This window comes from Mesobacillus selenatarsenatis SF-1, from assembly GCF_000813125.1.
Taxonomy (GTDB): domain Bacteria; phylum Bacillota; class Bacilli; order Bacillales; family Cytobacillaceae; genus Mesobacillus; species Mesobacillus selenatarsenatis.
This window is the reverse complement of sequence record NZ_BASE01000131.1, coordinates 1-57,177: the sequence shown is the minus strand read 5'-3', so window position 1 is coordinate 57,177 and position 57,177 is coordinate 1. Positions and strand designations below refer to the sequence as shown.

Below are 57,177 nucleotides of genomic sequence, written 5' to 3'. Positions count from 1 at the left end.
GAAAAAATGTTATAGTGGAGGGGTAGCGAAGTGGCTAAACGCGGCGGACTGTAAATCCGCTCCCTCAGGGTTCGGCGGTTCGAATCCGTCCCCCTCCACCACTTGATATAGGGGTATAGTTTAAAGGTAGAACGAAGGTCTCCAAAACCTTTGGTGTGGGTTCGATTCCTACTACCCCTGCCAATTTTATAATGGCGATTGTGGCGAAGTGGTTAACGCACCTGATTGTGGTTCAGGCATTCGTGGGTTCGATTCCCATCAGTCGCCCCATTATAATCACATTTTCAGTAATAATTGAATACTATATATTGGGCTATAGCCAAGCGGTAAGGCATCGCACTTTGACTGCGACATGCGTTGGTTCGAATCCAGCTAGCCCAGCCATTTTTTGCGGAAGTAGTTCAGTGGTAGAATACAACCTTGCCAAGGTTGGGGTCGCGGGTTCGAATCCCGTCTTCCGCTCCAAAAATATATGGCGGCATAGCCAAGTGGTAAGGCAAAGGTCTGCAAAACCTTTATTCACCGGTTCAAATCCGGTTGCCGCCTCCACTAACTCATTAGTGGCAGCAAGAAAGCAAGACATTTTAATATGCCGGTGTGGCGGAATTGGCAGACGCGCACGACTCAAAATCGTGTTCCTTCTGGAGTGTCGGTTCGACCCCGACCACCGGTACCACTTTTATTATAAACAGGATTTCCTGTTTTCTTTATTTCATAGAGATATGTTTGCGGGTGTAGTTTAGTGGTAAAACCTCAGCCTTCCAAGCTGATGATGAGGGTTCGATTCCCTTCACCCGCTCCATACATACGTGACTAACGCAGAATGTCGTTTCGAAAAAACGATATTCTGCGTTTTTTAATTTATTTTAATTCTAGACGATATGAAGCCAGTGTTTTCGTTAAGCCAAAAGAAAAAGGATGCATCAGCATCCTATCATTCTATATGTGCCAGATCCTCCATGGATTTGGATAAACATATTCATTAGTGATTGTGTCATTTTTTGCTTGCTCTCTGGTGGAGTTGAGGGTCTTAAATATACAATCTGCAGGGCATTTGTCGTTGATGCTGTTACGGCAGATCTTTCGGAATCGACAAATGGGCTGCCGAAAGGTCCTTGTTCATCTGCAGAGGTAATCAGGTTGGCAAGGTTATTGGATCTTCCGTTTAGACCTGTGTATTCTTCGCTTTCTTCTCCGATTTTAATCGATATATTCCCTACCAGCTTGTCACTGTCATAAACTCCTATTGGGATTTGATATTCAAGGGAGAAGAAGTTATTTAAATCGATCGCACTATGTATGGATTGAAGATAATTCTGCTTTGCGATCCTGCGGTAGAGGGCTTCGGCCGAGTGTCTATATCGGTTTGGATCCTTCCCTGTTGTTTTGAATATTCCTCGCCACTCTTTGATGCCTTCAAGCTCGGTTACGTTTTTTTCCAGAAGATCGAAGTAAATTGATTCCTGGAAAAGCTGCAATCTGCCTTTTAACATTTGCGGAGACTCGCCTACCTGAATGTCTTTATATTCGATAATCCCGACTGTGAATTCGGGAATGAGATCACATATCGACCTTGAAACTTGAATTTCCATTGATTGCACCTCCAAATCTGCTTTAAAATAGTTTATCATAAAAGTAATTTGCTTTTAAATTTATGGGATTTCAATATAAATATTAAAATGGAGAGGAGGAATCCGCAAATGGATACAGCAAGTTTGAAGCAAGATATCATTGAATACAGCAAAACAATCGGGATTGATAAAATTGGTTTTGCAGCTCCTTCAACTTTTGAAGAAATGAAGGTCAGGTTATACAGGCAGCAGGAACTCCAATATCAATCCGGGTTCGAGGAAAAGGATATTGAGAAGAGAACGGAGCCTAGCCTTATTTTTGACCGTCCTAAATCGATCATTTCAATTGCACTTGCTTATCCTTCAAAGATGAAGACGAAAGTTGTCAGCAAGAAGGGAGAACGTCGGGGAATCTTCTGCCGTGCATCATGGGGGACTGATTACCACAAGGTGCTCAGGGACAGGCTGAAAAAACTGGAGGAATATATTGCTTCGAAGGTACCTGAAGCCAGGTTCAAATCGATGGTCGATACGGGCGAACTTGTTGACAGGGCTGTTGCCGAACGGGCAGGGATAGGCTGGAGTGGAAAAAACTGTTCCATCATTACACCAGAGTTTGGATCCTATGTTTATTTGGGTGAAATGATTACGAGTATTCCATTTGAACCTGATACACCCATGGAGGATCGTTGCGGCAGCTGCAATAAGTGTGTGGAAGTTTGTCCGACTGGTGCACTTGTGCAGGGCGGGCAGCTTGACGCACAAAAGTGCATTGCCTTCGTGACACAGACGAAGGGTTTTTTGGCTGATGAATTCCGCGAAAAACTGGGTAATCGCTTATATGGCTGTGATACTTGCCAGACAGTTTGTCCCGAGAACAAAGGGAAGGATTTTCATTTCCATGAAGAAATGGAGCCAGACCCTGAAATTGCGAAGCCGCTCCTAAAACCTTTACTAACCATAAGCAATCGTGATTTCAAAGAAACGTTCGGACATGTCTCCGGTTCGTGGAGAGGGAAGAAGCCTATTCAGCGCAATGCGATCATTGCCCTTGCGCATTATAAGGATGATACAGCAATACCTGAGTTGATCAAGGTAATGCAGGATGACCCAAGACCTGTACTCAGGGGAACGGCAGCATGGGCGCTTGGTAAAATTGGCAGTAGTGAAGCGCTGGACGCACTGAAACATGCCTCTGCTGTTGAGAAGGATGAGGAAGTACTAAAGGAAATCAGTAAGGGACTGGAGTTTTTCAAGGACAACTCAGAGTCGAATATAACAGTGTAAGAAGAATGGATTTAGTCAAATCCATTCTTTTTTTATGCGTGAAATCCTGGAACGCTTCATAAATATGAAAGGTGAAGGGAGAGATGAACATGCGTGAACAACTGCAGGAACTGCTGGAACAGCGTGTCCTTCAATGTGTATCAATGCCGCGAAATCAACTGCACGAGTGTCCCAGTATAGAGATGAAAAAGCAGAGTTTTGCCAATCGGTCCGCTGAAATTGTAAAAGCAAAGGCAAATGGCAGAGTAATAGAGAAGTTTGAAGAAAAGGAAAATGCCAAGGTTTTATATGAGGTTCATTTTCAGTATTTGATTAAGCAACGGGGATTATTTTACATGGAGGAGGAAGTGGAGAAGAGGCAGGCTGAATTTTACAAGGGCGTCCTGGTAAAGGATGAAAAGATGAATGAAATCAAAGGATCCCAGGGCAGCCATGAAGCGATGCCTGCTATTGCACAGGAGGAGGGAGACCAGGAGAGGAAGGGTTTCAAATATGACAGGCTGAAGGCCGTCCAGTATGCGGAAAGATGGTGGAATGACTACAATCCTGCATATAAGAAGTTCGAGGTCGACTGTACCAACTATATCTCTCAATGCCTTCATCAGGGCGGAGGGCCGATGCGTGGGTATCCAAATCGAAGCAATGGCTGGTGGATGCAGAACGATAATTGGAGTTTTAGCTGGTCGGTCGCCAATGCGATGCGCTGGCACATCCCAGGTTCTAAGCTGGGCTTGAGGGGAAGAGAAGTAAACAGTGCTGAAAAGCTTAAGCTTGGAGATGTCATCTGCTATGATTTCGAGGGGGATGGACGTTTCGACCATACCACGATTGTTACAGGACACGACGCGGATGGAATGCCGCTGGTCAATGCCCATACGTATAACAGCAGGATGAGATATTGGGCATATGAAGATTCAACCGCCTATACCCCGAATATTAAATATAAGTTCTTAACTATTACGGATGATCATGATGATATTTAACGACATACCAAAACGAATACAGCCCCATTTCTTTTGCTGAGAAGCAGTGTAGTGGTATAATGGCTTTAGTTTTTATTAGAGGTGAAAGTCATGGCATTGCATGTTGTATTATATCAGCCGCTCATTCCAGCAAATACTGGCAATATAGCGCGCACATGCGCCGGTACAGATACCGAGCTTCACTTAATCAGGCCGTTGGGTTTTTCAACGGATGACAAGATGTTGAAGAGAGCGGGTTTGGATTACTGGGAGCATGTGAAAATTCATTATTATGATTCGCTCGAGGACTTTTATCAACAGAACGAGGGCGGAGAATTCTTTTACGTGACCAAATTTGGCAAAAAGGCGCATTCCGATTTTGATTATAGTGCAACCGAGAAGGATTTCTTCTTTATTTTTGGCAGAGAGACAACAGGACTTCCTAAAGAAGTGATCGAAAACAATATCGAGACATGTCTGAGGCTGCCTATGAATGAGAATATCCGTTCATTAAACCTGTCTAACACGGCTGCTATTTTAATTTATGAAGCACTTAGACAGCAGGACTATAGGGATTTGCGTAAATACTAGGAGGCCTTTTTAGGTCTCCTTTTTGGCATGGACAGGTGCCTGGTGGTTTTAATTTTTAATGAATCGTTTCATTTCCAGGCTATACATAATCAAGAAGGAGTTGTTAATAAAATGAATCAGGTAATTGAGACTCTATTACAACATCGTTCGATCAGGCGTTTTACGGATCAGTCGCTGGATCGGGAGCAAGTTGAAACAATCGTAAAAAGTGCCCAGGCGGCTTCTACTTCTAGCTTTATCCAGGCATATTCAATAATCGGTGTTACAGATCAGGAAAAAAAGGACAAGTTGGCTGAATTGGCCGGTAACCAGGCTTATGTAGCCGCAAATGGCCACTTTTTTGTATTTTGTGCAGACCTCCATCGCCATAAGATAGTCGGTGACTTGGAAAGTGCAGACGTAGAAGATTCGATTGAAAGCACGGAAAAATTCATGGTTGCATTGATTGATGCTGCTTTAGCTGCCCAGAATTCGGCCATAGCGGCTGAATCAATGGGACTTGGGATTTGCTATATTGGCGGGATCCGCAACGACCTCGAGGCCGTGAAGGAAGTTTTGAAGACACCAGAGCATGTTATTCCTCTGTTTGGCATGGCTGTGGGATATCCTGACCAGGAAACGGATCTGAAGCCGCGTCTGCCGTTGGAGCATATCTATATGGAAAACGAGTATCAACAAGACCAGAGCTTGTTTAAAAAGCAGCTTCAAGATTACAACAAAACGACTTCTGAATATTACGAGGAGAGAACGGGCGGAAAGAGAGCCGATACCTGGACGGGCCAGATGGCAAAAATGCTTGGGCGCAAATCAAGGTTGTACATGAAGGAGTTTGTGGAAAATCAAAAATTGAATAAAAAATAATCATGGAAAAGTAAAAAAGCTGCCAATCGGCAGCTTTTTATTTTTTTGTGATCCCCGGCTTATCATCGTAACCTGAAGTGAAGATTGCAGCTAAGAATGCAACTGTGACGCCCAGAATTAGAATTAGTTTCATGTATGTAAGCCTCCCTTTAATTCGTTTTGTCCATATAAAATTTATTATATCCTATAATTTCGCAACTGTGAAGGATGGGCTTATTTTTTCCCGTTGAAAGTAAAAAAGGACAATCATCCAGACGGAACGTTTACGCATGTTCAAATTGTTTGCTGCATAGAATTTATTAATCGTCTCTTGATAACGCTAGATGGGGAGGTCCATATGGATATTTTAAAAAAGATTGAGATGTATCGCCAGGATGAAGAAAAGCTGAAGTGGGAAGGGACGTTCAGGGAGTATCTTGAAATTGTGAAGGAACAGCCATGGGTTGCTCAATCGGCACATTCTCGTGTATATAATATGATCAAAGATGCAGGGATTGAAAACGATAAAGGCAAGAAACGCTATTCCTTCTTTAATGCACAGTTGTTTGGGCTTGAGGAAGCATTGGAAAGGCTGGTCGAGGAGTATTTTCACCCAGCTGCGAAAAGGCTGGATGTCAGGAAACGGATCCTTTTGTTAATGGGACCAGTAAGCGGCGGTAAATCAACTCTCGTCACGATGCTGAAAAGAGGGCTGGAAGCGTATTCCCATACAGACAGGGGCGCAATTTATGCGATTAAGGGCTGCCCGATGCATGAAGACCCGTTGCATATGATTCCGCATCATTTGCGCAAGGATTTTTATGATGAATATGGCATTCGGATTGAGGGCAATCTGTCGCCGCTTAATATGATGAGACTCGAACAGGAATACGGCGGCAGGATTGAGGATGTCATCGTCGAGCGGATTTTCTTCTCTGAGGATAAGCGGACGGGTATCGGCACATTCAGTCCATCCGATCCAAAATCTCAGGATATTGCGGATTTGACTGGCAGCATTGACTTCTCTACCATCGCGGAATATGGATCTGAGTCCGACCCGCGGGCATACCGTTTTGATGGCGAGCTGAACAAGGCGAACCGGGGAATGATGGAGTTCCAGGAAATGCTGAAGTGTGATGAAAAATTCCTCTGGCATTTGCTCAGCCTGACGCAGGAAGGCAATTTTAAAGCGGGAAGATTCGCATTGATCAGCGCGGATGAACTGATTGTCGCGCATACGAATGAAACCGAATATCGTTCCTTTATCTCCAATAAAAAGAATGAAGCCCTGCATTCACGTATTATCGTGATGCCGATTCCATATAACTTAAAAGTGTCCGAAGAAGAGAAAATCTATGACAAGATGATCAGAGAAAGCGATGTAAACGATGTCCATATCGCGCCGCATACCCTTAGGGTGGCTGCGATGTTCACGATACTGACGCGCCTGAAGGATCCAAAAAAAGGCGATATTGACCTGATCAAGAAGATGAGGCTTTATGATGGCGAGAGTGTCGAAGGATACAATAGAGCTGACGTTGAGGAACTGAAAAAAGAGCATCAGGATGAGGGCATGAGCGGAATTGACCCTCGTTATGTCATTAACCGGATTTCTTCAACAATCATCAGAAAAGAAGTGAAAACGATTAATGCATTAGACGTCTTGAGATCACTCAAGGAAGGTCTTGACCAGCATCCATCGATTACTGCCGAGACAAGGGAGCGATATCTGAATTATATTTCTATTGCGCGCAAGGAATACGATGATATTGCGAAAAAAGAAGTGCAAAAGGCATTTGTCTACTCATACGAAGAATCAGCTAAAACTCTTATGGATAATTATCTTGATAACGTCGAAGCATACTGCAACAAGGCGAAGATGCGTGATCAGCTGACAGGTGAGGAAATCAATCCGGACGAGAAACTGATGCGCTCCATCGAGGAGCAGATTGGCATTTCCGAAAATGCCAAGAAAGCGTTCCGGGAGGAGATTTTGATCAGGATTTCTGCCTATGCCCGTAAAGGCAAGAGGTTTGATTACAATTCACATGACCGCCTGCGAGAAGCGATCCAGAAAAAGCTGTTTGCTGACCTGAAGGATGTCGTCAAGATTACGACTTCAACGAAAACTCCAGATGAGACGCAACTGAAGAAAATCAATAATGTCGTCGCAAGGCTGATCGATGAGCATGGTTACAACTCCACCTCGGCAAATGAATTGCTGCGGTATGTCGGAAGCCTGTTAAACAGATAGATTGTGAGGACCTGCAGATTGCAGGTCCTTTTAGTTTATAAAAAACTGATAGAGGGAATAGTACAGGCAAGAGGTGATTAAAATGACTAAAAAAGATTTGCCGAAAGACTATGTCCCTAAAAATAGTTCGATGGCCCGCAATGAAGAAGAAATTGAAGATCTCGGCAAGCAAATGGAGCACCGACGCACTGGTGAAGTCTTGAAAGAGGACTACGATAAAGTACCAGATCCGATTCAATTTGATAAAGCGAATGAAAAAAAGTAACCTTTGCTGATACAGCAGAGGTTATTTTTTTGAGGTTAAGGAATTTATAATATTATTGAGTTGTGGATAACTTCATGAAGTTTTCTTAATCCAGCTCCAGCGCCTAGCCCCTCGAGTCGCTTGTCTAGCTGCGGCTCCTAACTCCTCGAGACGCTTCGGTCCTGACAATGAAGTCAAAGAACGACTTCACTGTCAGGCCCTCCATCGCTTGTCGGAGTTGGGCAGTCGCCTCCGCTTTTCGAATTTGTCTAGTGTCGCCTCCTAGAAACTCCGAAACTTCAACTCCGCCGGCAGAAGCAAAAAGCGCTTCTTTGTCAGAGTCTCCAGTTTCTGCGTTTCTGGGCAGTCGGCTATACATTTCGATTTCGGTCCGCCCAATGAAGTCAAAGAACGACTTCACCGGTCGGCCCTCCGAGGCACACGATGTGCTAGACCCGCCAGCCACAGGACGTGGCGTCATAGGCGGGCAGCGCTTGTCAGGGCTGAACGAGGCGCTTGCGCTTTTTGTTCATGTCATAACAACTCTTCGTGAATTCCAGCTTCTTCACAATACATAACGCTCCAAACCCAGAGCGATTCAGGTGGCGAAAGCCTGCCCCGGAAAAGAACTTACACCTTAGCTTCTGGAACAAGGGACAATAATGCCCAAAGGGGTTTTAAGATAAAATGGGCTTGTCCATCCATAGGAGAAATTGTTAATTGTCAAAATTATTTGTAAATTATTTTGTCTTCCTGCATAAGATAGAGTAATTACAATTCCCATCAGGGTAAAGTCCATCGGGATATTGTATGAAAGTATGATGTATTATGTTACCGTCAAAATGAAAATTTCAAAGGAGGGGTTGAAAATGACCGATGAAAGCAATCACCAGTTTGTGATTTCCCAGGAAGATTGGTCCCTCCACCGCAAAGGACATGATGACCAACAGCGCCATCAGGAAAAGGTGCAGGACGCAATAAAGAGCAATCTGCCTGATTTGATTACAGAAGAGAATATTATCATGTCCAACGGCAGGGATGTCGTCAAGATTCCGATAAGGTCACTGGATGAGTACAAAATCCGTTATAACTATGATAAGAACAAGCATGTCGGCCAGGGAGATGGAGACAGTAAAGTCGGTGATGTCGTCGCCCGCGATGGCTCTGGACAGCAACAGGGTCCAGGGAAAGGGCAAGGCGCAGGAGACCAGGCCGGTGAAGACTATTACGAAGCGGAAGTATCTATGATGGAAATTGAGGAAGCGCTATTTAAAGAGTTGGAGCTTCCGAATCTCAAGAAAAAGGAAGATCAGGAGCATCTCGTTGAGAACATTGAATTCAACGATATCAGGAAAACTGGATTGATGGGGAATATTGATAAAAAGCGGACAATGATGTCAGCATATAAACGGAATGCAATGACCGGGAAACCATCTTTTCACCCAATTTACAAGGAAGATCTTAAATTCAAGACATGGAATGAAGTCGTAAAGCCGGATTCAAAAGCTGTTGTGCTAGCTATGATGGATACGAGTGGAAGTATGGGACTGTGGGAAAAATATATGGCGAGGAGCTTTTTCTTCTGGATGACGCGTTTCCTTCGTTCCAAGTATGAAACAGTTGAAATCGAATTTATCGCCCACCATACAGAGGCAAAGGTAGTTTCTGAGGAAGACTTTTTTTCAAAAGGGGAAAGCGGAGGTACCATTTGTTCATCCGCCTATCGAAAAGCATTAGAACTTATTGATGTAAAATACAATCCAAGCAAGTTTAACATCTACCCATTCCATTTTTCAGATGGTGATAATCTGACCTCCGACAATGCCCGCTGTGTAAAATTAGTAGAAGAACTGATGAAGGTCTCCAATATGTTTGGTTATGGAGAAGTCAATCAGTACAACCGCCACTCGACCCTAATGTCCGCGTATAAAAACATTAAAGATGAAAACTTCCGTTACTTTATCCTCAAGCAGAAGGCTGACGTATTCCACGCGATGAAAAGCTTTTTCAAAAATGAAGAAAACAAGATGTATGCTTAATCAAAAATCGGCAGGATAGAGCTCCTGCCGATTTTTCTATATAAAAAACTCTTATACTACCAAACTATTATTTTTCAATTCCAATTGCCTGGCTGCCCATCTGTACCCAGGCTTTTTCGAAAGGTGTACGTGGAACGGCTTTATAGCCATCGCTGGCAAGAGGGTCGTTGACGTAAATAAATTCCTCGTCATAACCGACAATCAGCACACTGTGTTCTCTATAAGTGATCTTCACGTTTCCGGTATTTGTCTTCCAAACAGTAAACTCTGATTCGGGAAGTGGCGCGAAAGTGGAGTTGGTGATGACCCAAACTGGTGAGCCGTTTTCGATCAGTTGATATACATCATGTATTGATTTTCCGGTTATGTCCTTGATTTTCCCGGGCAGATAATTCTCTGCAAGATTTGCTACAGGACCGTGGTAAACGCCATATCCTGATTTGCTGAATGTATGGATATCGCCTACAAATCCATCATATGGATTGCCGCGAACATAATTTGCGTCGCGGAAGGGGATTTTATGTATCTGCTTAGCCAAGGTCATCTTGTCGGCTTGTATTCCTTCATACTGCAGCAGCATAGTTAAGCTGGTTACTTCACACCCGCGTTGTAATTCTGGAAGCTGACTGATGTGCGGAACACCTTCAATCATTTTTTTCTCTTCAGTATTGATGAAATCCTCGAGAACTTCTTTATCAGCAATATTTTTAGTTACCGAATGAGCTTCTGTTCGGGTAATTTTGGGTGCAACCGCAGCTTGTGTTTCTGCAGTTGGATTTTCAACTGATCGGAAATTCTCCGCCCCCAGGTATGTGGCCAAGAAAATGCCTCCAATTGACAATGATCTAATTAATAACTTTTTATCCAATATATCTTCTCCTAACATTTCTCCTTCAAGTGAGCATCTCTACCAATTTTAATCAAAATTCGACAAGGGTTCAATAGACTAATAGAATGTTATTGGGAATTTGTTGGTAAAACCGTCGTTTTATCCAGGGACTTTTCGTAAACTCTGTTGCTTGCATAATCAAAAGTAAAAAGGTTGATGGTACCTACGCATATTCCACTGCAGAAGTCTCCTCGATGTGATATCTATAAGTGATGGAAGCTCATAATCGAAAGCCAACAATCAATGCCAAAAAAGTTTTATCGGAGAAAGTACATAAAAAAACATATTAGGCGTAAGGGATTATTCAACAAAGAAGTCCATAACTTTAGGTTTCTGGGTAAGAATATGGGGGAATGCAGTAGTTGAAACTGAAAGTGAAGCTTTAGAAAAATTGAATTGGACAATCATTTTTATGGCTGTAATCGGTAATACTATCTCTGTTATAAGTACAATCTTTTTAAAAAAGCTCTAATTTATGTTAGGGTATTAAGGTGCAAAAGTTGACGAAGGGAGTTTTTTGATGAAAAAGGATTCATCTGTTTTTTTCATATCGACTGGAATTTTGTTATTGATGGTTCTTTTCGGTGTGTTTGTTCCAGATAAACTTGAGTCAGTAACAGCCAGCATTCAGGCATTCATTACTGATTCTTTTGGCTGGTATTATTTAATTCTTGTTTCTGCTATTGTAATCGTTTGTCTGTATTTTCTGATCAGTCCACTTGGAAAGATTAGACTTGGCAGGCAGGATGACCGCCCTGAATTTTCTACCCTGACATGGTATGCGATGCTCTTCAGCGCAGGTATGGGAATAGGGTTGGTTTTCTGGGGCACTGCTGAACCAATCAGCCATTATATGGTCTCGACACCAACTGGAGTGGAGGCCGGGTCTGACCAGGCAATTCGTGATTCGATGAGATTCACATTTTTCCACTGGGGTATCCATGCCTGGGCCATTTATGGAATCGTTGCATTAGTTCTAGCTTATTTCAATTTCCGTCATGGGAAGCCAGGGTTGATTAGTGCTACTCTAAGCCCGATCTTAGGCGACAAGACGAATGGCACCACTGGAAAAGTGATTGATATAATTTCCGTTGTAGCGACTGTAGTCGGCGTGGCAACAACTTTAGGATTTGGAGCTGTACAAATTAACGGAGGACTTTCTTACCTATTTGGAATACCTACTGGTTTCGTTACTCAATTGTTTATTGTCCTGATCGTAACAGTATTGTTCATGATTTCTGCCTGGACAGGACTAGGAAAAGGTATCAAGATTTTAAGTAATGTAAACATGATACTTGCTGGGTTATTGCTCGTGGCCATGCTGTTTTTGGGACCTACCCAATTTATCCTGAACCTTTTTACCAACACAATTGGTACATACCTTCAAAATTTGCCTGCAATGAGTTTCCGGATTGCGCCATTAAATGAAGGAGTACGTTCATGGATCAATGGCTGGACCATTTTCTACTGGGCATGGTGGATTGCCTGGGCACCATTTGTAGGGATTTTTATAGCTCGAGTTTCTAAAGGCCGGACAATTAGAGAGTTTGTATTCGGTGTACTGCTTGTACCTTCTTTAATTGGCTTCATATGGTTTTCAGCTTTCGGGGGATCAGCGATCATGCTTGAGCATGAAGGAATTGCAAGCATTTCTGAACTGGCTACGGAAGAAGCACTGTTTGGTGTTTTCGCCAATTATCCAATGAGTTCATTATTGTCCATCCTGGCAATGATCCTTATCGGTACATTCTTCATCACTTCAGCAGACTCAGGTACATTTGTTTTAGGGATGATGACCACTAATGGATCACTGACACCAGGAAATAGAATCAAATTCACATGGGGAATCATGCTGGCTGCTATTTCTTTAGTGCTGCTGTATTCTGGCGGGCTGCAGGCTTTGCAAAATACAATGATCGTAGCCGCATTGCCGTTCTCAATCATTATGGCCTTAATGGCACTTAGTTTAATAAAAGCATTGAACCAAGAGGCGAAAGAACTGGGGATTGGAAAAATTCCTAAACGTAAGACTTAATAATGATGTAAGGAGTCATCCCAGTTTTTGGGGATGACTCCTTTTTAATTTGTTCTTTACATAGAGGGAGAGACTGAGTATACTTTATGTAAGTAATTACTTACATTCGTAAAAACAGGGGGAGAGAAAATGCTAAAAAAGATTGCTTCATTGATGTCAAAACACCCGGTGAAAATAGTTTTAGTCACTATAATGGCTGTTGTGCTTTTAGCTGCAGGAGCAAGGAACGTTCAAATGGCGACAGGGAATGAGACACTTGTGAGCACAGAATCAATGGTCTATAAAAATAACCAGCTGCTTGAAGAAGAATTCGGCGGAGAATCCATCGTCATCGTTTATGAAGCAACTGATGATAAAGACGTGCTAACAGTTGACAGGCTGGAACATATGAAGGATCTTGAAGCAATCCTTAATACACAAGAACAGGTTTATAGCGTCATGAGTCCTGTTGTTCTGGTAGAAGAAATATCGTCTAAGCAAGCTGAGAAATATAAAGAAGGAATAGGAGAAGTTTCGGATGGCCTGAAAGATATGGGAGGAAAATTAATAGAGATCGGGGAGCAGATGGAAGGCAATGTTTCGGGAGGAGGGCATCTGCCAAATATTGAAGGGCAAATGTCGGAACTTAATCAGGGAATAAATAACATGATTCAAGGCCAGGAGAAACTAAAGGCGGGGACAATGAGCCTTGTTAATGGCTATTCTCAGTTTGGAGCCCAAACAAAAGAAGCAGGCATGAAACTGGAAGCTTTGGCTTCAAAATACGATGCAAATGACCCCAAGCAGAAACAGCAATCAGAACAAATAAATGAAATGAGCATCCAGCTGATCCAGCTTTCCGAAAAAATGCTGCAGGGAGCTCAGAAATCTGCAACGCTCCCAAATGTTCCAGATCAAACGATCAAGGGTTTAAAAAAGATTGAAAGTGGATTAGCAAACCAAGAGGGACAATTAGGAAACTTGCAGACAGAAAAGGAAAAACAAGCTAAAGATTTAATGGAACTTAGCGATGGTTTAATGGAAATGGGCAAAAAACTGGTTTCAATCAGTGATAATTTAAGTACAATGAATGACTATTCTGATACATTGAAACCAGGGTTGCCAGAAAAGCAGGAAACACTGGAATACATGGTTTATGATGATAATGGCAAGAAGAGAGAGATATTTAATGAAGTCGTCATTGAGGATCAAACTATGATCATGATCGTGAAATTTGACGGAAATATTTCCGACGATGTAAAAAGTGAAGTTTCGAATATGGTTAAGTCCTATCTGAATGAAAATCAAATAGAGTCAACAGATACGATGGTTTCCGGAAAACCAGTTCTGGATGATGCCATCCGTTCATCGATGAAGGAAAGCATGCAGAAAATGATGATGTTATCTATATTATTCATGATCATCATCTTATTTTTTACCTTTAATGTAAGTTGGCGCTTACTTCCTCTGGGGATCATTTTAATAGCAGTCATTGGAACAGTGGGCTTGATGGGGTGGATACAGATTCCAATAACGATGGTATCCATGGCTGTGTTTCCAATTCTCATAGGTCTTGGCATCGATTATTCAATTCAGTTCCAAAACCGGTATTCAGAAGAAATGGCAGAAGAGGAGGATAACCATGAATAACAAACCAAAGAAGGCTCTAAATCAGACAATAACGAAAATGGTGCCGGCGGTTTTGACAGCTTTAATTTCTACCGGGTTAGGGTTTATTGCTTTATACACGTCTCCTGTACCGATGATCCAGGATTTTGGCAAGATGCTGACAGTAGGAATGATCATCAGCTTTATAGTAGGAGTATTCATATTAATTCCGGTTTTATTCACTAGAGACCATTTCTTCGGAGGAGAAAGAAATAAAAAGAAACAAATAAAATTAAAAAAGAAGAAGGAAGATAGGTTCTTTAATTGGTTTACCAGGAAAGTGATATCACTGAAGTGGTTCATCATTTTTGTTGCCTTCATATCAGCAGGTTTCGGTATGTGGGCTGATTTACAAGCGGGGGTCGAAACAGATGTTGAAAAGTTTATGCCACAGGATACACAGGAGTTAAAGGATATTCATAAGTTAAGAGAAATTCTCGGCAGTACCGATCAAATTTCGATTGTATATGAAGCTGAAGATGTGTCATCCCCCGGGGTGTTGGAGTGGGTAGATAGAATTACCGGAACAGCAGAAAGTGAGTTTCCAGAAACAGTTAAAGATTCTCGCTCAGTCACAACTGCACTTCGGCAAATGAATGATGGGAAATTACCAGAAACTCAAGAGATAGAGGAACAATTATCTGACATGCCAGGGGACCAAAAAAAGCTGTTGGTTAATGAAGAAGGGACAAAAGGTGTCATCACATTGAGCATAGAGCATCTTGAGGCAGAGGAGCTTAAGGGTTTCATTGATGACTTAAACGATTATTTAGAGGCGGAAGAATTGGATGGGGTCGATACCACGGTTACCGGAAAAGCAGTCCTGGATGTTGAAATGGTTACCGCTTTGACTACCGGCAGGTATAAAATGACTTTGCTCGGGATGGGGTTGGTATTTCTGGGCTTGCTGTTTGTATACCGCCATCCTGTAAAAGCATTTATTCCATTGCTCCCAATTGCCCTGATTGTAGGGTGGTCAGGTGGAGCCATGTTTTTACTTGATATAAAATATACCCCGTTGACTGCCACACTGGGAGCATTGATTATCGGAATAGGCACAGAGTTTACAATCCTGATCATGGAGCGTTTTTATGAAGAAAGAAAAAAAGGCAGAAACAGCAGGGAAGCCATCATGATCACGAACCGAAAAACAGGGAAGGCTATCCTCGCATCAGCATTTACAACAATCGGCGGTTTCAGTGCCCTGCTGATTTCCGATTTTGTCATCTTGAGCAACTTCGGTTTGATGACATTAATAAATATATCCCTAGCACTGTTCAGTACTATTGTAGTCATGCCTGCCATCTTGATTATTCTTGACCGTTTTGTGAAAATAAGACATGTAGGGGAGAATGAATTACCAGTAAATTAGGGGTGGCACTATGAGGGACAAAACGGAACAAATCTTGAATGCAGCAATGAAGGTTTTCGTAAAAAAAGGACTGCAGGCTACAACACAAGAGATTGCAAAGGAAGCAGAAGTGGCTGAGGTAACATTGTTCCGGAAATTCACCAATAAACAGAACCTGTTTGTTACAGTCATCAAGAATGTTTTGGAAAAACAATTTGATTCGCAAATTGCCAGGATGGCAAAAACAGAGGATACAGAAGCTTTTTTGATAAAGATTATTGAAAATAGATTAGGTACTTTGTCCAGAAATGCACCTATGGTTAAAATGCTCATATCCGAAAGCTTGATGGGGAATTTGAATGAGGAAGTTGATTTGCCTAATATGATTTTTTCAAGTCTTGAAAAGGGTTTGGCACTGCATTTTGAGAATATGGGTCAAAAAGTTGATACAGATCTTGTTGCAAGGCACCTTGGGGGGATTTTCGTCAGCCAGGTTATCTTCAAGAATGATACCCCCTTTCATTTATTAAACGAGGGAGAAAAGATTGCCTTGGTTCGGAAGTATACTCAGTCAGTTATGGCCATTATTAAATAATCTTTTTGGAAGGGATTGGGTTAGCACCAATCCTTTTCTTTTTCTCAGTTTAAACTTAACGGTCTTCTAAGTGTTCTGACGAAAATGAACATATGTAAAACCCTGGTTAATTATGAACATTTTGTTCTTTTTAAAAATGTAAATGTTTTCATTCGGATTTTTTGCTAGAATAAAGGTATTGAATTTAAGTCATTCTCAAGGGTGATCACCTATGGAAAAAGAAAAATTATTAAAAATAATCGAGGCAGCAAAGCTTTATTATTTACTTGACTATAACCAGAACGATATAGCAAGGGAGCTGGGAGTATCAAGGCCAACAGTATCAAGGTTCCTTCAGATCGCAAAGCAGGAGGGGATTGTGGATATCAGAATCATGGATCCTACAGAGGACGTAGAGAATTTGTCAGCACAGCTTGAACAAAAGTTCGGGTTAAAAAAGGCAATTGTCACTCATATTCCACAATATGAAGAAAGTGTGATCAAAACATATCTCGGGGAGAAAGCTGCTTCTTTTTTGAATGAAGTGGTTGACCACGATGATATTATCGGTGTCACCTGGGGAACGACGCTTTATCATGTTGCCCTGGAACTGAAGCAGAAACCGTGCAAGAATGTAAAGGTCGTCCAGTTGAAGGGCGGAGTCAGCCACTCCGAAACGAATACGTATGCAAATGAAATACTGTATTTATTCGGCAAGGCCTTCAACAGCGCACCGCATCATCTGCCGCTGCCGGCCATCGTAGACCATGTCGTGGTCAAACAGGCGATGGAGGCGGACAGGCATATAAAAAAGATTCTGGAAATGGGGAAGCAATCGAACATTGCGGTCTATACAATCGGTCCGATCAAGTCTGAATCTTTATTGTTCCAGTTAGGATACTTTACAGAAGAAGATTTGCAAGTCATTTATTCAAAAGCTGTCGGGGATATTTGTTCACGGTTTTTTGATAAAGACGGAAAGGTTTGCAACGAAAACCTTGATGCAAGAACTTTGGGCATAGAACTTGAAGAGTTAAAGAAGAAGAAGTATTCAATATTAGTTGCAGGCGGAGCTCACAAAATAGATGGTATTTATGGGGCTTTAAAGGGGAAGTATACAAATGTACTTGTAACGGACCAATTTACTGCAAAATTCTTGTTAGATAAGTAAGGATTCAGTGACTAGAATAAAAGCCATAAGATACAAACAAATACCCGATAGGTTTGAGGCCTTTGCGGGTATTTTTGTCGAAATGATGAAAAGGTATAAATTTCATTTTACATTTGTTCAAAAACTTATTTACAAAAGTTCTTTAGTTCTGATATATTTGCTATAGAAAGTTTGAGATAAACAAATGTAAACGTTTTACTGAAATTTTTTTCATAGCATTTGTAAACGTTAACAACAGTTCAGCAAATATCACAACAAGAGGTGGGGTCAACAATGAATATCTTATGGGGTTTGATTGGGATTGCAGTCGTTTTGGGAATTGCATTTATTTTCTCAAATAACAAAAAATCCATCAATTTTAGGACAATCCTTGGCGGGTTGGCAATCCAATTCATTTTCGCGTTCTTAGTATTGAAATGGGAAACAGGTAAACTCTTACTGAAAAAGCTTTCACTTGGTGTCAATGAAATCGTCAACTATACAGACGCTGGTGTGCAATTCCTGTTTGGCGGATTGTTCCAGGCCGAAAATATTGGCTTTGTATTCGCTTTCCAAGTATTAACGGTTGTTATTTTCTTCTCTTCTTTAATTTCTGTGCTTTACTACCTGGGAATCATGCAAGTGGTTATCAAGATCCTGGGCGGAGCGCTTTCTAAATTGCTGGGCACGAGCAAGGCTGAATCACTATCAGCTGCTGCTAACATTTTCGTGGGCCAGACAGAAGCACCGCTTGTAGTTAAGCCTTACATCGCGAAAATGACTCAGTCAGAGCTTTTTGCTATCATGGTTGGAGGTCTGGCTTCTGTCGCAGGTTCCGTATTGATTGGTTATTCATTATTAGGTGTTCCATTGGAATACCTGCTTGCAGCAAGCTTCATGGCTGCTCCAGCAGGTTTGATCATGGCTAAAATCATGATTCCAGAAACAGAAAAATCTGAGTCATCTGATGAACTAAGAATGGAAAAAGATACAGATTCAGTTAACGTGATTGATGCTGCCGCTAAGGGAGCAAGCACGGGTCTTCAGTTAGCTTTGAATATCGGTGCAATGTTGCTTGCGTTCATCGCATTGATTGCCTTGATCAATGGAATTCTTGGGTTCTTTGGAGGATTCTTCGGAGCCGGTAACTTAACGCTTGAAACAATTCTGGGCTTTGTTTTCGCTCCACTTGCTTTTGCAATCGGCGTACCTTGGGATGAGGCTGTGAAAGCCGGCGGATTCATTGGTCAAAAATTAATCTTGAATGAATTTGTAGCTTACTCTTCATTTGCACCACAAATTGAACAATTATCTGCTAAAACAGTAGCAATCATCAGCTTTGCTCTTTGTGGATTCGCAAACGTATCTTCAATGGGAATCCTGCTTGGCGGTCTTGGAAGCCTTGCTCCAAGTCGTCGCGGAGACATCGCTCGCATGGGTGTACGAGCTGTCATCGCTGGTATGCTTGCATCATTATTGAGTGCGGCAATGGCAGGTATGCTTTTATAAAAATGAGGAAAGAGAGGGACTTGGTCCTTCTCTTTTTTTGCGTTGAGTTATAATAGTGGAAAATGAACGGAAAGCTGTGATGATTAATGTGTTTGATTTTATTTGCCTACAAAGTGCATCCGAAATATAAGCTTATTATTGCTGCTAATAGGGATGAAGCATATGCCCGGGAAACTGCGCCGGCTTTTTTTTGGGAAGATGCGCCAGAACTGCTCGCCGGCCGAGATCTTGAAAAAATGGGAACATGGATGGGGGTGACGACTTCAGGCAAGTTTGCTGCCCTGACCAATTATCGCGACCCAAGTGAAACCACGAATGGGAAAAGAACAAGAGGGGAGCTTGTTGCAGATTTTCTGAAAGGGACATATAACCCGCAGGCCTATTTAGAGGACTTGGCCAATCGCCGTCATGAATATCCGGGCTATAATCTAATAGCAGGGAATTTGGAGGAGCTTTTTTATTATTCCAACCGTGGAGGTCACCTGCAAAAAGTTGAACCTGGCGTACACGGGGTCAGCAACCACTTGCTTAATACGGACTGGCCAAAGGTATCACGTGGGAAGGCAGGACTTGCCAGTATTCTTTCGGAAGGGCACCCTGATCTGGTTAACCAACTATTTGCCCATTTGGAAAATGCCGACCCTGCACCAGACCATCTGCTGCCTTCAACAGGAGTCTCGCTGGAGTGGGAGCGTTTGCTGTCACCGATGTTTATCAAAAGCGATGGATACGGGACGAGAAGCTCTACCGTCATATTGATGAATGAAAAAGAAATCTATTTTAATGAACGGGTTCATACAAAGGATCAGCGGTCAAACCAGGAGTTTTTGATAACTTTGTGAAGCAAAACAGACAACCACGAATTAGGTTGTCTGTGTTTTATTTTGTGAATTTTTTTTGTTTGAGAGCTTGAAAAAAGCCCTAAGCCAATTCGTTGGTCTGCCCCAAATCTAATATAATCTTTATTTAGGCAAAGCTTTGAACGGCTGCTTTATATTCCGTTTTTAAATTTTCTATGATTGCCCGGACCGGCAAGATTTCTTTAATTTCACTTACCCTAGAGCCAGCGAATACGAGGCCATTCTCTACATCGCCGGCAACGGAGGTGAGCAGAGAGTCCAGTGTACAAAATTGATAGGAGCAATTTTTTAGGCAATCACGACATTTTTTGATCTTAAGTTTATCTGAGGTAGTGATTAGGTTAGTAAAATGATTGGCAATGGCCCGACCGTGCAGCCCTACTGTGGTTTTCACCAGTATTGTATCTTTTTCAGTGGCGGAAACGTATTTCTCCTTAAAGCTTTGCGGAGCGTCGCATTCATCACTGGCAACAAACCTTGTGCCCATTTGGACGCCAGAAGCTCCAAGGGACAAAGCCTTAGCGATATCAGCCCCAGTCATGATTCCTCCAGCAGCAATCACCGGGATGGACACCGACTCAACAATTTCAGAAAGTATGTCAAAAAGGGGCTTGTCAGTCCCGAGATGCCCGCCTGCTTCAAATCCTTCAACTACCACTGCAGCAGCACCCAGGCGTTCCGAGATTTTAGCTAGTTTGGCAGAGGAGACAATGGAAATGACCGGGATCCCCGCTTGCTTTCCCCATGAATACATATCTCGTGAAATTCCGGCTCCAGATATGATGAAATCAACTTTTTCATCTAGTGCAGCTTTCATTTTTTCAGCAAAATCATTCATCGCAAACAATACGTTCACCCCGATGTATCCATTACCCTGTGTTAGCTTCCTGGCTTTCCTGATATGCAGACGCATCTCTTCAACTGTGATCCCTGTTCCGGAGATGATACCAATGCCGCCTGCGTTTGCAACCGCTGATGCCAATCCGCTGAGCGAGATTCCTACCCCCATTCCGCCTTGCATTATTGGAACCCTGGGAACCATATGGGCAATTTTAAGTTTTGGCAAGTCCATGCTAAAAACCCCTCTCTAAATTTATTCCTTTGCAGTTTAACATGCAGGATTATAAAAAGATGTGATTTTTAGCACCAGATACTATATTTAGGTATAATTATTTGGTATTGATTTTTAAGAAATAAAAAGACGCAGAAACTAATCTGCGTCCAATTGCATTGATTTTAATCAAAAATCGAAATTATCCGGATCGGGACCTACACGTTCATTCTTGTTCAAGCTGTTCAGGCGGTCCATATCGTCAACAGAAAGCTCGAATTCAAAGATATCTGCATTTTCGATAATACGATGTTCCTTGATTGATTTAGGAATCGTCACAACTTCATTTTGTAAATCCCAGCGCAGGATCACTTGTGCGGGAGATTTCTTATGCTTTTCTGCGATTTCAACGATTGTTGGATCTGATAAAAGCTCGCCCTGCTTCAATGGAGACCAGGCTTCCATTTGGATGCCTTCAGCTTTGCAGAACTCAAGCAGCTCGGTCTGGGCCAGATGCGGATGGTATTCGACCTGGTTAACCATTGGTGTGATTTCAGCATCAGTTATCAAATCTTTAAGATGATGAACATGGAAGTTGCTCACACCAATTGCGCGGACTCTCCCATCTTTATAAAGTTTTTCAAGTGCCTTCCATGTTTCTTTATATTTGCCGGCTACTGGCCAGTGAATCAGGTAAAGGTCAAGGTAATCGAGGCCAAGCTTTTCCATGCTAGTTTCAAATGCCTTGAGTGTGGATTCATAACCCTGGTCAGAATTCCAGACCTTCGTCGTGATAAACAATTCTTCACGCGGAACACCAGCTTCTTTGATTCCCTGGCCCACGCCTTCCTCGTTCTTGTAAACTGCTGCAGTATCGATGCTCTTGTAGCCATTTTTAAGTGCTGCTTTAACAGATTCTACAACTTCAGATCCTTCCTGGACCTTGAACACACCAAGGCCAAACCATGGCATCTTGACACCATTATGTAAAGTCGTAGTATCCTGGAGATTTTGTGGCATATCATGCGCCTCCTTATCAATTCAATTACTATTTTATTTTCTCATATTTTTTGAATGCTAAAAAGTAATTGGACTTCCTTGGTTGAATAGCTTTTTAAAAGATAGCTCTGTTAGAATCATGTCAGCTTTGGCTCATGCTCCTGATAAGCTGTCAGGATAATGACGGATTCTTGACAGGTCTGATTCATTTTGCAGAAAAGCTGTCAGAATAACAGAGGAATCATGACAGCTTTAGCCCATGCACCAGAAAAGCTGTCAAAAAAACGGAGGAATCATGACAGCTTTAGCCCATTTCCCTGAATAGCTGTCAAAATAACTGTGGAATCATGACAGCTTTCGCTCATTCTTCAGAAAAGCTGTCAGAATAACGGAGGAATCATGACAGCTTTGGCCCATTCGCCTGAAAAGCTGTCAGAATAACGAAGGAATCATGACAGCTTTGGCTCATACACCGGAAAAGCTGTCAGAAAAACGAAGGAATCGTGACAGCATTGGTTCATTCACCATAAAAGCTGTCAGGTTGAAGGCTTTTATTCTTAAGATCAGGGTACATTTAAGATATAAAGGTAATTAAACATGGTCAAATGTGAAAGGAGATAGAAATTATGATCATCAAAGTACTGGGTCCTGGTTGCGAGAAGTGCAAAAGTCTTGAAGATAGTATAAATGCAGCTGTAAAGGAAGCGGGTGTCGCAGCGGTCGTCGAAATGGTGGAAGATAATAAGGAAATCGAAAAGTATAAAGTGAAGAGTACGCCAGCTTTGGTCATTGATGAAAAGGTTGTTTCAGCGGGGAAACAGCTGTCAGCACAAGAAGTGAAGACTTTATTTTAAATTCAGATCAGGCCTCATATCGTGGCCTGATCTGAATTTTTATCAAGGAAAGATTTTGTTGCCCATAAGGAAATTAGTAAAAGCAGTTCGAAGCCGTTGGTAGCTGCATCACTCTCCAATGGAATTGGCACAGCGCTTCCTATACCCATCAAAATGACGCCGAAGGCCATCCATTTCCACTTCAGCTTTTTCCAGAGAATAATCCCTGCAAGCAGTAACGCAACAGTAACACCAATGATCAAGATAGGGGGGCCGTGTGATCCGGCTGATTCATAGCTTAGTACCCCATATTTCTGGGCGGACTCAAGCTTAAGTCCGAGGGTATTTTGTATAAGTTCAGCAATAATCATAGCCAGAGTGAAGACTCCCGCCAAGACAAATCCTGCTTGTCCTTTCAGCCAGTCGATTCCTGTCTTCCTGATAGCTGCCCAGGAAAATAAAATCAACAATGGCGTAAAGAATGCGTGGAACCAGTAACGCATCTCATTCAAGGCTTCTAAAAAGCTTCCTTTTCCAACCACGCTCCCCATGGCTAGTACAAGGTTGTCATACACTAAACCGAATGTAACGAGCAAAAGAACATTCAGCCAGGAAAAAAATCCATACTTAATGGATAATTTTAGTCCCCATAGGAATAAAAATAAGTAGATGAGGGAATATAAACCGTAGATATATGGGTCCATGAGTCACTTTCCTCCAGTCAGGTTTGTTACAATTGTTCCCTTTAACTGGAATGAGAAACATGTGTCTGTGTTATTAACTTTTTCATTGTTTTTAACAAATAAATCCTATTCTTAAAAATTACTAATAGTCTTATAAGGCTTCTTCATATATCATGGAAAATGTAAGCATATTCAACGATATTTTTGACAGAACAGGAGAAATCATGACTACATTAAATGAAATTGCATGGGTAACTGACAGTACATCTGGACTAACAGAAGAATACATAAAAAATAATCATATATATGTTGTACCTTTAAGTATTATTTTTGGTGAAGAATCATATTTGGAAGGTGTAGATATTACTGCCGAAGATTTCTATCCAAAGCTGGCAGCATCAAAGGTACTTCCGAAAACATCGCAGCCTGCTATTGGGGAGTTTGTGGAACTTTACCAAAAACTTAAGGAGCAATATAAGCATGCGATCGCGATCCACGCTTCGAGCGCTCTGACAGGAACTTACCAATCCTCCATGGCAGCTTCCAGCATGGTAGATTTCAAAGTCGATGTCATCGATTCGAAGATAGGTTCTTATCCGTTGGGGCGCATGGTTGAAAAGGGTGTTGAACTTCAAAAGCAAGGGAATTCCTATTCCGAAATTGTTTCCTATTTAAAAACACTCCCTGAAAAGGCCAATTTATATATGGCACCAGGAAGCCTTGAGCAGCTGCATAAGGGTGGACGTTTATCCACGACACAGGTGATTATCGGCAGCTTGATTAAATTAAAGCTGATTGTCAGGTTCGATGATGGCAAGGTAGTCCTTTTTGATAAAATCAGGACGGAAAAGAAGGTCAAGGAACGCCTGTTTCAAATTTTTGAAGAGGCTTCAACAAATATTATAGAAGCAAGTGTCATCCACGGGAACGTTGGCCAATTAGCTGAAGAATGGCGACAAGAGTTGCAAGAAAGATACCCTAACATCAATTTTACAACGACTATTTTCAGTCCGGTTCCTGGTACACATACAGGACAGGGAACAATTGGGCTTGCCTGGATTAATGAATAGTCCGCAATAGTAAAACAAAGTAAGAAATCAGCCTGGTAAGGGCTGATTTCTTTTTATTGTCCAGGTTCCTGTGTACACTTGAAATATCAAAAATAGTAGGGGGAAATCGGCATGTTGAAGATCGGAATCATTGGTTTAGGGGATATTGCGCAAAAAGCCTATCTGCCTGTATTCGCGGAAAAGGGAGATATTGAATTCCACCTTTACACGCGAGATATTGTAAAGCTGAAAACTCTGGCTTCCAAGTATAGGTTTGCCCATATACATCTAAGTCTGGATGAGCTAATTGAAAGTGGAGTTAAGGGTGCTTTTGTCCATAGTGCAACTGAATCACATCATGAAATTGTAAAAAAACTGCTGCTGGCTGGTATCCATGTGTATGTCGATAAGCCGATTGCCTATGAGTATGAAAAAGCAAGGGAATTGACAGAGTTGGCTGAGGATAAAAGCTTGATATTAATGACAGGTTTTAACCGCAGATATGCCCCGGCGTATAAACAGTTGGCTGAATTGAAAGAACCTAATATGGTGATCATGCAGAAAAACAGGAAGGCCCTGCCTGGGGAAATACGCCATTTTATACTCGATGATTTTATCCATGTGGTCGATACGTTAAGATTTTTGTTTCCCTACGACATAAAGCAGGTCAATGTTACCGGAAAGAAAAATGGAGCTTTTTTGCATCACGTAGTCATTCAGCTGCAGGCAGAAGAGGGGATCGCAATTGGAATTATGAACCGTGACAGCGGAGTTGTTGAGGAAAAGGTAGAAGTTTTTCAATCTGATCAAAAAAGAACGGCAGTGAATGTTTCAGACCTCCTCGTCCAGGAAAATCGGAATGAAACGAGACATGGAGGAAGTGACTGGGAGCCGACCCTCCATAAGCGTGGCTTCGAACAAATAATTTTTGATTTCATCCAGGCGGTCGGTAATAATTCATTACCTTCAATAACCGCAAAGGATTCCCTCGTAACACATGAAATCTGCGAGACAATCGTGAAAGAATTGGAAGAGCTTTAACAATCGAAACCCCGGTACATAAACTGGACCGGGGTTTTGATTATTAAAAAGATGGTTTGCCATCTGCAGATATTTGGATGGCGTTATTCAAATAGAATGTGTTTGCATAACCTAGATCAACGATTTTATTCACAACGCCAGCAGCCCTTGCGCCAGATGCGCAATGAATGACGATGACGGCATTCTTATCTTTTGGAAGCTGGCTTGCGATAGCTGCCGGGTCGGCCAGGATGACACTGTCAGGGATATTCAGTGATCCCTTGAGGACGCCGGCCTTTGTTTCATCCTTTGAACGGACGTCAAGGATAAATGCCCCCGCACTGATTTTGTTCATAAACTCTTCTGGATTGATTCCGCGGTTAACCTGGCCTTCAGCAACATTAAAGCTTCCGCCTGAATTAGCAGTGCCGAATGTTGGCAAGGATTGTGCAGTCCAGTCTGGGAGTCCTCCTGAATAGACTTTGACATTTGAGTATCCTTTTTTCAGGAGTTCCTCAGCGACAATATGGCTTTTATGGCAGCCGAAACCTCCACAATAGACGATTATTTCAGTCTTTTTATCTGCAGGTGCTATTCCTATATACTTTTGCGCAAACAGAGTATCATCTGCAAAGACTGCATTCGGGATGTGTGACTCGAAATATATCTTATACGGTCTGGCATCAAGGATGACGAAAGGTGGCTTTTCATCCCGTGACACATTTGCGTCCATGATCAGTCCCTTTACATAAGGAGCTGTCACAGCCAGGTAATTGCCTGCTTTTTTCCACTCTGGCAGTCCTTCCTGGTAAACCTTGATATTCTTGTAGCCAAGCTTGATTGCTTTTTCAGCAGAATTGCTGCTTAATTCACAGGTGACCCCGCCGCAGTAAAAAATAAGAAGCTTATTTTTATCTTCTGGAAGCAGGGAGGCAAATTGGTCGAACTGTGAATCCGGGATATTGATTGCTCCGTTGATGTGTCCTTCATGAAAAACAGTTTGAGGACGGGAATCGACGATGACAAAGTCCCATTCTGAAGGGAATTGTTCGTACGTTTTCCTTGCCGAGCTTACCTCTCCTTCGGACGCTTTTAATCTCATCATATATTCGGTGCCAACATAGTTGAGGTTATCCTTGAGTGGTACGGCTTCCTTCTCGGGTGCAACTTCCTCGCCTACCTTGTAGATTGAAAGGTCTGCTTTCTGGTTAAAATCTGCAGCCGCATTCGAGTTAGGTTTGGCCGGATCTTCGCCAGTCCCGCAGCCGGCAATTACTACTCCGACAGTGAAAATCAATCCTGCTAGCATATTTTTCTTTACCATGAGACTATTCACTCCTTTCTTCACCAAGCTGTTCACTCCTGTAGCCAAGCGAAGGGGAGTGGACAAGCTGGTTCACTATTTGTGTGATCGATACATAAAATAAACTTTTATCTGCCTTTTTCAATTCCTTAACGAAATCGTCAAGCCAATCGAAATGGTCAGAGATAAAAGAATGGATCTGATCAGTTGTACCATGCTCGAGCAAGAACGAAAGAAATTCGAGCAACAGGGTCAAGTGGTCTGGCATTGTCCGATATTCCTCGGGAAATTCAAGCTTGAACTGACGGAACAGATACTGGACATGCAGTGCAGGGTCGCCATAGAAGAATCCTGTTTGTCTTGCGAATGAAACAGCCGCGGTAGGATCATCTGTCCATTGTTTGTAGAGTGATTCAATAGGCGGTGCGAAAGGCTCGGAAGGCCCAAGAAAACAATGGATATAGGATTGTTTCATATTTTCATAAGAAGAAAAAGCGTCTTCATATGTTTCTTCCATTTTTACAAAAGGCGTCAGCTCTTCCAAGGCTGTTCCATTTCTCAAAGCTTGGTAGAGTTCATTGGTTGGCGGCTTATAAAATTCTGCCAGCAGCATTAGTGCATTGGACAGCTGCCGCTTTTCTTCTGTCATGGTGAACAAGTGATCAGCCCCTTTTTTGTGTGTCTAGCTTCAGAGCATCGAGGCTCCGGAACTTTTCTTATAGGGTTACATCCCCATGTCTTTTCAGCTCTGTTGCTGGTTTGTGTTTGATGATCCGTTCCAGAAGCTCACGCTGGAGATACAACATCGCCATGATCCCAATACCGCCCATGATCAGGGCCCATTCAGACCAGGTCACACTGAAAAGGTTGAAGACGGTTTCTTCGGCAGGATTTTTGACTACTTTCAATGGAGTTATCTGCCCGGCGATTACCATATTGAAGCGCATGAAGAAAATTCCTGTCAGGGATAGCAGACCTGCAAGCCCGAGCTTTATGGCTGAGAGCTTGTGTGCAGACACAATCAGCACAAATGGAATGACAATTGCCAGCGATATTTCCAGCACCCAATAGTTAAAACTCAAAGGTCCTGTCAGCAAAGCGAGCAGTGATTCGTATTTTCCCGGCACCTGGCCGTAGAGTCCGACAAAGGTTTTGCCGATATAGATCACTACCATAACCCCCATCATGGACAAGCTAAGTGTCCTGAGGAACTTAACGGTTTCAAGGTTCTTACGGGTTTTCTTCCTTCCATGTAGATAAGCGATAACTGAAGCCATCGCGATGCCAGAGAACACAGAAGTGAGAATGAAGTAAAGAGGTGAAATCGGTCCGTTCCAGTAAGGACGGGCAATAATGAAACCGAACAGAAATCCGATGCAAATTAGGGCGACTAAGGCAGAAATAGCTGTCATGATTGCAAGAGGCCTGATTAAGGACTCATTCTCGCGAACGACAAACACAGTCAAAGTCACCAGCAGCATCAGATAGATTCCGTATAGCGGTGCCATCCACCAGATTGGCGATGTAAAGTTAGGAGTCAGGAAATAATGGATGAAGTTAAGCGGATTGCCCAACTCCACCAAAAGAATTGCAAAACCGCTGATAAGCGAAAAAATCGCAAACATGAGCAGTGATTTGCCGATTGGGATGATCGCCTTCACATGGAATACATAGCCTAATGCTGCGACAAGCAGCAGTCCGGTGCTGATCCCAACAAAATATTCGTAGCCAGCGATCAGGATTCCCCATGGGATCTTATTTGTTGTTCCCATCGCATGTTCACCGTGGATAAAAATATTGGCTGCTCCTGCCAGGCCAAAGAGAATGAAGGCTGCTGACAGGATCGTCCATTTATTGATTTTCACGAGATTCACCTCCAGTTATTTTTTTACATAGAAGATGCTTGGCTTCGTGCCTTTAGCTTCAAGCAATTGATAGACTTCGTGCTTTGCCAGCTCTTTGTTCAGCTGGCTGTTTGGATCTTCCAGGTCTCCGAACAGACGGACCTCATTCATGCATGTCGCAGAGCAGGCAGGCTGCTCACCTTTTTCAAGCATCTCAGGGCACCATCTGCACTTTTCCGGCACGCGATTTTCATTCAGCTGTCTTGCTTCATAAGGGCAGGCAGCCATGCAATATTTGCAGCCAATACATTTATCAGCGTCAATCTCGACGATTCCATCTTCACGCTTGTAAGTTGCCTGGGTTGGGCAGACGGAAACGCACGGAGCGTTGTCACAATGCTGGCACTGTACTGGTAAAATCTCCATTTTTACATTCGGGTAAGTTCCAGTCTCCAAAATTTCAAGACGGTTGTAGGAAACGTCCGTCCCGAGCTGATTATGCGACGCACAGGCGATGTTGCAGGCGTTGCAGCCCGTACAGCGTTCCGGGAATACCAATAGGCCGTATTTTGCCATCCTAGTTGCCCTCCTTTGCCACGGTCACGACAACCTCTTGGGCCATTGTCGAGCCAGAAAGAGGGTCTACCATGATTGGGATAAAATCATTAAAGTTCACGCCAACGCCGTTTGCTATCCTGTTTTTAGGAGAGAATCCGCCATAAGTGGAAGGGAGCCAGGCTGCTTCCGGGTGCAGAAGCTCGGTTACTTTAACCTGTACCTTCTTTTTGGCGATTTTTGACTTAACCGTGACGGTGTCACCAGTTTTGATGCCAAGCTTCTTGGCTCTAGAAGCGTTAAGCCACATAAAGGTTCCCTGATACTTATCGGAAAGCTTCATCAGCTGTTCTATATTGGTTGTCATTGCATGGGAGTGCCAAGGCTGTTTTCCATGGATCAGGCGGAATTCATGGTCATTTTTAGAATCAGGTTCAACGAGTGGCGGTACCCATACAGGAATTCCAAGTTTTCCATCAATTTTGAACAGATCGGCAGAGAATTGAATCTTTCCGGTTAGCGTAGGCAGAGCCGGTTTGCCTTTTTTCATCGGGAAGCCTGGCTTAACAGTAGCCGGGAATTCCAGTGTACCTGCCTTTTTCAGCTGTTCGAAGGTGATGCCGAGGGGGGCAATCGCTGCTTCTACTTCTTGTTCGATTGTAAAAGGATACAAATCCTTATGGCCCATTGCGTCGGCGATTCCTTTCAACATATCAAGCGTGTCTTTTGTATCATACATCGGCTTGATGACTGGCTGGCGAAGGGCAAGCTGTGGGTTATCATGCGAAATATGGCCTGATACAGCTTGAGGATGCTCCAACCTTTCCAGATAATAATGCTCAGGAAGAATATAATCAGCGGCATAGTAGCTTGTTTCGTTCCAGTCGATGTTAATGGAAACGACCAGATCTGCGTCCTTGATCTTTTTTTGCTCCTCGGGATCCGGTGCGGTCCTGAGGGGGTTATAGTTACAAATGAATACAGCCTTAGCCAGGCCTTGTTGTACAAGCTGAGGCGTGATATGGGCGATTCCCCTTGATGGTTCAACAGTACGGTACTCTCCAGTCACACCTGCTCCGTCGATACGAGCACCCTTTTCAGGCATGTTCTCGATTGCAGGTAAGTCAAGATGTCCCAGCTGCAGGCTGGCAGATGGCATCAAGCCGCCTTTTTCGTAAAAGTTGCCCACTAGCGCATTGAGGATAATCCCCATCTGGGCCGTTTGAGTGCTATTCACATAATGGGAATGCAGTCCGTGCCAGCCTGGCTCGATGAAGGCCTGAGGTGCGTATTTTGCAAAGTCCCTGGCAATTTCCCGGATTTTATCAGCTTTTATTCCTGTGATTGGTTCTGCCCATTCTGGTGTGTATTCCTTGTTCATGCGTTTAAATTCACTGAAGCCATCAACGAATTGTTGGACAAAGGTCTTATTGTAGAGGTTTTCTGATATTAAAACATTTGCCATCGCCAGCCTGAAGGCAAGGTCCGTACCCGGCCTGATTGGAATCCATTCATCAGCGATTTTCGCAATCTCTGAAAAGCGCGGATCAATGACGATCAACTTTGCGCCTTTTTCCTTTGCCTTCGTGATGTGGTTCATGCCATTCGGGATGATTCCTCCGGCAAAGTTTCTTCCTTCAAATATCATGTACTTAGCATTTTTATGGTCACCGTTAAGGGAGGTACCAGTCATTTGCAGCCATGCGTTTGTTTTAGCGTTGAAGCATGTGGAATACTGTGTCGTGAAGTTTGGCGAGCCAATTGTGTCAAACAAGCGGTCCACGTATGACTTCCGGTGGGTGCCGTGCTCGAGCCACAATACAGAATTTCCGGTATACTGCTTAACGATGCTGTCAAGCTTTTCACCGATTTCCTTGAATGCCTGGTTCCAGCTGATTGGTTCGAATTTTCCTTCTCCAACCCGTTTCATTGGGCCAGTCACTCTGTCTTTTGAGTAAAGGTAAGCAGCCATTCCGTGGCCTCTTGCGCAAATTCTGCCGCTGGATTTCAGATGGATAGGATGTCCTTCGACCTTCCAGACCCGGTCGTTCTTCACATGGGCAACAATTCCGCAATAGCTTGTGCAGCCGTGGCAGAAGGTTGGTACCTTCTTCACACTTTCTTCGGTGGCAGCTTTCTTGAACTCAGAGAATCCGAAATAAGCTGGAACCGAGCCTGCTGCTACAACTGTAGCTGAAGCTTTTAAAAATGTACGGCGTGATAAGTTTGTCATCTCTTCATACTCCTTTCTCTCACAAGCTGTTAACCGCAGCTGGCGGCACCAGTTTCTGTTTCGAGTTTTGTGTTTAGCTTTTTCAAAGGATAATCCTTGACCTTCTCGTTGGTAATTGGAAGAATACCATTGATTTCTGCATTGGATGTCCATACTCTCATGCCATCTTTCATGGCATAGGCTTCATATCCGAGCATATTGAGAATCCGTGCTGCTTTACTGGACATGGTGCCGTCATGGTCAATGAGGACAATCTTTTTCTCAGGAGACAATTTCTTAAGCTGTTCTAGCTCTGCCAATGAGTTATATGCGATATTGATTGCCCCAGGAATATGGCCTGCTGCATATTCTTTCGCAGCCCTAAGGTCAACTAATAAAAGTCCATCTTGCTTATTTTTAATGGATTCCTGGATAGCCGCGGGTTTCATGATCGGTGGAAGACCGGTTTTCAGATAGTCATCAGCACTTCCTAAAATAGCTGCGGTTTCATCGGTATATTTCTTAGTTGCAGGAGCTGGGAGATCATAGTTCCCGGCTTTTGTTTCGGTTGCTTCCACTTCATAATCGAAAGTTTTTTGTGGAAGGGGAGTTCCCAAATTCTCATCACTAGTCCAGCCGCCCATCCCGTTTACCATTGGAATCGCATCGTAACCGAGCATATTCCACAGCGCTGATGTCTGACTTGCTGTATGGCCGCTGTAACAAATGACAAGGATCTTTTTGTCCTTTGGCAGATTAGCGATTTGGTTTGGGTCAGCTGTCATACTATATGGAATATTGACAGAGCCCTCAATATGTCCGGCAGCAAATGCAGCTGTATCGCGGACATCGACAATGAAGTAAGAAGGATCGTAATTCAAAATCATCTTTTCAAAAATTTCTTCTGCAGAAATAGACTCTGCAGGTTTTTTCAGGTAAGCATCAGCAGTTTGCTGTACGACTGAAAAAACATTGAGCTGCGCACTTTGTCCATTCACTTGTGGTTGAACCTTTGTTGAACCTTGCTCGGTTCCGCAGCCTCCAGTGAAAATCAGCATTGTACCGGCCAACATGAATAATACTTTTTTTCCAAACAGCTTCAAAGCTCTCACCTCTCTGCTGGCGGATATACCGCCAAAATATTGATTTGGAATTGAACAAACGGTGGGAATGTACACCTCCATCCTTCTAAATGCCTATACTCCTATGGGTTTTAGGTGTTGCAAAAAAAATAAGCGCTTAAGTTATTTTTACCATCAGGGGTAAGTCTATTGCTGTGGAAATTCAGTTACTATTTTCGAGAATGCAGGAAGAAGTAAGGGGAATCACCTATAATTTATTTGAATTTTTTGCACATTTCACACTTAAAACACATTCGTGAAAGTTGCGTGGAGAATTTTCGGTGAACAATAAAAAAAGCCCGCAGAGGCACTGCGGGCGTGAAACTTATTAAACATAGATAAAATAACCGACAAACAAGAAACCAAGAACATACATAATTGGATGGACTTCTCTAAGCTTGCCCATGCCAAGCATCATCAATGGATAAAGAATGAAACCAAGGGCGATTCCGGTTGCGACACTGAAGGTGAGCGGCATCATGATGATCGTTACGAATGAAGGGATAATCACAGCAAGGTTGTTCCAATTGATTTTACTGATTTCGGTTGCCATCAACGCACCAACAATAATGAGTGCTGGAGCGGTAACTTCTGGCGTTATAACTGATAGGATCGGAGAAAAGAGCATCGCCACGCCAAAGCAAGCCGCAATGATTACGGAAGTGAAACCAGTACGACCGCCTACCGCGATGCCTGCTGATGATTCAACGAACGACGCTGTTGTGGATGTGCCAAGTACAGCTCCAGCAACAGCCGACCCTGCGTCCGCAAGAAGGGCACGCCCGGCATTGGGAATTTTATTGTCCTTCATCAGACCAGCCTGGCTGGCAACCGCAATAAGTGCCCCTGCAGTATCAAAGAAAGCAACAAACAGGAATGTGAAAATGACGGCAAGGACATCTGGGGAGAAGATATCTCCCAGGTGGTTGAAGACGACACCAAACGTTGGTGAGATATCAGGAACCGAACCGACGATTGCTGTAGGTTTTTCAATCAAGCCAGTGAAAATACCAACGATTGTGGCAATCACCATTCCATAAAAGATGCCGCCGCTGATTCCGCGGACCATCATGATGACACTGACGATGAAGCCAAAGAGAGCAAGGAGGACAGGGCCTGATGTCAAGTTGCCGATAGAGACAAAAGTCGCTTCGCTGCCAACGATGATTCCCGCATTTTTCAAGCCGATGAAGGCGACGAAGAAACCGATTCCCGCAGCGATTGCATGCTTAAGATCCTGAGGGATGACATTGATGATTTTTTCGCGGATCTTTAAAAGACTGAGGATGACGAACAGAACACCCGCGATGAACACACCAGTAAGGGCGACTTCCCATTTGACTCCCATCCCGATGCTGACGGTAAAAGTAAAAAATGAATTCAAGCCCATGCTTGGAGCGATCCCAATCGGGAAGTTAGCAAGCAGACCGATCAGAAGGGAGCCGATGATGGCTGATAGAGCAGTAGCTGTAAAAACAGCTCCTTTATCCATGCCTGCCTGGCCGAGGATTAATGGATTGACGACAAGAATGTACGCCATCGATAAGAACGTCGTGATTCCGGCAAGTGTTTCTTGTTTATAATTTGTATTTCGTTCTGCGAACTGGAAAAAGTTTTTCATGTGTGCTGTCCTCCTGGTAGTTTATTTAAGAGAATGGCTCTGTTAAAACCCAAAATTGTTTTTTACTCCTGTTGATTGTAGTGAATCGCCTGAAACGAAAATCAACAGCCTTGTTTAACAGAGCATAGAAAATAAAAAAACTCCGGCAGTTTTATGCTGCCGGAGTACCACAAAGGACAAATAGATGCCAAAAAGAATAGCAAATATCAAAGTCCCTTGTAGTCACGCCTTTTACGGTAGCATGGTAGAAACGTCCGAGCCATATTCTCGAACATATACAAGGAAAAGATAATAGATTTAAATAATACTAGTGATAGTATCAGCAATTTACATCGAGGTCAATTGCAATTCTTAAAGTTTATCTATTTGTTTTTTTCTGATTATTGAGGGAGCTGGAAGCTAGTTGGTATATCTGTTTGCTAATTTCCAAGTCGCGGAATTATGGTGGAAAATCGCGGAATTATACTGGACTTTCGCGGAATCAAGGTGTGAAATCGCGGAATAACCATACAATTTCGCGGAAATAAGTATGTAAGATGGCCAGTTTTACAGATCAACAAGCAAAATTAGCAGTTTTTTTGATACTATTAAGAAAATACAGCACACTACTGATAAAATCTGTAATAAACACGAGCAAAAGTTCGTGGAAATCATAGTAAGTGATGAATGAATGATTAAATACATAATGATATGAAGCGAGGAGACATTAAATTGGCTGTTATTCAAAATGAAAAAAGATCCGAGAGATTTGAAGTGGCGTTCAACCAGATTCATCGGTGGATGCAGAGGAATGCTAGGAATGAGACGACTGATAAATTTTCAGAGTTGCTGCGGATTAATTATCCGAGACATTCGATTATCCGCAAATATTATCATGACTTAAAGATGTATGGGCGCCTTCGGAATTCACTTGTGCATGACAAAATTGCGCTGGATTTTTATATAGCTGAACCGCATGAAAAAGTGGTGGAGAAGATTGAAATAATCGCCAGTCAGGTGTCAGATCCGAAGAATGCACTGGAGATCGCGACAAGACCAGTGTTTTATTTTAAAGAAGATACCAGTTTAGTTGATGTCTTGAAAATTATCCGGAAAAGGGCCTATTCCCAGTTTCCTGTCTATGATGAAAATGGATTTAAGTGGTTATTGACTTCGAATTGCATTGCCCAGTGGCTTGCGAGTAATCTGCTGGAGGGCGGCAGAACGATAGAGGATGTGAAAATCAGCGACCTGGAGTATCTTCATTCAAAGAGATTTGTAGAGTTTGCAACGAAGAACTCGGATATATTCTCGGTAGAGGATATTTTTGAAAAGTATCATCTAGAAAACAGGAAGCTGGAAGCAGTATTAATCACTGAAAATGGAAAAACCTCCGATCGGCCGATCGGGATTATCACCCCCTGGGATTTAGTTGAAATCGATGCATTGGATTAAGTATGTGCTGATTTAGTTAAATCCCTATATGGGTATCGGAAATCCCTTTGTTTAGGAGTTTTTGACAACTTTTTGACCGTAATATGTGAATAATAAATGAACTAAATGACAAAACACCCCTGTTTGGATTTTTACTTACTATAATGATAGTGTAATCCAAATGGAGGTGCCAATAATGAACGTAACAACGATTATTGAATTGGAAAATCGTGAAGTTGAGAAGATGGCTGGCGCAAAATTAGTATTTATACAGGAACAGATTGATGCAAATATCGTGGAAACATGCGTTGATTGTTTTAAATATGAAGGTTCAGAAGATTGTCTGGATACAGATGACGCAATGCAAAAAGTTTTTAATGCACTGAAAGCAGATGGAATGATCCCTGAAGCAGTGGAAGATTTTTCGTATGAAATGCCTTCTTGTGAGAGATTGAGAAAAGATGTTTATGAAGAACAGGACATGCCGCAAAAAGTGATTCTGAGCTTTGCAATATAAGACTTAAACAGGAGTTCTGTCGTGGAACTCCTTTTTTAAGTTGGTTAACACTTTTTTGATCAGTTTTTCTAAAAACGTGACTTTTATCAAAGAGAAGCCTGGTAGAAATTTATATAATGAAGTTGACATAAAATGAAAACGCTTTCAATAAGGGAGGTGGGAACCGGTGAAAAAAGGTGCGGACATCACCATCATTACAGGCCATTTTGGCAGCGGAAAAACAGAGATATCAATTAATCTAGCACTCGAGGCAAGGAAAACAAATGCCAGGACCTCAGTTGCCGACCTCGACATCGTAAATCCATATTACCGTGCGAGGGATGCCAGAAATATTTTTGAACAAAATGGAATTGAACTTATTGCACCTGCTGAAAGGCTTGCAGCCGCTGATTTGCCGATTGTTCCGGGCGATATGAGCAGGGTGATCTATGACCCGGCCTATAAGCTGATCGTCGATGCTGGAGGAGATAAAGATGGAGCTACGGCACTGGGGCAATTTTATAACGATTGGAAAGAAATGAAGCCCGAGGTGCTGTTTATTTTGAATGCTAACCGTCCATATGTCAGTACTCTGGAGGGAGCGGTTGAGACATTGCAGAAAATCGAAAAAGCCTCCAGGCTGAAAATCACAGGAATTATCAATAACTCAAATGTAGGATCCGAAACGACGATTCAGGATGTCGAAAAGGGGTTTGCGTTAGGCAAGGAGCTGTCAGATAAATTGGGAATTCCTTTGTTGTACACGATGGTACCGCAGCATTTATCAGCTGAAAGTGCTGGAATTGAGTCGGAGTCCCAGGTAAAAGTGATTTCGAGGTATTTAAAATTGCCATGGGAAATGTAAAGGAGGCAAATACGGTGGAGCAGAGAGTTGTTTTTAATGAAGAGACTTGTAAATCATGCAAGCTGTGCGTAAACGCTTGTCCGACAAATGTGATTTATCTTGCTGATTACTTGAATGAAAAAGGCTACCGGCCGGCGGTTGTGACAGATCAGGGAAATTGCATCAGCTGCGGCAAGTGCGCACAGATGTGTCCGGATTCGGTCATCACTGTTTATAGGCCAGAAAAGGTAAGGAAATCTGTATAGCAAAGGAGACATGACAATGGGGAAAGTACTTATGAAGGGTAACGAGGTCATCGCGGAAGCCGCTGTCCATGCAGGCTGTAAATATTTTTTCGGCTATCCAATCACACCGCAGAGTGAGCTTGTTGCCTATATGGCCAGAAGGCTGCCAGAGGTTGGCGGATTATTTTTACAGGCGGAAAGTGAAGTAGCAGCGATTAATATGGTGTATGGCGCGGCCGGAACCGGTGTGCGTGTGATGACATCATCATCAAGTCCTGGATTCAGCTTGAAGCAGGAAGGAATCTCATATTTGGTAGGGGCCGAACTGCCGGCACTGATTGTGAATGTCGTCCGAGGAGGGCCAGGACTCGGCAATATCCAGCCGGCACAATCGGACTATTTCCAGGTGACAAAAGGTGGCGGTCATGGGGATTACCATACACCTGTCCTGGCTCCGTCCACGCTTCAGGAAATCATTGACCTGACTGAAGCTGCATTTGATATCGCCGACCGTTACCGGACGCCAGTTATCCTGCTTGGGGATGGCATGCTTGGACAGATGATGGAACCGGTTGAGTTCAAGGAATTGAGCGAGAGGAAGCCGGAACAAAAGGAATGGGCTACCACGGGAACACGCGGTGATGGGAAGCCAAGAATTATCTCTTCACTAGAATTGAATGCAGATGCACTCGAAAAGCGGAATGAACTTTTACAGAAAAAATTCACAATGATTAAGCAAAATGAAGTCAGATTCGAAACCTTTGAAACTGAAGATGCCGATTATATTGTAACTGCTTATGGAACAGCAGCAAGGATTGCCATGAATGCAATCAATAAAGCGAGGAAAGATGGACTGAAAATCGGGATGATCAGGCCTATCACACTTTGGCCATTCCCTGAGCAGCCGTTTATTGCAACACGTGACAGGGTGAAGGGCTATCTCTCAGTCGAGATGAGCGCAGGCCAAATGGTTGAGGATGTCAGACTTGCTGTCGAGGGCAAGGCCCCGGTTTCCTTCTTTGGGCGCACTGGCGGTGTCGTCCCTACGCAAGAAGAAATTTACGATCAAATCATACAGCTGGCAGGGGGTGTCGAGGTATGACAATGAAGACCGTGTTTGAGAAAACATCTGGATTAACTGATAACCAGACGCACTATTGTCCCGGCTGTACGCATGGAATTATCCACAGGATGGTTGGGGAAGTCCTTGAAGAAATGGGGATTCTTGAGGATACAGTTGGAGTCGCTTCGGTCGGATGCTCTGTACTTTCATATGAATATTTCAATTGTGATATGACCCAGGCAGCACATGGCAGGGCTCCAGCTGTCGCTACAGGCATAAAGCGCGTCCTGCCTGACCGATTTGTTTTTACCTACCAGGGAGATGGCGACCTTGCTTCGATTGGAATTGCTGAGGCTGTCCACGCCGCTGCAAGAGGAGAAAACATTACCGTTATTTTTGTGAATAATGCGATTTATGGAATGACTGGAGGACAAATGGCGCCGACAACATTGGTTGGCCAGAAAACGGCTACGACTCCATTCGGCCGGGATGCGAGCATCCAGGGACTGCCGATCCGGGTTAGTGAGATGTTGTCAACTCTGGATGGAACAGCCTATATCGAACGAGTTTCGACGCATGATGTGCCGAACATCCTTAAAGCGAAGAAAGCGATTCGCAAAGCATTTGAAACACAGAAGCAGGGATTGGGTTTCTCGATGGTCGAGATTCTGTCCAGCTGTCCGACGAACTGGGGCCTTGATCCCAATGAATCTCTCGATTGGATTAAGGACAATATGGTGCCTGCCTATCCTCTTGGCGTGTATAAGGATGTACCAAAGGGTGGTGATGAGTGGTGATGGAGGAAATCTTGATAGCGGGGTTCGGAGGCCAGGGAGTCATGTCGATGGGCCAATTGATTGCCTATGCAGGGATGACTGAAGGAAAGTTTGTATCATGGCTGCCTTCCTACGGTCCCGAGCAGCGCGGCGGAACTGCCAACTGTGCAGTCGTCGTCAGCGAGGAACAGGTAGGTTCACCACTTGTGTCGCGGCCGACGACAGCAATTGTCCTTAATAACCCGTCATATGAAAAGTTTGAACCGATGGTCAGGGCCGGCGGGTTATTAGTTGTGAACTCATCATTGATTTCAAAAGTTTCACCTAGGACTGATATAAGAGTTTTAAATATTGACGCAACCGACAAGGCGAATGAGCTCGGCAATCCAAAAGTCGCTAATATAATCCTGCTTGGGGCATTCCTGGAGGAAACGGGTATTCTGTCCGATGAATCAATTTTGGAAGCATTGAAAAAAGTGCTTTCCCCGGAAAAGCACTCTCTATTGGAAATCAATCGCCAGGCGCTTGAACTTGGGCGTTCATTAACTAAAGCACCGACGCATTAGCAGAGGTTGCGCCCGAGAAATGGAGTCCGCCACAATTACTGTTTGAATCACTTCAAAAAACGCTGCCAACTGATGGCAGCGTTTTTATTGTGTTTCAATTTGTTTGCGTCGCCTTCCTTATCCCAAAAGCTCTAAAATTAAAGGAACGGCTGCCTGTAGTGTAGGTGCCTTCTTGTCGGCACTTGTTTCATCGGTTCCGATAAAAACAGTTTTACAGCCTGCTTTTTTGCCAGCTTCGATATCGCGCTCGTGATCTCCTACCATGACACTTCCTGTCAATTCGATATCATGCCTGCTGGCAAGGTCAAGAAGCATTCCGGCATTTGGTTTGCGGCATTCACAGCCCGCCTTTGGTTTGTGTGGGCAGTAGGCAACCTCCTTGATATGGCCGCCATGTTCTTTGATCAATTCAACCATGTGATCATGGATTTCTTGCAGGCGCTTTTCCTTCAAGAATCCAAGTCCGACTCCTCCCTGATTGGTGACTACAAAAATTTCATAGCCAGCCTTGCTCAAGTCTGCGACTGCTTCTGCTGCGCCATCAAGAAGATAAAGATCTTCAGGAGAGTTAACAAATTTTACCCGGTGAGATAAAACTTCATTGAGTACTCCATCCCTATCTAAAAATACTGCTTTTTTCATTACGTTCCTCCGTTTGTACTAACATCTTTTAAAACTATTATCTTTTCGGCATTCTGATGTCGTGATACATAGCGATTACCGGTGATCCAAAAACGCCATGGATAGTCTCTTGCTTCTCCGGAATTGTCGATACCGATTCTCTTCCCTGAAGATATGCTCTCAGGTACAAACCCTTGCGAGATGAAAAGTGGCTTCTCTGTTAAGGGATGCCCGTAATCGGATGTATTTATGCCCATTGCTTTCGTTAGCTTTCCGGGTCCATTGGTGAGATTGGCTGAATCCGGCATACCTCTGCGCTTAACCATTAAGTCGATTCCCTCAACAGGTTGTATGGCTCTGATCAACACTGCCTCTGGATTGCCTTCTTCCCCACTGACAACATTGAAGAGTGTATGGGTGTGCATAACATAAGTATAGGCTAAACCAGCTTCATGGAACATGATCTCTGTCCTCTTCGTCCTGCGATTATTATAGCTGTGCGCCGCTTTGTCCATAGGGCCGACATAGGCTTCTGTCTCGACAATTATTCCCGAGGCTGTTCCTTCTTCAGTTTCTTTCACTAAAATGCATCCCAGGAGCGATACCGCCAATTCTAGGGTGGGCTGCTGATAGAACTTATTGTCAAGTGTCTGGAAAGTATCACATTGTTCTGACATAAAACCTCCTAATAACTCTTTTTAATCTTAATACCCTGCAACTGAATGAGTCATCCATTATTATTTGCCCAAAATAAAAATACCTAGTGAAAAAAATAGCGGATAGACCAAAGATGGTTTATAGTATTTTTAAAGGTCTGACAGTTTTAATTTCCATAAGGAGAGTATCTATTATATGTGGAAAAAATGGGTATGGATTGCAGTGATTGCTGCAGTCGTTTTTTTCCTTGTTCCATATAGCCTTCCGCTCATTTTTGCTGTGTTAACAGCAGTCATGCTCGAAGGAATGGTTCAATGGATTATGAAAAGATTTTCTTTCAAGCGTCTTCAGGCTGTGATCGGAGTATTTATCAGCTATGTGCTCCTGTTAGGTGTTATTGGATATAACCTTGTTTCAATTATCGCCCATCAGGCGGTATCCTTATCCGAGCGAACTCCTACATTCGTAAGGGACATTTACAGAACAGCGATTCTTCCTTTGATGGGCAAGTGGGAATTCTATTCAAAAAACTTCCCGGGAGAAGTCATTGACCAGATTGAAGCGACGATTGAAAAGAATATAAACACGCTTGATTCGTTCCTGCAACAATTCATTGCTGGCATAATCAATCTGCTCACGGCAATACCAGGGTTCATGATTGAGTTTCTTGTTTATCTTATTGCGTTATTTTTGTTCAGTCTTGAACTGCCTAATCTTAAATTGAAGCTGGAATCCCATTTGAAGGAGCAAACTCGGCAGAAGGTCTTCCTGGTTGGAAGCCAGTTGAACAAGGCAGGGATAGGTTTTTTAAAAGCGCAGGTTATCCTGAGCTTGGTCACCTTTATCATGGCGATGGCTGGCCTCAACATTCTTGGGGTTAAATACACGGGACTGCTATCATTGTTGATTGTTATTGTCGATATCCTGCCGATTCTCGGAACCGGATCAGTCCTTGTTCCCTGGGCCGTTATTGCGATTCTCCAGGATAATCATTTTCTGGGAATTGGATTAATCATTTTGTTTCTGATCATCACTGTTGTCCGCAGGGTGATCGAGCCAAAGATATATTCATCAAACCTTGGTATTTCGCCGCTTGCCTCCTTGATCAGCATGTATATTGGACTCAAACTGCTCGGGCTTTCCGGGATTTTTATTGGTCCGATTATCGTGATTATCTACGACACTTTAAGAAAAGCAAATGTAATTCGGCTGAATTTCAAGATTTGAATTTTAGCTCGTTTTTTGGATAGCAGAACATGATTAAGCATAAATTATGTTTGTTACCAAGAAGGAGGAACGCAGGAATGAATATAGGCCGCGCAAAAGAAATTGTTGAGTCAGCAGATATGATTAATGTAACTTATGATGGGGAGCCAATCATCATCCAGCATGTTGACGAAAGTACAAAAATGGCAAGGATTTATTCCAAGTCAGAACCGGATGTCGAAAGAGACGTACCAGTCTTGAATTTAATAGAGGAATAGAAAAACGGGAGAATCTATGTCTCCCGTTTTTCTACGTTATAAAGCGGTAATGTAATCTTGAATTGGGTGCCTGCGTTAAGTTTGCTTTTAACGTTTACCGTACCGCCCATTTCGTGGATAATCTTATTAACGACCATCATGCCCAGCCCGGTGCCTTTTTCTGCCTTGGTTGAAAAGTAAGGTTCCCCGATTTTTGCTAATTGCTGTGGAGACATGCCGCATCCTGTATCTTCGATTGTGATGGATACATGGTTATTGGCCATCTCGCGGCAGCTGATCACCAGGTCACCGCCGTTTGGCATAGCCTCAATGCCGTTTTTGATGATATTGAGTATACATTGATGTAATTTGGCGGCTTCACCGGCGACATTCATTCCCGCCATCAAATCCTTTTTTATATTTACCGAAAAATGATTTGCATAAGGAAGGATGAGCTCAAGTGCTTTCTCGATTTCTTCTTTTACACAGATGGATGAATCCATTTCCGATTGTGGTTTGGCGAAATTAAGGTAATCTTTAATGATTGTTTCTGCACGATCGAGTTCATCAATTGCAGTATTTAAATAATAGAGCCTCTTTTTTTCCTCAATAGTAGGATCCTTTAGCATTTGCAGGAATCCGCGTGTGACCGTAAGCGGGTTTCGCACCTCATGACTGACACTCGCCGCCAATTGTGAGACAACCTCAATCTTATCAGACTTGATCACAGCATTATGTAAAAGATAGTTCTGCCTCATGATTTCAATATAATATGTCACAATGAAAATTCCGGCAGAAAGGGCCAAACCGTATAAGAGCATGAATTGAAAGTTAGACAAGTCGTCAAACACTGCCGCCTTCATCAGGAAAATGAGGACGGTATAAGATAATGCGACCGCCACAACAGTAAATAGTTTTCTGGACAGAGGGAAAGCCCTGAACTTACTGGATAGGTAAACAGTTAATACGGTAATGGTAAGCATGTTAAAGAAGTTAATCCATATCCCATTGCCGCCAAAAGGAATCCTTGCCAGTACAACAGTGATGAAAAGCATGATGCTTACGATAGGTCCGCCATATAACCCTCCAACGACAACAGGAATCAAGCGGAGATCGAAGATGAAATCCTTATTGCCAATCACCGTAAAAGACATACAAAACAGGATTTGAATCGCGCCCAAAATTATAATGAATGTTTTGGCGTTTTTCCTATATAAACTTGTAAATTTGTTAACGATAATGTATTGGAACACAAATGTAGTAAACAGGATGAAGATCAGATTCAATACAAGAACTGTTAAAAGGTCCATAGTCTTAATCTCCAGTCGACGAGGAGCGACCGCTCCATTCAAAATATATGTTCGTTAAGAAGACAAATTATTCGGATATATTACTTTTACTTTAACACAAAATTGATTTAAGTTGCTTTTTTTATCATGACTATTTTTTCGCACTAGTTGCTTTTTGGAGATGTTCTTGAATATATAGGCCAGAGCTTTTTTTCGACGTGACTTCTCTAATGGAAAGGGATGAATATCCAAGGTTTGGATTACAGGATGTCCAAGCGGATTATTGGATGACCCTCATAACTTGGCGATATACTATTTGTACAAAAAACTGCAGAGGAGGCAATATAATGGCCAAAAACTCTTTAACACTTTTCACGCGTCCTATGTGAACAGATTGCCAGGAAGCGAAGGAGTTTCTTTCGCAAAAAAAAGTACCGTATGAAGAAATCAATGTTCAGGATGAGCCTGAAAAGGAGAAAAAGCTAAAAGAATTAACAGGTACTGTAATTGTTCCTGCATTTATTTTTACGAGCACAAAGTTCTTGTTCATGAAAGATAAAAAAGTATTGATCGGATTTGAAAATAACAGAAGTGAAATTGAAAAGCTTGCTGGAAGCTTATAATCTAAATACTAATGACAAAAAGCCATCAAATTTGGTGGCTTTTTGCCGTTTTATAAAAATTTTATGTGACATGGAACCATAATGAAGTTCATAAATTATAATATATAAATCTTTCATGGGGGAGGGTAATCACTTTAATTCCGAGTTGACTTATCAGAATACATGTATTATATTATTCGAGAATGATAAATTAGGAGGGAAAGTCAGTGACTACTGGACTTGTTATTTTAAATATTGCAGTTATGCTAGGCATCATTGCTGTTCTTTTTTACATGCAAAAGAAGCATGTTTCATTTTCTAAACGAGTATTCATTGCACTGGGAATCGGGATTATATTCGGTTTTGCATTGCAATTCATTTACGGAGCGGGATCTGAGGTCATTACTCAGAGTACTGACTGGTTCGCGATTGTGGGAAGCGGCTATGTAAAGTTCCTGCAAATGATCGTTATGCCGCTAGTATTTATATCGATTTTGGCTGCTTTCACAAAGCTTAAGCTGACGAATAACATCGGTAAAATCAGTACACTGATTCTCGGCTTGCTGGTTGGCACAACTGCTGTTGCCGCTGCGGTTGGTATCGCTACTGCGGTTGGTTTCGACCTTGAAGCTGTGCAGATCACACAAGGTGAGGCGGAGCAAGCGCGTGCTGAGAAGCTTGAGGAAACGTATGGAGGGATTGAGGGGCGCACCATGCCGCAGCAAATTCTTGATCTCTTGCCAGCCAATCCATTTCTTGACTTCACTGGGGCACGACCGACATCTACAATATCAGTTGTTATTTTCGCGGCATTCCTGGGAATCGCATACCTTGGAGTGAGAAGAAAATCTCCTGATCAGGCAGAGCTTTTTGCCAAGATTGTTGATGCTTTCTATGCGGTCATCATGAGGGTCGTCACGCTGATCCTGCGCCTGACACCATATGGAGTTCTTGCCATCATGACAAAGACCGTTGCCTTAAGCGATTTCGACGCAATCTTAAAACTAGGTAAATTCGTAGCAGCTTCATATGTTGCTCTTGCAATCATGTTCATTATCCACTTGTTATTACTGACGATTGCTGGTTTAAATCCAGTCACTTATATTAAAAAAGCATTTCCTGTTCTCGCGTTTGCTTTCACTTCAAGAACGAGTGCCGGGGCATTGCCATTAAATATCAAAACACAGCGCTCGCTTGGCGTTCCAGAAGGGATTGCAAACTTTGCCGGTTCCTTCGGGTTATCTATCGGGCAAAATGGCTGCGCCGGGATTTATCCTGCGATGCTCGCAGTCATGATTGCACCGTCAGTGGGTATTGACCCTTTGACACCATCATTCATCGCAACAGTGATCGCAATTGTAGCCATCAGTTCCTTCGGTGTTGCCGGAGTTGGAGGTGGCGCGACATTTGCTGCACTACTAGTTCTTTCAGCGTTGAACCTGCCGGTCGCTCTTGCCGGGTTGCTGATTTCCATTGAACCATTGATTGATATGGGACGCACAGCAGTAAATGTAAGCGGCTCGATGACATCAGGCATCCTGACAAGCAGAATCACAAAAGAAATCGATTCATCGGTCTATACAGATATGAATCAAAAAATCGAAGCCGAAGCTTAAGAATGCTAAGAAGCCAGCCAAGGAAAAACCTCGGCTGGCTTTCTGCATTTATTTTTTCGAAAAAGAATCAATGAACAGTCTTCCTTTTTATCACACACAACGATGTCATCAATCCCACACATGTAATCGTAAGCAGCGAATAGATGAATTTTTCCATTCCAATTACCTTCAACCCTGATAAAACTACTATTCCGTCTATTAGGAAAATCAAGATTCCGACATTAACAGGAAAAAATTTATGAACCAATTGGGCTAATAAATCCGTCCCGCCAGTGCTTGTTTCATAGCGGAGCATCAAACCAATTCCGCATCCCACCAATATCCCTCCCAGGATTGCGCTTGGGACGATTCCCAGGTGGATTCCTTTTTCAACAGGTGCGAACAGATCAATGAAAAAGCTTGATACCAATAACCCATTCAAGCTATGAAAAAAGTATTTCCGTTCCAATATCCAAGCCAATACGTATAGAGGGAGACTCAGGAGAATCATCGTAAGGCCTGTAGGAAATCCATAAAAATAATGAATGATCAAGCCAATGCCAATCATGCCGCCGTCCAGGAGATGGTGTGGGACGAGAAATCCATTCACTCCTACTCCAAGCAATATGCTTCCTACAAGTACAGCAAGAACTTTCCCTGTCATCCATTATCACCAGCCTTGTCCTTCTTCCATTATTTCTATGTAAAAAGACAAGTGTTAGAACATTACATAAAAAAAGAACCTGCCAATCGGCAGGTTCAAATGTTACATAGAATAGGTTATCTCAATTTCACGCCCGGGCATGGGCATCCCTTAGTGTGGCAGGAATGCAAGCTGGTAAAAGAACAGCACTGCAAAAACGTAAAGCAGCGGGTGAACATCACGCCATTGCCCTTTCACTACTTTCAGTAAAGGATAGGAAATGAATCCAAGCGCGATGCCGGTTGCGATGCTTGAAGTAAGCGGCATGCTCAAGATGATCAGGAAAGCAGGGAATGCTTCGTCAAGCTCGTCCCAGCTGATCTGTGAAATACTGCCCATCATCAGGCTTCCGACAATAATCAAAGCTGGAGCAGTAATAGCTGATAATCCGGAAACCGCACTCACAAGCGGTCCGAAGAAAGCAGCGGCGATAAAAAGACCGGCTACCGTCAGTGAGGTAAGACCAGTACGTCCACCTGCAGCAACACCTGATGATGATTCAATATAGGCCGTTGTCGGACTTGTTCCGAACATAGCACCTGCGGCAGTTGCGATCGAGTCAGACAGCAATGCTTCTCTTGCACGCGGCATTGAATTTCCTTTCATCAAGCCTGCCTGGTGAGCTACACCGATCATTGTTCCGGTAGTATCAAAGATAGTTACCAGGATGAAAGAAAAGACAACTGCGTATAAGCTGTTTTGTACGACATCCATCAATGCTGTCCATGGATTCAGGACAATCATGCCTTCGGGAAGTGATGGCATAGACATGAAACCTTCTTTGAAGTCCAATTGGCCTGTGAAGAAGGCGATCAATGCAGTGACGACCATTCCCAGGAACAATGCTCCATTCACCTTAAGCACCATTAAGACAAGCGTGACTGCAAGTCCAATCAATGCCAGCACTGCAGATGGGGAATGCAGATCCCCAAGACCTACCAAGTTCGATGGGTGGTCGGTGATGATTCCTGTAAGACGCAAACCGATGAAAGCAATAAAAAGTCCAATACCTGCGGTGATTCCGTGCTTTAAGTTGGCTGGAATTGCTTCAATCAACTTTTCACGGAATGGAGTCAGGGACAGGATGACAAATATTAAACCCGCGATAAAAACCGCAGCGAATGCAGTCTCATATGAAATGTTCTGGTTGTTGCCTACAACAGAGTAGGCAAAGTAAGCGTTCAGTCCCATACCAGGAGCGATCGCGATTGGATAATTAGCAAATAAGGCCATCCAAAGCGTACCGATCACAGCAGCAATGATTGTCGCTGTAAAAACTTGCTCAAAGGGAACGCCGGCATCAGCCAGGATGATAGGGTTGACGACAACGATATAAACCATTGTGAAAAAGGTCGTTATACCGGCCATCATTTCTGTTTTTACATTCGTGTTGTTCTCTTTTAATTTAAACATGAGTTCCTCCAAAAATACGAACGATTTTTAAACACAAATAATATAATATTCGTTTTTAGCTCTTTTTTCAAGTGTGGATTTTAAAAAATATTATTTTATTAATTAGTATCACACAATGAAAACATTTTCACCCAATTAAAAAAGGACTCAAATGAGTCCTAATTCAACTTTTTGGTCTGAAGTAATCTTTCGTAAGCCATAACCCGCCGATATAAAGAGCCAATGCAAAATAGGCTGGCAGCAGGTGGATAAAATCAATGTAACCAATATACAGGTGCGTGAAAATTCCAGCTGTAAAAGCGGGTATTCCTCCGATTAGGAATGTTCTCCAAACCCAGGCAGAACCTTCATGGAATCCCCACAACGACAGAGTTAGTACAAGCAGGCCAACACTGAAGAGTGCGCTGCCAAAGCCTGCGCGGTCATGAGCGATTACCGGGATCAGTTTTTCGTTCAGCGCACTCAGTTGGTCTGGTGTCATACAGATATAATTCAGGTCGGTATCAACAAACACATAAGTTGCCCCAATTGTCGATATGACAATCCCGCCGAGTACAAAGGAGAAACCGAGGATGACAAACATTAGCTGGCCATATACTGCTTTCTTCCAGGATGAATGGTTGGTGCGGTTTTTTGATAAGGGTGATTGATTTGCTGAGCGTGTTTTTATGTAGCCCATGATGTAAAAAGGAAGCAAAATGAGCCAGAATAAACCGTGCAACCAGTCGAAATAACCGAATCCAAGAAAAAGCATGATTCCCAGGAATCCAGTAATGGCCCCGATATTGAAAGCTCTTTTTGCCCAGTGGATCCCATAACGGATGCCATGACGCGCAAGCTGCATATAGATGAAGCCCCCAGATATCATCGTACCGGCAAGTGTCATCCTGTCATGTGACATGAATTTATAAAGATTGGGATTGTAGGCCATCAATTCAAGCCTGCTCATTTGCAAGAATGCTTCATCATAGAAGAGGATGACCTTCGTGAAACTGAAGAATAAGACCAAGGATCCTCCAAGCAGGATGAAAAGTCCGAACAGCCAATACCAGATCCAGCCAGGAAGCTCTTTCCTCTCGTCTCCTAGTTCGTCAAGAAGCGCTTCATTGATTCTTTTGGGCAAACCCGGACCTGATGCGACATAGCCCCCGGATAAAAAGACTTGCTCCGCACCTGCCTCAAAAAGGGCGAGCGCATCGGCGGGTTCAGCAACGCCTCCAGAGGTAACGACCGGCAAACCAATTTCATTTTTTATGATGTTAAGAGCATGTATCATTCCATCTGTTTGCTGAAGTGGCAACACCTGTTTGCCGTCTGTTAAAATACGGTCTTCTTCAATCATGATTCCATCCGCAATATGACTGGCTGATTTAAGCTTAAAAAGGTTGTCAGCAACAGTAGAATGCCTAATAGCTAAAAGGACAGGCTTGTATAGAAGAACCATTTTTATATGTATGAGATCATCGATGCTTTCAATTAAATCAATTTCAATTATGAAGACATCGCCAGCATCTTTTAAATGTTCCGCAGTGTCTATCGGTTCTTCTAGCCGAATCAGGATCGGCACTGTCCGTGATTTAGTTAGTTTGTTTTTTGTGGCGATAAGTCCAATCGTCTCAGCATATTCAGGCAGGATCCAGGCATCATTTGTTTTAGAAAGAGATGCTGCTGTTTCGGGCTCTCTCGGAAATTTGGTGATGGGACCAACTTCAATTGCACCAAAGCCAAGACTCGGGAAGGCTTCAATCCCGGATAATTGTGGGTCAATCTTCCCGCTTAACCCAACCGGACTACCGAAATGAAGACCAAATAGATTGCGGTGCAATTTTTCCGAGGGAGACATATGCCCAAGAAACTCGATGAAAGATCTGCCCCCTGGAAACTTTGCGATGGTGGACATTCCGCGGTGGATGAATTCCCGTCCGGCATTACTGGGCAAAATGGACAGCCATGGTTTAAATAATGGGTGATATGACCAATCAGGCATAACGGCCTCCTGAAATTTTATGGCTTCTTTCTTATTCTAACGTAAACTTCCGCCTTTCTGTGGCGATTAGGCATATATAATTCTCCAGAGCGAATAAAAAGAAATGCTTCTAGCTAAAATAGTGGAGAAAATTTTATTGCGGAGGTAAGAATATGGATTTGAATCGAGTTAGACAAATACTGTCATCGTCTGCAGAAATAGATGTGATTTATAACGGTGCATCCGTGTGGATTGACCATTTAAACGAAGACGGACGCACTGCCACTGTCCATCTGCGCGGGCCATTGGAAGAAAGGACAACTGTTGAGATTTCTGAGCTGCAGGAAAGATCTTAAGCAACGACTATAGATTAGGAGGAAGTACCTCCTTATATGAGCGTGCTGACCGCCGGAATGCAAAATAGTGTACGGCGGTTTTTTCCTATGGCACAATATTTACAATACCTATAGTGGTTTATCTACTATTAATATGAGGTATTTTTAAATTCGAAAGGAGAGATGAACATGTTCCATCATACGATTGAAGTGGACAAGTCAATGAATGAAGCAGTATCTGCACTCGAAGCAAGCTTGAAGGATGAGAAATTCGGTGTCCTTTGGTCTCTGAATATGAAGGAAACATTAGCTGGTAAAGGTGTGGAACTTGACGGTGACTATATTATCCTTGAAGTCTGCAATCCGCATGAAGCAAAGAGAGTACTTGAAAAGAATCCTATCGTGAGCTATTTTCTCCCTTGCAAAATTGTAGTGTATAAAGATAATGGTACAACTAAGGTGGGCCTTCCAAAGCCAACAGAACTGATTAAATTTGTGGAAAATGATGACCTGCAGGCAATCGCGGCAGACATCGAAAAAAGGCTGATCGGTGCAATTGACAATATTAAATGATTTTTTACAACATGAAGTCCGGGATTCTGCCCCGGGCTTTTTTTCATTCAAAAATAAAGATTAGCTCATTTTGAAAAAATGTATTGTCCGGCTGTTTAGGACAAATTTTTGCCGGGAACTTAAAGATTAATCAAAACGAAAAATTTCGGCCGATGAGCCGTTTATATAGATTTGGCGGCTGTCAGATTGGCAGCCGTTTTGATTTGTATTCGAGTGTATAGAGGAATAGAATGGATGAAAAAGGAGGGGAATTCACGGTGAGCATTTTTGATACGATTGAATTACATAACGGAGTGAAAATGCCAGCTTTTGGCCTTGGTGTCTATAAAGTCGAGGAAGGTGAACAACTCGAAAAAACAATTCATACTGCGCTTGACCTTGGCTACCGGCTCATAGATACAGCTTCTTTTTACCAGAATGAAGAGGGTGTTGGTCAGGCCATCCGAAACAGCGGGATCCCAAGGGAAGAGTTGTTTATAACAACGAAGGTCTGGAATTCGGAGCAGGGATATGAAAATACTTTGAAGGCCTTCGATGACAGCATGGAGAGATTAGGGCTGGATTATTTGGATCTATATCTCGTCCATTGGCCTGTAAAAGGAAAATACTTAGAAACGTGGCGCGCTCTTGAAGAATTGTATCGCGAAGGCAGGGTGAAGGCGATAGGTGTCAGCAATTTTAAAATACATCATTTGAAAGACCTTCTGAGCCATGCTGCTGAAAAACCGGTTATCAACCAGGTAGAACTTCATCCGTTGTTGTCTCAGGTTGAACTGCGGGAATTCTGTCAGCAAAATGAAATCAAAGTAGAAGCGTGGTCGCCACTATCCAGAGGGAGATTCCTTGAGGAACCTGTGCTCGGGAAGATTGCTGCACAGCACGGAAAGACCCCTGCGCAGGTCATTTTAAGATGGCATCTGGAAAATCAAATTATCCCAATTCCTAAATCAGTCACACCGGCAAGGTTAAAAGAAAACACAGAAATATTTGATTTTCAGCTGAATCAAAAAGAGCTGGAAGAGATAAATGGACTTAACAAGGACCAGCGTTTTGGGGCCGATCCTGACCATATTGATTTTTAAAGTAGTTTAAACTTCATCAGGTTATGGAAGCGTGTAAAATGAAATTTTTCATAATGACGGACTGGATTTCAATCAGTCCGTTTTTTATTTTGCAAAAATGGATACATTAAAAGAAAGAGAAAACTGCGTGCTGACAGATGTTAGGGGATTAATTAATTCTCGAGAGGTTTTAAAATAATCTGTGGGTGGTAATGTAGGTGTACAAGCAGAAAACAACAAGATTCAACATCTTAGAATTCTGCTTGTTAGACTGCAGAACCCCTTGGTTTAACACCATGGAAATTGAGGTAATATAAGGTTAGAGCAAGCTGTTTAGCTCCCGGGAAGCAATGAAAATCAGCATAGCTAATTTTACATCACTGCAGTTTGAACTCTTTAAAAGGGTGTAAAACCCCTTTGCACTATTACTACTTGTAAAATACATCTAAATTTTAAGGAGGAATAACATTATGATGAGTTTTCTTTGGGCATTAATTATTGGTGGTATTATTGGGTGGTTAGCAGGATTGATCTTGGGTAGAGATATTCCTGGCGGCGTAATCGGTAACATCATCGCTGGTTTCGTAGGTGCTTGGATTGGACAAGCAATCTTAGGAGACTGGGGACCTGTAGTTGCTGACTTTGCGATTGTCCCGGCATTGATCGGTGCGATTGCATTAGTATTCATCGTCAGCCTTGTTATGAAGAGTATGCGTAAAGCTGACTAATAGAAAAAATCCTTCCGGCTTCGGAAGGATTTTTTTTTGTGGAAATAGGCTTAACCATAAGCATAAGCTGAAAAAACTTAAATCTCATACGGATCAATATTAATAAATATCGGTGATTGGTCGATAAAAGGTGCGTGGCATATTAATTTTTCCTGTGTAAAAGGGTGGGTGAATTCCATTTTTACCGCATGCAGCGCTTGCCTGTGAAATGTATCGCTTCCTCCGTAGAGGCTGTCTCCAGCCAGTGGATGCCCAATAGCGCTGAAATGCACCCGAATTTGATGGGTTCTGCCAGTATCCAGAATACATTGGACAAGGGTCAGGTCCTTCTGTTTCATTTGATCTAATACTTTAAAGTGGGTGATGGCCTGCTGGCCTGTTTCCGAAACTCTTCTTCTTGTTGGATGATGACGGTCACGGCCGATTGGTTTATTAATGGTACCTTTTTTCTGTCTGATGATCCCGTCAGCCAACGCCAGATATGTTCTTTTAATGGTACGTTCCTCAAGCATTTTATCGAGAATAGCTGTGATAAGCGGGTGTTTGGCAAATAGCACTGCACCCGTTGTCTCCCGGTCGAGCCTGTGTATATGACGGGGCCGGGTAATCTCTCCATTTGACTGCATATGGAAAGCAGCTCCGTTCGCCAGAGTGCCTCCCTGGCCGCTCTCGTTTGGATGAGTATCCATTCCGGCAGGCTTATTGAATACAATCAGGTGGTCATCCTCATAGATGATATCAACATTCAAGTATTCTGGGATGACGGTAACCTCTTCTTCAGTAAAAAGCTTCAAGCTTATGCGATCGTTCTTTTTGAGCGGGAGTGTCCAATCAGGAACATTTCCGTTAATCAGCACGTTTTTTTCCATTCTTAAAAGATGGACCAATTTTTTTGGAGCTTTCCAAAAATCCTTGAAAAGTGTTTCAAGAGTGTGCCTTTCCCATTCAGCGGGAATGACCAGTTCAAACCATTCGCCTTTTTTGTTAGTATGTATCATATTTGTCTCCTGACTTGGTAATTTAGATTTGATTTTGCTCTATGAAAAAGTATTATATAAACTCGTTTGCATTTAATAGGAATCTGTCAACTTTTACCGCATGCATGGTCATAATTACCACCCAGAAAATTGGAATGGATATGTTATTCTAGGTATATATATTACGAATAGATTACAAAGTGTTAAAAAAGGTGGGTCGATCATTGAAAATTGTTTTTGCGTCTACTCCCGGACAAGAAGAGAAAGTAGTTGAATTGGCAAGGTATTTTTATACTGATATTTTTCCATTGTACTTTTCAGATGAAGACATTCATGAATTTGAAAGGCTTGAAGTATTACATACAAGACCCGAGCAGTTCGAAAGATTCAGTACACTTGGAGATGCTTTCCAGGTAATCACAAGCATGCAGACATTGATCTCTATTTTGGAGTCTGGCCATATTCCTGAAAAATATCAGTGGATGTTCCGTAAAAATGTCCAGACATTGACAGACTATGGAATCTGTTTCCCATTTAATTACAGTCAGTTTTCTGACTCCAAGCATGTTCATCTAGATTATATCAGTACTTATACGAAAGCCGCCAATAGCCTGTTGCTTTAAGAGCGAGAAACATTAAAAGCAAATCTAAAAGAAAACGCCTGCGAATCGCAGGCGTTTTGACGTTATTTTAAGGTATTCTCATTGAACCTAATTTTCGAAAGTCGCTTCTTCCTGGTAGCCGACGATCCTGTTGATTTCTTTTCCATCCTTGTACTGTACAATGGTTGGAGTCGATTCGATGCCATAATCATTCCAGCCTTGTTCAAACTCCAAAAGGTTATATTGGACAAGATCAACACCCATATTATCTGCTAGAGGTGCAACGACTGGAGTGGTGCGAACGCAGTGAGAGCATGTTGGACTGTGGAAATACACGGTAACATCCTCACCGTTTTCAAGCTTCTTATCCAGCTCTTCAGGCAGGATGATATTTTGATAGTTCGGATCATCCAGCTGATTGACGGTTTCTGGATGAAGTGTATCCTTCCCATAAGGATTTCCCTCAGCTTTTTCCTCATTTTGAGCTTTATTTAGAAAAAATAATGCTGCAAATAATCCAATGATAATTAATAAAAAAACAATAACCTTTTTCAAATTATGCTTCCTCCTTAGATTTCTTCCAGATCATCAGGCTTAATGAAAATATAATGATAAAAGCAGTTAAAGCCAGGAATGGGATTGAGATAAAACCAAGCCAGTTGATATATTGGCCTGTACAAGGCACTCTCCCGCAAGTATCAGCATTGTCAGCCATGAATGGCACCTTTTGCAATGAATAATGGTACAGAGATATCAAGCCGCCGACAGCTGCCATAATCATCGTATAAAAGGAAATCTTATAATCTTTTTTGACAACAGCAATCCCCAGTATCAAGGCAAAAGGATACATCAGGATTCGCTGATACCAGCACAGCAGGCATGGCTCATACTGGCGGATTTCCGAGAAATACAAACTGCCGAACATGGCGATAATCGATGTAGCCCAAGCCGCAAATAAATACGACTCCCTTGAATCTTTTTTCGTCTCTTTCAAGCTAATCTCCCCTAAGCTATGTAATCTCTATTTAAACATTCTTTATAAAAGAAACAACTATCTCTCATTACATCTTAAGGAATGTAATAAAAAAATTCAATTAACATTATGTGAAATAATTTTTCCCAATATAAAGGGAGAAGCTAAATAAAGAGTTATAACCGATGAATTTAGGGTATAGGAATATGATGATGATATTTAGGATTGTTTGTTTTTTTACATAAATAGTAAGTGAAATGTTAATAAAGCGTTTTTTTTATGACAGAAAGGATGCAGGATTATATGAGCGAATTGGATTTGTCCAAATTTGAAAAAAGAATGATCATCCGCAACACGAAGCAAGAGGATATTGATGAGATTATCAAAATGCAGAACAGCTGCTTTCCTGGGATGGAGCCATGGAAGCGAGATCAGCTTGAGAGCCATCTTGAAATCTTTCCAGAAGGCCAATTTGTCGCAGAGTATGATGGGAAAGTAGTTGGTTCCTGTTCAAGTCTAATAATAAACTTTGACGAATACGATGATCGCCATAGCTGGGATGATGTCACAGATGAAGGTTACATCTCGAACCATAATCCAGAAGGCTATAACTTATATGGAATTGAAGTCATGACTCATCCTGAATTCAGGAGGATGAAGGTTGGCTACCGTTTGTACGAAGCAAGGAAGGATCTCGCAAGGCAGATGAACTTGAAAAGTATCATCATCGGAGGCAGGATTCCAAATTACCACCTGCACGCGGAAGAAATGTCACCTCGTGAATATGTACGGCAAGTCGCATCGCATAAAATCTATGACCCGGTACTCTCGTTCCAGCTAAGGAATGACTTTACACTGATGAGGATCAACCCGAACTATCTCCCGGATGATCTCCAGTCGAATAAGTACGCGACATTGATGGAATGGAATAATGTTGACTACCAGCCAAAATCGAAGAGATTCTATAAAACCAGCAACCCAGTCCGGATTTGCGTTGTCCAGTATATGATGAGAAAAATCAAGTCATTTGAAGATCTGGCACACCAGGTTGAATACTTTACGGATGTTGCTGCGGATGCTGGCTCAGATTTTGCAGTATTCCCGGAAATTTTCACGACACAGCTTATGTCCTTCATGGATGAGAAATCACCTTCGCTCGCTGTCCGCAGGGTTACTGAATATACAGAGCAATACATCGAGCTTTTTACCGATCTGGCCGTCCGTTATAATGTCAACATCATTGGCGGTTCGCATTTGGTAAAAGAAGATGATGACGAAATATACAATATCTCTTACTTGTTCCGCCGTGATGGAACGATTGATAAGCAATATAAGCTTCATATCACGCCGAATGAGCGCAGATGGTGGGGAATCAGCCGCGGTGATGAGTTGAAGGTGTTCGATACAGACTGTGGCAAAATCGCTATTCAAATTTGTTATGACATCGAATTCCCTGAGCTTGCGAGGATTGCCACTGATATGGGAGCCAAAATCATTTTCACACCGTTTTGTACCGAGGATCGCCAGGGTTACCTGCGGGTACGTTACTGCGCTCAGGCAAGAGCGGTCGAAAACCAGGTATACACTGTCATTTCTGGTACCGTCGGCAACCTGCCGCAAACAGAAAACATGGATATCCAATATGCCCAGTCCGGAATCTTCGCACCTTCTGATTTCGAATTCGCAAGGGATGGGATTGTCGGCGAAACGAACCCGAATATCGAAATGGTCATGATCGGCGATGTTGACCTTGAAATCCTCCGCCGCCAGCGCCAGGACGGCACAGTTCGCCAGCTGAAAGACCGCAGGCATGATATTTATCGGATTCAGTATAAGAAGTAGAAGTAGGATAATTTGCAGCACCTGGGGATAAAGCGAGCTGAATTCTCCAGGTGTTTTTCAGTGGGATTGGAATTGGCCGAGGCCGAACTTGATCATCACTTTTTCGGTTTGCGATTTGTCGCTTGGAAATTCCAGAACTCTGGAAAAGGACATCGATAAAGCGTATTGGTGTCCTGAAATCTTGGAAAACGGAAAAAGAGGTCACCAATAAAGCGTATTGGTGTCCTGAAATCTTGGAAAACGGAAAAAGAGGTCACCAATAAAGCGTATTGGTGCCCTA

56 protein-coding genes, 8 tRNA genes, 1 pseudogene and 1 riboswitch are annotated in these 57,177 nt (G+C 42.8%); of the genes and pseudogenes, 42 read left to right on the top strand and 23 right to left on the bottom strand.

The features are described 5' to 3' along the window. Positions 1 to 16 precede the first annotated feature (16 nt). From TY49_RS22665 to TY49_RS22630, 8 genes are all read left to right on the top strand, one after another. Positions 17 to 101: transfer RNA gene (locus TY49_RS22665), tRNA-Tyr, on the top strand. A gap of 8 nt (positions 102 to 109) precedes the next feature. Beyond that, a tRNA-Trp gene (locus TY49_RS22660) sits at positions 110 to 183 on the top strand. 11 nt (positions 184 to 194) lie between these two features. Then, a tRNA-His gene (locus tag TY49_RS22655) sits at positions 195 to 270 on the top strand. Between the two features lie 39 nt (positions 271 to 309). Continuing rightward, positions 310 to 384 (top strand) — tRNA-Gln (locus TY49_RS22650). Positions 385 to 390: 6 nt separating this feature from the next. Continuing rightward, positions 391 to 465, top strand: a tRNA-Gly gene (locus TY49_RS22645). A 9-nt stretch (positions 466 to 474) separates the two neighbouring features. Further along, positions 475 to 549: transfer RNA gene (locus TY49_RS22640), tRNA-Cys, on the top strand. A gap of 42 nt (positions 550 to 591) precedes the next feature. Beyond that, positions 592 to 676 (top strand) — tRNA-Leu (locus tag TY49_RS22635). A 52-nt stretch (positions 677 to 728) separates the two neighbouring features. Next, positions 729 to 802, top strand: a tRNA-Gly gene (locus TY49_RS22630). Between the two features lie 121 nt (positions 803 to 923). Here the strand turns inward: TY49_RS22630 and TY49_RS22625 are convergent. Beyond that, positions 924 to 1,592 carry a B3/B4 domain-containing protein gene (locus TY49_RS22625; protein WP_041968147.1) on the bottom strand — a complete coding sequence of 223 codons (669 nt, stop codon included), beginning with the start codon at positions 1,590 to 1,592 and terminating at the stop codon, positions 924 to 926. A 108-nt stretch (positions 1,593 to 1,700) separates the two neighbouring features. Between TY49_RS22625 and queG the strand changes: the two genes are divergently transcribed. The 6 genes from queG (at position 1,701) to TY49_RS22595 (ending at position 7,770) form a co-directional block, all read left to right on the top strand. Further along, positions 1,701 to 2,858 (top strand): tRNA epoxyqueuosine(34) reductase QueG, encoded by a 1,158-nt coding sequence (gene queG / locus TY49_RS22620; protein ID WP_041968146.1) that lies wholly within the window; start codon positions 1,701 to 1,703, stop codon positions 2,856 to 2,858. Positions 2,859 to 2,947: 89 nt separating this feature from the next. Continuing rightward, positions 2,948 to 3,841 carry an amidase domain-containing protein gene (locus TY49_RS22615; protein WP_041968145.1) on the top strand — a complete coding sequence of 298 codons (894 nt, stop codon included), beginning with the start codon at positions 2,948 to 2,950 and terminating at the stop codon, positions 3,839 to 3,841. Positions 3,842 to 3,931: 90 nt separating this feature from the next. Further along, positions 3,932 to 4,411: a tRNA (uridine(34)/cytosine(34)/5-carboxymethylaminomethyluridine(34)-2'-O)-methyltransferase TrmL gene (gene trmL, locus TY49_RS22610; RefSeq protein WP_041968144.1), complete on the top strand. Its 480-nt coding sequence runs from the start codon at positions 3,932 to 3,934 to the stop codon at positions 4,409 to 4,411. Positions 4,412 to 4,522: 111 nt separating this feature from the next. Beyond that, positions 4,523 to 5,272: an oxygen-insensitive NADPH nitroreductase gene (nfsA, locus tag TY49_RS22605; protein WP_041968155.1), complete on the top strand. Its 750-nt coding sequence runs from the start codon at positions 4,523 to 4,525 to the stop codon at positions 5,270 to 5,272. A gap of 337 nt (positions 5,273 to 5,609) precedes the next feature. Further along, positions 5,610 to 7,505 carry a PrkA family serine protein kinase gene (locus tag TY49_RS22600; protein ID WP_041968143.1) on the top strand — a complete coding sequence of 632 codons (1,896 nt, stop codon included), beginning with the start codon at positions 5,610 to 5,612 and terminating at the stop codon, positions 7,503 to 7,505. An 82-nt stretch (positions 7,506 to 7,587) separates the two neighbouring features. Further along, positions 7,588 to 7,770, top strand: coding sequence for a hypothetical protein (locus tag TY49_RS22595; protein WP_041968142.1), 183 nt, complete (start codon positions 7,588 to 7,590; stop codon positions 7,768 to 7,770). 124 nt (positions 7,771 to 7,894) lie between these two features. Here TY49_RS22595 and TY49_RS22590 read toward each other — a convergent pair whose 3' ends face one another. Further along, a complete protein-coding gene (locus TY49_RS22590; RefSeq protein WP_041968141.1) occupies positions 7,895 to 8,170 on the bottom strand; it encodes a hypothetical protein in 276 nt (91 codons plus the stop codon). 448 nt (positions 8,171 to 8,618) lie between these two features. On the opposite strand from TY49_RS22590, the gene yhbH reads away from it, so the two are divergent. Beyond that, positions 8,619 to 9,788, top strand: a complete 1,170-nt coding sequence (gene yhbH, locus TY49_RS22585; protein WP_041968140.1) for a sporulation protein YhbH — start codon at positions 8,619 to 8,621, stop codon at positions 9,786 to 9,788. A gap of 67 nt (positions 9,789 to 9,855) precedes the next feature. Here yhbH and TY49_RS22580 read toward each other — a convergent pair whose 3' ends face one another. Continuing rightward, positions 9,856 to 10,608, bottom strand: a complete 753-nt coding sequence (locus tag TY49_RS22580) for a C39 family peptidase (protein WP_439646189.1) — start codon at positions 10,606 to 10,608, stop codon at positions 9,856 to 9,858. Between the two features lie 589 nt (positions 10,609 to 11,197). Between TY49_RS22580 and TY49_RS22575 the strand changes: the two genes are divergently transcribed. The 7 genes from TY49_RS22575 (at position 11,198) to TY49_RS22545 (ending at position 19,785) form a co-directional block, all read left to right on the top strand. Beyond that, on the top strand, positions 11,198 to 12,712 hold the full coding sequence (locus TY49_RS22575) for a glycine betaine uptake BCCT transporter (RefSeq protein ID WP_041968139.1): 1,515 nt from the start codon (positions 11,198 to 11,200) through the stop codon (positions 12,710 to 12,712). A gap of 129 nt (positions 12,713 to 12,841) precedes the next feature. Then, on the top strand, positions 12,842 to 14,341 hold the full coding sequence (locus tag TY49_RS22570; protein WP_041968138.1) for an MMPL family transporter: 1,500 nt from the start codon (positions 12,842 to 12,844) through the stop codon (positions 14,339 to 14,341). Further along, a complete protein-coding gene (locus TY49_RS22565; protein WP_041968137.1) occupies positions 14,334 to 15,731 on the top strand; it encodes an efflux RND transporter permease subunit in 1,398 nt (465 codons plus the stop codon). Before TY49_RS22570 ends, TY49_RS22565 begins: the two co-directional genes overlap by 8 nt. Positions 15,732 to 15,741: 10 nt before the next feature. Then, entirely contained in the window at positions 15,742 to 16,305 is a 564-nt protein-coding gene (locus TY49_RS22560; RefSeq protein ID WP_041968136.1) for a TetR/AcrR family transcriptional regulator, read from the top strand. A 211-nt stretch (positions 16,306 to 16,516) separates the two neighbouring features. Beyond that, on the top strand, positions 16,517 to 17,455 hold the full coding sequence (gene deoR / locus TY49_RS22555; RefSeq protein ID WP_041968135.1) for a DNA-binding transcriptional repressor DeoR: 939 nt from the start codon (positions 16,517 to 16,519) through the stop codon (positions 17,453 to 17,455). A 273-nt stretch (positions 17,456 to 17,728) separates the two neighbouring features. Then, positions 17,729 to 18,943 (top strand): NupC/NupG family nucleoside CNT transporter, encoded by a 1,215-nt coding sequence (locus tag TY49_RS22550; RefSeq protein ID WP_041968134.1) that lies wholly within the window; start codon positions 17,729 to 17,731, stop codon positions 18,941 to 18,943. Between the two features lie 86 nt (positions 18,944 to 19,029). Beyond that, positions 19,030 to 19,785 carry an NRDE family protein gene (locus TY49_RS22545; RefSeq protein ID WP_041968133.1) on the top strand — a complete coding sequence of 252 codons (756 nt, stop codon included), beginning with the start codon at positions 19,030 to 19,032 and terminating at the stop codon, positions 19,783 to 19,785. Between the two features lie 124 nt (positions 19,786 to 19,909). Here TY49_RS22545 and TY49_RS22540 read toward each other — a convergent pair whose 3' ends face one another. Together TY49_RS22540 and pgoN are read right to left on the bottom strand one after the other, a co-directional pair. Further along, complete coding sequence (locus tag TY49_RS22540; protein WP_041968132.1) at positions 19,910 to 20,875, bottom strand: NAD(P)H-dependent flavin oxidoreductase; 966 nt, start codon at positions 20,873 to 20,875, stop codon at positions 19,910 to 19,912. 168 nt (positions 20,876 to 21,043) lie between these two features. Further along, complete coding sequence (pgoN, locus tag TY49_RS22535; RefSeq protein ID WP_041968131.1) at positions 21,044 to 21,874, bottom strand: glyoxal/methylglyoxal reductase; 831 nt, start codon at positions 21,872 to 21,874, stop codon at positions 21,044 to 21,046. 605 nt (positions 21,875 to 22,479) lie between these two features. Between pgoN and TY49_RS22530 the strand changes: the two genes are divergently transcribed. After that, positions 22,480 to 22,707 carry a thioredoxin family protein gene (locus TY49_RS22530; RefSeq protein WP_041968130.1) on the top strand — a complete coding sequence of 76 codons (228 nt, stop codon included), beginning with the start codon at positions 22,480 to 22,482 and terminating at the stop codon, positions 22,705 to 22,707. Positions 22,708 to 22,721: 14 nt separating this feature from the next. On the opposite strand, the gene TY49_RS22525 is transcribed toward TY49_RS22530, so the two are convergent. Further along, complete coding sequence (locus TY49_RS22525; protein ID WP_041968129.1) at positions 22,722 to 23,390, bottom strand: hypothetical protein; 669 nt, start codon at positions 23,388 to 23,390, stop codon at positions 22,722 to 22,724. A 203-nt stretch (positions 23,391 to 23,593) separates the two neighbouring features. Here TY49_RS22525 and TY49_RS22520 point away from each other — a divergent pair, with 203 nt between their 5' ends. Further along, positions 23,594 to 24,439 (top strand): DegV family protein, encoded by an 846-nt coding sequence (locus TY49_RS22520; RefSeq protein WP_041968128.1) that lies wholly within the window; start codon positions 23,594 to 23,596, stop codon positions 24,437 to 24,439. Positions 24,440 to 24,550: 111 nt separating this feature from the next. Beyond that, complete coding sequence (locus TY49_RS22515) at positions 24,551 to 25,459, top strand: Gfo/Idh/MocA family protein (RefSeq protein ID WP_198135671.1); 909 nt, start codon at positions 24,551 to 24,553, stop codon at positions 25,457 to 25,459. A gap of 43 nt (positions 25,460 to 25,502) precedes the next feature. On the opposite strand, the gene TY49_RS22510 is transcribed toward TY49_RS22515, so the two are convergent. From TY49_RS22510 to TY49_RS22480, 7 genes are all read right to left on the bottom strand, one after another. Further along, on the bottom strand, positions 25,503 to 26,762 hold the full coding sequence (locus TY49_RS22510; protein WP_156972753.1) for a rhodanese-like domain-containing protein: 1,260 nt from the start codon (positions 26,760 to 26,762) through the stop codon (positions 25,503 to 25,505). Between the two features lie 4 nt (positions 26,763 to 26,766). Further along, the gene (locus TY49_RS22505; RefSeq protein WP_232310512.1) at positions 26,767 to 27,390 is read right to left on the bottom strand and encodes a TorD/DmsD family molecular chaperone; all 624 of its coding nucleotides are present in this window, start codon (positions 27,388 to 27,390) and stop codon (positions 26,767 to 26,769) included. A 67-nt stretch (positions 27,391 to 27,457) separates the two neighbouring features. Beyond that, entirely contained in the window at positions 27,458 to 28,606 is a 1,149-nt protein-coding gene (gene nrfD / locus TY49_RS22500; RefSeq protein ID WP_041968127.1) for an NrfD/PsrC family molybdoenzyme membrane anchor subunit, read from the bottom strand. 15 nt (positions 28,607 to 28,621) lie between these two features. Beyond that, positions 28,622 to 29,161 carry a 4Fe-4S dicluster domain-containing protein gene (locus TY49_RS22495; protein WP_041968126.1) on the bottom strand — a complete coding sequence of 180 codons (540 nt, stop codon included), beginning with the start codon at positions 29,159 to 29,161 and terminating at the stop codon, positions 28,622 to 28,624. A 1-nt stretch (position 29,162) separates the two neighbouring features. After that, positions 29,163 to 31,373, bottom strand: coding sequence for a respiratory selenite reductase catalytic subunit SrrA (srrA, locus tag TY49_RS22490; RefSeq protein ID WP_041968125.1), 2,211 nt, complete (start codon positions 31,371 to 31,373; stop codon positions 29,163 to 29,165). Between the two features lie 29 nt (positions 31,374 to 31,402). Continuing rightward, entirely contained in the window at positions 31,403 to 32,455 is a 1,053-nt protein-coding gene (locus tag TY49_RS24030) for a rhodanese-like domain-containing protein (RefSeq protein ID WP_052442269.1), read from the bottom strand. Positions 32,456 to 32,801: 346 nt separating this feature from the next. After that, entirely contained in the window at positions 32,802 to 34,094 is a 1,293-nt protein-coding gene (locus TY49_RS22480) for an NCS2 family permease (RefSeq protein ID WP_041968124.1), read from the bottom strand. Between the two features lie 199 nt (positions 34,095 to 34,293). Beyond that, a riboswitch (purine riboswitch) is annotated at positions 34,294 to 34,395 on the bottom strand. A 410-nt stretch (positions 34,396 to 34,805) separates the two neighbouring features. Between TY49_RS22480 and TY49_RS22475 the strand changes: the two genes are divergently transcribed. The 7 genes from TY49_RS22475 (at position 34,806) to TY49_RS22445 (ending at position 39,497) form a co-directional block, all read left to right on the top strand. Then, a complete protein-coding gene (locus TY49_RS22475; RefSeq protein ID WP_052442268.1) occupies positions 34,806 to 35,528 on the top strand; it encodes a CBS domain-containing protein in 723 nt (240 codons plus the stop codon). Between the two features lie 175 nt (positions 35,529 to 35,703). Continuing rightward, on the top strand, positions 35,704 to 36,024 hold the full coding sequence (locus tag TY49_RS22470; protein WP_041968122.1) for a hypothetical protein: 321 nt from the start codon (positions 35,704 to 35,706) through the stop codon (positions 36,022 to 36,024). A 166-nt stretch (positions 36,025 to 36,190) separates the two neighbouring features. Then, positions 36,191 to 36,868 carry a nucleotide-binding protein gene (locus TY49_RS22465; protein WP_041968121.1) on the top strand — a complete coding sequence of 226 codons (678 nt, stop codon included), beginning with the start codon at positions 36,191 to 36,193 and terminating at the stop codon, positions 36,866 to 36,868. Between the two features lie 14 nt (positions 36,869 to 36,882). Continuing rightward, entirely contained in the window at positions 36,883 to 37,113 is a 231-nt protein-coding gene (locus tag TY49_RS22460) for a 4Fe-4S binding protein (RefSeq protein WP_232310510.1), read from the top strand. A gap of 16 nt (positions 37,114 to 37,129) precedes the next feature. After that, complete coding sequence (locus tag TY49_RS22455; RefSeq protein WP_041968119.1) at positions 37,130 to 38,194, top strand: 3-methyl-2-oxobutanoate dehydrogenase subunit VorB; 1,065 nt, start codon at positions 37,130 to 37,132, stop codon at positions 38,192 to 38,194. Next, positions 38,191 to 38,952 carry a thiamine pyrophosphate-dependent enzyme gene (locus TY49_RS22450; RefSeq protein WP_232310509.1) on the top strand — a complete coding sequence of 254 codons (762 nt, stop codon included), beginning with the start codon at positions 38,191 to 38,193 and terminating at the stop codon, positions 38,950 to 38,952. Before TY49_RS22455 ends, TY49_RS22450 begins: the two co-directional genes overlap by 4 nt. Further along, positions 38,952 to 39,497, top strand: coding sequence for a 2-oxoacid:ferredoxin oxidoreductase subunit gamma family protein (locus TY49_RS22445; protein ID WP_232310511.1), 546 nt, complete (start codon positions 38,952 to 38,954; stop codon positions 39,495 to 39,497). Before TY49_RS22450 ends, TY49_RS22445 begins: the two co-directional genes overlap by 1 nt. Before the next feature lie 117 nt (positions 39,498 to 39,614). Here TY49_RS22445 and TY49_RS22440 read toward each other — a convergent pair whose 3' ends face one another. Together TY49_RS22440 and TY49_RS22435 are read right to left on the bottom strand one after the other, a co-directional pair. Continuing rightward, the gene (locus tag TY49_RS22440; RefSeq protein ID WP_041968118.1) at positions 39,615 to 40,139 is read right to left on the bottom strand and encodes a D-glycero-alpha-D-manno-heptose-1,7-bisphosphate 7-phosphatase; all 525 of its coding nucleotides are present in this window, start codon (positions 40,137 to 40,139) and stop codon (positions 39,615 to 39,617) included. After that, entirely contained in the window at positions 40,139 to 40,795 is a 657-nt protein-coding gene (locus TY49_RS22435) for a DNA-3-methyladenine glycosylase (protein WP_041968117.1), read from the bottom strand. The genes TY49_RS22440 and TY49_RS22435 overlap by 1 nt, the downstream gene beginning before the upstream one ends. 175 nt (positions 40,796 to 40,970) lie before the next feature. Here TY49_RS22435 and ytvI point away from each other — a divergent pair, with 175 nt between their 5' ends. Then, positions 40,971 to 42,002, top strand: a complete 1,032-nt coding sequence (gene ytvI, locus TY49_RS22430) for a sporulation integral membrane protein YtvI (protein WP_041968116.1) — start codon at positions 40,971 to 40,973, stop codon at positions 42,000 to 42,002. A 77-nt stretch (positions 42,003 to 42,079) separates the two neighbouring features. Further along, complete coding sequence (locus TY49_RS22425) at positions 42,080 to 42,259, top strand: H-type small acid-soluble spore protein (protein WP_041968115.1); 180 nt, start codon at positions 42,080 to 42,082, stop codon at positions 42,257 to 42,259. A gap of 14 nt (positions 42,260 to 42,273) precedes the next feature. On the opposite strand, the gene TY49_RS22420 is transcribed toward TY49_RS22425, so the two are convergent. Next, positions 42,274 to 43,548, bottom strand: a complete 1,275-nt coding sequence (locus tag TY49_RS22420; protein WP_041968114.1) for an ATP-binding protein — start codon at positions 43,546 to 43,548, stop codon at positions 42,274 to 42,276. Between the two features lie 383 nt (positions 43,549 to 43,931). Between TY49_RS22420 and TY49_RS25585 the strand changes: the two are divergent. Continuing rightward, positions 43,932 to 44,150, top strand: a pseudogene (locus TY49_RS25585) (glutaredoxin domain-containing protein); the annotation flags it as partial. A gap of 242 nt (positions 44,151 to 44,392) precedes the next feature. After that, positions 44,393 to 45,745 carry an L-cystine transporter gene (locus TY49_RS22415; RefSeq protein ID WP_198135673.1) on the top strand — a complete coding sequence of 451 codons (1,353 nt, stop codon included), beginning with the start codon at positions 44,393 to 44,395 and terminating at the stop codon, positions 45,743 to 45,745. A gap of 67 nt (positions 45,746 to 45,812) precedes the next feature. Here the strand turns inward: TY49_RS22415 and TY49_RS22410 are convergent, their stop codons facing one another. The 3 genes from TY49_RS22410 to TY49_RS22400 all read right to left on the bottom strand — a co-directional run bounded on the left by TY49_RS22410 (position 45,813) and on the right by TY49_RS22400 (position 49,827). After that, positions 45,813 to 46,388 carry a YitT family protein gene (locus TY49_RS22410; RefSeq protein ID WP_041968112.1) on the bottom strand — a complete coding sequence of 192 codons (576 nt, stop codon included), beginning with the start codon at positions 46,386 to 46,388 and terminating at the stop codon, positions 45,813 to 45,815. A gap of 150 nt (positions 46,389 to 46,538) precedes the next feature. Beyond that, on the bottom strand, positions 46,539 to 47,840 hold the full coding sequence (locus TY49_RS22405) for an NCS2 family permease (protein ID WP_041968111.1): 1,302 nt from the start codon (positions 47,838 to 47,840) through the stop codon (positions 46,539 to 46,541). 163 nt (positions 47,841 to 48,003) lie between these two features. Next, entirely contained in the window at positions 48,004 to 49,827 is a 1,824-nt protein-coding gene (locus TY49_RS22400) for a dihydroorotate dehydrogenase (protein ID WP_041968110.1), read from the bottom strand. 152 nt (positions 49,828 to 49,979) lie between these two features. Between TY49_RS22400 and TY49_RS22395 the strand changes: the two genes are divergently transcribed. The 4 genes from TY49_RS22395 (at position 49,980) to TY49_RS22380 (ending at position 52,503) form a co-directional block, all read left to right on the top strand. Continuing rightward, the gene (locus TY49_RS22395; protein WP_041968109.1) at positions 49,980 to 50,162 is read left to right on the top strand and encodes an H-type small acid-soluble spore protein; all 183 of its coding nucleotides are present in this window, start codon (positions 49,980 to 49,982) and stop codon (positions 50,160 to 50,162) included. Positions 50,163 to 50,330: 168 nt separating this feature from the next. Then, positions 50,331 to 50,714, top strand: coding sequence for a DUF302 domain-containing protein (locus TY49_RS22390; RefSeq protein ID WP_041968108.1), 384 nt, complete (start codon positions 50,331 to 50,333; stop codon positions 50,712 to 50,714). 230 nt (positions 50,715 to 50,944) lie between these two features. Next, entirely contained in the window at positions 50,945 to 51,796 is an 852-nt protein-coding gene (locus TY49_RS22385; protein WP_041968107.1) for an aldo/keto reductase, read from the top strand. Between the two features lie 452 nt (positions 51,797 to 52,248). After that, positions 52,249 to 52,503, top strand: a complete 255-nt coding sequence (locus tag TY49_RS22380; RefSeq protein ID WP_031307992.1) for a GlsB/YeaQ/YmgE family stress response membrane protein — start codon at positions 52,249 to 52,251, stop codon at positions 52,501 to 52,503. Positions 52,504 to 52,580: 77 nt separating this feature from the next. On the opposite strand, the gene TY49_RS22375 is transcribed toward TY49_RS22380, so the two are convergent. Continuing rightward, the gene (locus TY49_RS22375; protein ID WP_041968106.1) at positions 52,581 to 53,501 is read right to left on the bottom strand and encodes an RluA family pseudouridine synthase; all 921 of its coding nucleotides are present in this window, start codon (positions 53,499 to 53,501) and stop codon (positions 52,581 to 52,583) included. A 203-nt stretch (positions 53,502 to 53,704) separates the two neighbouring features. On the opposite strand from TY49_RS22375, the gene TY49_RS22370 reads away from it, so the two are divergent. Beyond that, positions 53,705 to 54,103 (top strand): YhcU family protein, encoded by a 399-nt coding sequence (locus tag TY49_RS22370; protein ID WP_041968105.1) that lies wholly within the window; start codon positions 53,705 to 53,707, stop codon positions 54,101 to 54,103. 87 nt (positions 54,104 to 54,190) lie between these two features. Here TY49_RS22370 and TY49_RS22365 read toward each other — a convergent pair whose 3' ends face one another. Together TY49_RS22365 and TY49_RS22360 are read right to left on the bottom strand one after the other, a co-directional pair. Continuing rightward, a complete protein-coding gene (locus TY49_RS22365) occupies positions 54,191 to 54,637 on the bottom strand; it encodes a thioredoxin family protein (protein WP_041968104.1) in 447 nt (148 codons plus the stop codon). A gap of 1 nt (position 54,638) precedes the next feature. After that, the gene (locus TY49_RS22360) at positions 54,639 to 55,076 is read right to left on the bottom strand and encodes a disulfide oxidoreductase (RefSeq protein WP_041968103.1); all 438 of its coding nucleotides are present in this window, start codon (positions 55,074 to 55,076) and stop codon (positions 54,639 to 54,641) included. Positions 55,077 to 55,358: 282 nt separating this feature from the next. On the opposite strand from TY49_RS22360, the gene TY49_RS22355 reads away from it, so the two are divergent. After that, entirely contained in the window at positions 55,359 to 56,897 is a 1,539-nt protein-coding gene (locus TY49_RS22355; RefSeq protein WP_041968102.1) for a bifunctional GNAT family N-acetyltransferase/carbon-nitrogen hydrolase family protein, read from the top strand. A 95-nt stretch (positions 56,898 to 56,992) separates the two neighbouring features. Here TY49_RS22355 and TY49_RS25330 read toward each other — a convergent pair. Next, positions 56,993 to 57,177 (bottom strand): hypothetical protein (locus tag TY49_RS25330; RefSeq protein WP_232310508.1); only part of this gene is annotated, 185 nt, incomplete at its 5' end.

What these genes read in the sequence shown, in the direction of transcription:
- TY49_RS22625 (WP_041968147.1), bottom strand. Translation starts at nt 1,592, where the DNA reads ATGGAAATTCAAGTTTCAAGGTCGATATGTGATCTCATTCCCGAATTC.
- queG (WP_041968146.1), top strand. Translation starts at nt 1,701, where the DNA reads ATGGATACAGCAAGTTTGAAGCAAGATATCATTGAATACAGCAAAACA.
- TY49_RS22615 (WP_041968145.1), top strand. Translation starts at nt 2,948, where the DNA reads ATGCGTGAACAACTGCAGGAACTGCTGGAACAGCGTGTCCTTCAATGT.
- trmL (WP_041968144.1), top strand. Translation starts at nt 3,932, where the DNA reads ATGGCATTGCATGTTGTATTATATCAGCCGCTCATTCCAGCAAATACT.
- nfsA (WP_041968155.1), top strand. Translation starts at nt 4,523, where the DNA reads ATGAATCAGGTAATTGAGACTCTATTACAACATCGTTCGATCAGGCGT.
- TY49_RS22600 (WP_041968143.1), top strand. Translation starts at nt 5,610, where the DNA reads ATGGATATTTTAAAAAAGATTGAGATGTATCGCCAGGATGAAGAAAAG.
- TY49_RS22595 (WP_041968142.1), top strand. Translation starts at nt 7,588, where the DNA reads ATGACTAAAAAAGATTTGCCGAAAGACTATGTCCCTAAAAATAGTTCG.
- yhbH (WP_041968140.1), top strand. Translation starts at nt 8,619, where the DNA reads ATGACCGATGAAAGCAATCACCAGTTTGTGATTTCCCAGGAAGATTGG.
- TY49_RS22575 (WP_041968139.1), top strand. Translation starts at nt 11,198, where the DNA reads ATGAAAAAGGATTCATCTGTTTTTTTCATATCGACTGGAATTTTGTTA.
- TY49_RS22570 (WP_041968138.1), top strand. Translation starts at nt 12,842, where the DNA reads ATGCTAAAAAAGATTGCTTCATTGATGTCAAAACACCCGGTGAAAATA.
- TY49_RS22565 (WP_041968137.1), top strand. Translation starts at nt 14,334, where the DNA reads ATGAATAACAAACCAAAGAAGGCTCTAAATCAGACAATAACGAAAATG.
- TY49_RS22560 (WP_041968136.1), top strand. Translation starts at nt 15,742, where the DNA reads ATGAGGGACAAAACGGAACAAATCTTGAATGCAGCAATGAAGGTTTTC.
- deoR (WP_041968135.1), top strand. Translation starts at nt 16,517, where the DNA reads ATGGAAAAAGAAAAATTATTAAAAATAATCGAGGCAGCAAAGCTTTAT.
- TY49_RS22550 (WP_041968134.1), top strand. Translation starts at nt 17,729, where the DNA reads ATGAATATCTTATGGGGTTTGATTGGGATTGCAGTCGTTTTGGGAATT.
- TY49_RS22545 (WP_041968133.1), top strand. Translation starts at nt 19,030, where the DNA reads ATGTGTTTGATTTTATTTGCCTACAAAGTGCATCCGAAATATAAGCTT.
- TY49_RS22540 (WP_041968132.1), bottom strand. Translation starts at nt 20,875, where the DNA reads ATGGACTTGCCAAAACTTAAAATTGCCCATATGGTTCCCAGGGTTCCA.
- pgoN (WP_041968131.1), bottom strand. Translation starts at nt 21,874, where the DNA reads ATGCCACAAAATCTCCAGGATACTACGACTTTACATAATGGTGTCAAG.
- TY49_RS22530 (WP_041968130.1), top strand. Translation starts at nt 22,480, where the DNA reads ATGATCATCAAAGTACTGGGTCCTGGTTGCGAGAAGTGCAAAAGTCTT.
- TY49_RS22525 (WP_041968129.1), bottom strand. Translation starts at nt 23,390, where the DNA reads ATGGACCCATATATCTACGGTTTATATTCCCTCATCTACTTATTTTTA.
- TY49_RS22520 (WP_041968128.1), top strand. Translation starts at nt 23,594, where the DNA reads ATGACTACATTAAATGAAATTGCATGGGTAACTGACAGTACATCTGGA.
- TY49_RS22515 (WP_198135671.1), top strand. Translation starts at nt 24,551, where the DNA reads ATGTTGAAGATCGGAATCATTGGTTTAGGGGATATTGCGCAAAAAGCC.
- TY49_RS22510 (WP_156972753.1), bottom strand. Translation starts at nt 26,762, where the DNA reads ATGGTAAAGAAAAATATGCTAGCAGGATTGATTTTCACTGTCGGAGTA.
- TY49_RS22505 (WP_232310512.1), bottom strand. Translation starts at nt 27,390, where the DNA reads ATGACAGAAGAAAAGCGGCAGCTGTCCAATGCACTAATGCTGCTGGCA.
- TY49_RS22495 (WP_041968126.1), bottom strand. Translation starts at nt 29,161, where the DNA reads ATGGCAAAATACGGCCTATTGGTATTCCCGGAACGCTGTACGGGCTGC.
- srrA (WP_041968125.1), bottom strand. Translation starts at nt 31,373, where the DNA reads ATGACAAACTTATCACGCCGTACATTTTTAAAAGCTTCAGCTACAGTT.
- TY49_RS22480 (WP_041968124.1), bottom strand. Translation starts at nt 34,094, where the DNA reads ATGAAAAACTTTTTCCAGTTCGCAGAACGAAATACAAATTATAAACAA.
- TY49_RS22470 (WP_041968122.1), top strand. Translation starts at nt 35,704, where the DNA reads ATGAACGTAACAACGATTATTGAATTGGAAAATCGTGAAGTTGAGAAG.
- TY49_RS22455 (WP_041968119.1), top strand. Translation starts at nt 37,130, where the DNA reads ATGGGGAAAGTACTTATGAAGGGTAACGAGGTCATCGCGGAAGCCGCT.
- TY49_RS22450 (WP_232310509.1), top strand. Translation starts at nt 38,191, where the DNA reads ATGACAATGAAGACCGTGTTTGAGAAAACATCTGGATTAACTGATAAC.
- TY49_RS22445 (WP_232310511.1), top strand. Translation starts at nt 38,952, where the DNA reads ATGGAGGAAATCTTGATAGCGGGGTTCGGAGGCCAGGGAGTCATGTCG.
- TY49_RS22440 (WP_041968118.1), bottom strand. Translation starts at nt 40,139, where the DNA reads ATGAAAAAAGCAGTATTTTTAGATAGGGATGGAGTACTCAATGAAGTT.
- TY49_RS22435 (WP_041968117.1), bottom strand. Translation starts at nt 40,795, where the DNA reads ATGTCAGAACAATGTGATACTTTCCAGACACTTGACAATAAGTTCTAT.
- ytvI (WP_041968116.1), top strand. Translation starts at nt 40,971, where the DNA reads ATGTGGAAAAAATGGGTATGGATTGCAGTGATTGCTGCAGTCGTTTTT.
- TY49_RS22425 (WP_041968115.1), top strand. Translation starts at nt 42,080, where the DNA reads ATGAATATAGGCCGCGCAAAAGAAATTGTTGAGTCAGCAGATATGATT.
- TY49_RS22420 (WP_041968114.1), bottom strand. Translation starts at nt 43,548, where the DNA reads ATGGACCTTTTAACAGTTCTTGTATTGAATCTGATCTTCATCCTGTTT.
- TY49_RS22415 (WP_198135673.1), top strand. Translation starts at nt 44,393, where the DNA reads ATGCTAGGCATCATTGCTGTTCTTTTTTACATGCAAAAGAAGCATGTT.
- TY49_RS22410 (WP_041968112.1), bottom strand. Translation starts at nt 46,388, where the DNA reads ATGACAGGGAAAGTTCTTGCTGTACTTGTAGGAAGCATATTGCTTGGA.
- TY49_RS22405 (WP_041968111.1), bottom strand. Translation starts at nt 47,840, where the DNA reads ATGTTTAAATTAAAAGAGAACAACACGAATGTAAAAACAGAAATGATG.
- TY49_RS22400 (WP_041968110.1), bottom strand. Translation starts at nt 49,827, where the DNA reads ATGCCTGATTGGTCATATCACCCATTATTTAAACCATGGCTGTCCATT.
- TY49_RS22395 (WP_041968109.1), top strand. Translation starts at nt 49,980, where the DNA reads ATGGATTTGAATCGAGTTAGACAAATACTGTCATCGTCTGCAGAAATA.
- TY49_RS22390 (WP_041968108.1), top strand. Translation starts at nt 50,331, where the DNA reads ATGTTCCATCATACGATTGAAGTGGACAAGTCAATGAATGAAGCAGTA.
- TY49_RS22385 (WP_041968107.1), top strand. Translation starts at nt 50,945, where the DNA reads ATGGATGAAAAAGGAGGGGAATTCACGGTGAGCATTTTTGATACGATT.
- TY49_RS22380 (WP_031307992.1), top strand. Translation starts at nt 52,249, where the DNA reads ATGAGTTTTCTTTGGGCATTAATTATTGGTGGTATTATTGGGTGGTTA.
- TY49_RS22375 (WP_041968106.1), bottom strand. Translation starts at nt 53,501, where the DNA reads ATGATACATACTAACAAAAAAGGCGAATGGTTTGAACTGGTCATTCCC.
- TY49_RS22355 (WP_041968102.1), top strand. Translation starts at nt 55,359, where the DNA reads ATGAGCGAATTGGATTTGTCCAAATTTGAAAAAAGAATGATCATCCGC.